Source organism: Parafrankia discariae, from assembly GCF_000373365.1.
In the GTDB taxonomy this organism is placed as follows: Bacteria; Actinomycetota; Actinomycetes; order Frankiales; family Frankiaceae; genus Parafrankia; species Parafrankia discariae.
In genome coordinates this window covers 1-57328 of record NZ_KB891103.1, presented here as the reverse complement: position 1 = coordinate 57328, position 57328 = coordinate 1, and the positions used below count along the sequence as shown (strand labels likewise).

The following is a 57328-nucleotide window of genomic DNA, read 5'->3' as shown; positions in this document are numbered from 1 at the left end:
CGCCGAGCACGCCGAGCACGCCGAGCACGCCGAGCACGCCGAGCACGCCGAGCACGCCGAGCACGCCGAGTACCCCCAGTACCCCCAGTACCCCGAGCACGCCGCCGCCGGCTGGTGACACGGTCCCGAGTACGCCTTAAAGATCTTTATCTGAAAGGGGGAACTGTCAGGTACCCCGACGACGGCCCGGCCGTTGGGCCAGGAGGGCGCGATGCCCCCGGCCCCGGTCGTGGCCGCCCCGGCCACTGCTCATGGACCTGCCGGAACGTCGACTCCGCCACCAGAAAAAAGACCCGGCGCCCTGCGATATGCGGTACCCGATTTATCTCAGCAGAAGAACCACGGGGCCGGCCCTCTCTCGAAGATCGGAATGTCCGGCCGCCCCGAAACCGCCAAAAACCCGAAACCAGCGACAGCAGGCCGTGGGCATCCAGCCACCCCTGACCCTTCAACCCGGAGCACGTAGACGTTCGGCTGAATGTGTGGCGGGTGAATGAGTCCATGGACTCATTCACCCGCCACACATGTTTTTGGAGGGTGCGACCGGGGGTGAGGGGCTGGGGTTGACCTCTACTTCGGTTTAGGTGTGAGGGTGGGGTGGTCGGTGGCGGGGTGATGCCCTTGGCGGGGCCGGGCGGGAGGGGTGGCGCGGTTGTGAGCAGTGATCTGGGCAGCTTGGCGGGGCCGGAAGAGGCAGGGGAGCCGCAGGAGGCAGGGGAGCCGCGAGCGGAAGGGGAAAGGGAAGGGATCCGAGGGGAGCCGGGTGGGCGATCCGCGCCATCCGGCTCGGCCGGGCCGCCGCGCACCGGGTTGGTGTTCACAGTGCTCGTGCTCGGTGGCCTGCTCGTCGTTCTGGATATCACGATCATCAATGTCGCGATCCGAACGCTGGCGGCGGATCTCGGTACTTCGCTGCCGGTGATCCAGTGGGTTTCGACGGGATACACCCTGGCGCTTGCCGTTACCGTCCCGACGACGGCATGGCTGGTGGCGCGGTTCGGTTCCGGACGTGTCTACATGGCGGCCCTCGGTCTGTTCGTGCTGGGGTCGGTGCTTTGCGGTCTGGCGTGGAACATCGGCGCGCTCATCGCCTTCCGGGTGGTGCAGGGGATCGGTGGTGGCCTGGTCAGCCCGGTGGCGATGACGATCGTGCTGCGGGCCACGCCGCCGGAACGGCGCGGGCGCGCCATGGGCCTGTTGGGTCTGCCGGTGCTCGTCGGGCCGGTGATCGGGCCGACGCTGGGCGGCTGGCTGGTCGACATCTCCTGGCGGTGGATCTTCCTGGTCAACCTGCCGCTGGGCCTGGCCGCGCTCCTGCTCGCGAGCCGAGTCCTGCGCCCGGTCACCGCGGCCGCGGGTGCCGTCCAGCGGAGCGGCACGCGTGAGAGTGCTGACGGGCGGCTCGACGTCCCAGGGCTGGCGCTTGTGGTGCCGGGGCTGGCGCTGTTCGTCTACGGGCTGGCGGAGAGCGGGCGGCGGGGCACCGTGGCCTCGGCGGGTGTCCTCGTGCCGGCGCTCGTCGGGCTCGCGCTGGCTGCGATCTTCGTGGTTCGGGCCGCCCGGATGCGCGCACCTCTGGTCCAGGTCGCGCTGTTGCGGCTGCGGGCTGTCGCGTCAGGGACGGCGACGTTGGCGCTGTTCGCGGCGGCCTACTTCGGTTCGATGTTCGTCCTGCCGCTTTACTGGCAGCTCGTGCGGGGGCTCAGCCCCGCGGAGACGGGGATGCTGGCGATCCCGCAGGCGCTCGCGACCGGGGTTTCGCTGCAGGTGGCGAGCCGGATGGTCGACCGGGTTCCGCCCGCCCGCGTGGTGGGCTTCGGGATCGTGACGGCGTCCTGCGGGTTGCTCACCGCGACGTTGTTGCTCGGCGTCGACACCCCGTACTGGCAGATGGTGCTGGCGATGTCCGTCATGGGGGTCGGCGCGGGCTCGACGATCATGCCGACGATCACGACGGCGTTGCGGTACCTGAGCGATCGGGACGCGCCGTCCGGCAGCACGCTGCTGACCATCACCAACCAGGTGAGTGTCTCGATCGGAACCGCCCTGACCTCCGTCGTGCTCGCGGCCGGCCTCACCGCCCAGGGCGTTGCCGGCGCTGCCGGTGGGGGCGACACGGCCGGCGGCGAGGGCGTCCTGCCGACCGTGGTGGACGGCCCGGCGGCTGCCCGGCTTGCCGAGGCCTGCCAGGACACGCTGTTCGTGCCCGCGGCCCTGATGATCGCCGCGCTCGTCGTCGCGCTGACGGCGATCCCAGGTGGTCCGTTCAGTGCTCTTCGACGCCCCCGGGTTCGGCCTCGTGCGGAGGAGCCGGATCCGCCGGCGGTTCGAGCAGCGCGCGGAGGCGATCCGACTCCGTCGCGGTGAGCTCCCGCAGCAGCGGGAGGCTGGCGAGCAGATCGGTGACCGGCATTCTGCTCGGGCCACGTGGAGCGGCGACCTGGGTCGTGAAGTCGCAGACGAGACTGCGGTCCTCGGCGAGCGGGAGCCGCGCCTTCGTGACCCGGGCAGCCGGCCCGAGCGACTCGGCGAGCGCGGCGAGCCGCTCGTCCCGCGCGATGTCGATGTTGTCCTCGCCGCGGTAGACGATGGTCCGGCCCTCCGCCGCGATCTCCAGCTCGGCCACGGCGGTTCCGGTGGCCCGGTTCAGCAGGCCGGCCAGCGGAACACCGTCGGACCGCCCACCGGAATCCTTTCCGGGTGGATCGGCCGGCTGGCCGTCCAGGTAGGCGATGAAGCGTTGGGCGCGCAGCGCGAGCAGTTTCCGCTCGATTCTCCACTCGAACGGACGGTTGTCATCCGTGACGTTTCCTGAGATCGACCGAAGCTGATAGGAACGAGCCCGCAGCTCGCTGATGTTCTGGGTGACGTAGTGCTGCAGGTTCGGCGTCGCGGAATCGACGTTCAGCCGTGCGATCTGTTCCAGGCTGGCGTGGCGGCCGAGTCGGCGCCAGAACACCGGATCGGTTATCTCCTCGCCGGTGAGCAGGAACTCCAGGGCGGCGTCGGTGACCTCACCGGAGAGATCGCGGACACCCGGAAACCCGGCGATGTTTCCCCCGGAACCGACCCAGACGGCCTGGAGGAACTGGTTCAACAGCCGGGACTGCCGGCGGCGCAGGCTGGCGGCGACGATCTCGGTGGCCCGCCTGGTTCCCTCGACCGCGAGCGCACGCGCCGCATCGATGCCCCGGCTGAAGCCGTCGGCGATGGCCGAGGCGTTCACGGCGTCGAGGACACCGCGGCCGTCCTGCGTCAACGCTGTCGAGATGATTCTGACGTCGGGGGAGCGGTCCCGCCGTTCGATCATCGTGGCGAGACCGTCGGCGTCGGTGAGCAGGGTGTTGGCGGTGCCCGCCTCCGCGGCGAGGCGAACGTGGGCGTCGGCTGAGTTCCGGTAGCGCCCGATGCTGAACACGATCGGCTCGCGGTCCTCGACGAGGGCGACGTCCCGGACGAAGTAGTCGACGTCCCCGCCGAACTTCAGGTACATGAAACGCTGACCGGCGGCCACGTCGTCCGGCCATTCGAGGACGAAGTCGGGCATATAAGAGTGGTTGAAATACCCGGTGTCCCGGATTCGCACGGAGGAGTCGGTCGCCTGTATCTCTCTGGCGACGACGGCCTTGATGCCGCCGACACTCTCCTGTGTGCTGGAGATACTCAACGCGGCTTCCAGCTCGGCGGCGTAGGTCGGGGTGGTCACCTGGCTCCCCTCTCGGTGCCGATGCCTCGGAGTATATTCAGGTTCTCGGCGGAGATGACCAGCTTCTCCTGACGCTCCGAGAGTACGATGATCCACAGGCGCTCCGCGACGCTCTCGCAGATCTCGTCCGAGACGAGGCCGCCGTCGTGGTCAGGAGGGTGGCCGAACACCCTCCGGTGATGCGTGTGGACGGCGGACCTGACCTCGTTCGGTGAGCACAGGTCCGGCCAGCGGGTCACGAGGAACGGCGCCCAGGTGATCCACATGAAGTGGTCGATGCGGGCCGGCTGCAACGACAGCGCCCGGTAACACTTCGCGAGAAACTCCACGTAAAGCGTTCCCTGGTTGTGATGACCGTTGTAGAACTTCGACTCCGCGACGAACTCGTGGCCCTGGAACTCGCCGCCGAGCAGCACTCCGCCCAGGTCGTAGGAGAAGCCGCGCCCGTCCGCCCACTGGTAGCTCAGTTTCGCGACCGCCACCGGTTCCGGGGTGACGTAGTAGACGTTCGCGCGGGTCGTGGCCTCCAGCCACAGTTTTGCCCGGCGGGCTCCGTCGGCGCCGCGCAGGTGCAGTTCCTCCCCCGCCATGGTCGCGAGGCTATCGAACCCGATCATTCCCGGGTCATCGTCGCATGCGGGTACTGATGGGACTCGTCCGGCGGGACTCCTCCGACGGCGGCCGGTTCGTAGAGTCCTCGTTATGACGTCGGTGGAGGAGAGCACTCGGATCGACATCTGGATCTGGTCCGTCCGGCTGGTGAAGACGCGGACGCAGGCCGGGGACGCCTGCCGCGGCGGGCACGTCCGGCTCAACGGCGAGCGGGTCAAGCCGGCCCGGATGGTCCGCGCCGGCGACGAGGTGCGCCTTCGCCAGGCCGGCTACGAGCGCGTCGTCGTGGTCACCAAGGTCCTCACCAAGCGGGTGGGCGCCGCCGTGGCGGCCGAATGCTACCTCGACAACAGCCCGCCGCCCCCGGAACGCCTTCCGGTGATGGCGGCTCGCGACCGCGGGACGGGACGTCCGACCAAACGCGACCGCCGCGCGGTGGAACGCCTGCGCAACCGCTGAGCGGCCGCGGCCGCCCGGCCCGGCCTGGCCTGGCCTGGCAAATCAGCGTGGTCGGTCAGGCCCCGGGTGCGAAGGCGGCCGGGCCAAGCTGCCGCGGCGCCGGTCAGGGCTGGGCCGCGATCCGCGCGGCGAGGGCCCCGGCGAGGTCGTCCATCGTGCCCTCGGGTACCCATTCCGCGGCTGGCCGGCGGAGGTGGGTGAACACCGCCGGGCCCTGTTCATCCGCCGGTAGACCGTGTGCGCGGGGCACGACGTGAACATGGAGGTGGGTGAATCCCGCCGCCTCGGAGAATGCCGCGACGTACGTTTTCGCGCATCCCGTGACCTCGGTCAGGGCTCGGCTCAGCCGCCAGGTGACGAGACCCATCTCGGTGGCCTCCGCCGCGTCCAGCTCGGCCACCGTGGTGATGTGACGGCGGGCGATGACGACCAACCATCCGGGCAGTGCGCAGTTGATCGCGTGCGCGACCCGCCATCCGGCGCCGACGAGGATTCGCTGCCGCGGCGGCAGATCGGTGAGCGCCGCATTGCAGTCGCACGAGTAACAGCCGTCTGGGCCGGAATCGTGGACGGACGCCATGGCGGTGACTGTAACGCCTCCGCCCGGGAGAATCGACAGCCTGGACGTCAGCCCGCTGGCCGGCGGAATGTCACCGAGCTTCCGGATATGCCTTCGCGGCGCGTTTCGGGGCGCGCAGCAGCCAGGCCTCGACGGCGACGCGCACACCCAGGATCGAACCGTTCGATGCCGTCTTGCCGCCGGCCGCGAGCGCGGCGAGATCCTTTTTCCGCAACGGGCGCTCTACAACGCCGCACTCCAGGAGCGGCGCGAGGCCTACCGGCACCCGTCGAAGACCTCGGTCCGTTACGTCGCGCAGGCCGGGCGGCTTTCCGAGATCCGGGCGTTCGACTCGGACCAGGCCCGCTGGTCGTACTCGTCCCAGCAGGCCACCCTGCGCCGCCCCGACAAGGCGATGGCCGCGTTCTTCCGCCGCGTCAAGGCCCGGGGAGACGCCCGGCTACCCGAGGTTCGAGGGCCGGAACTGGTTCGACACCGTCGACTGGCCGAAGGACGGCGACGGCTGTCGCTGGGACTCCGACCCCGACCACCCGACCCAGACCCGGGTACGGCTCCAGGGTGTCGGCCACGTCAAGGTCAACCAGCACCGGCCGGTACGCGGCACCGTAAAGACGATCAGTGTCAGGCGGGAAGGTCGCCGCTGGTAGCTGGTCCTCTCCTGCGACGACGTGCCCGCCGAGCCACTGCCGGCCACCGGTGCTGTGGTCGGTGTCGACATGGGTGTGGCGTCGCTGGCGACCACCTCCGAGGGCCGGCACATCGGTAACCCGCGCTACCTCGCCGCATCCGCTGGCCGTCTCGCCGACGCTCAGCGTGACCTCGCCCGCAAGCGGCGCGGGTCGAAGCGTCGCCGCAAGGCGGTTGCCCGGGTCGCGGCGCTGCACGGCAAGGTCCGCCGCCAGCGGCTCGACCTTGCGCACAAGACCGCGTTCACTCTGGTTCGCGACCACGACCTGATCGCCGTCGAAGCACTCCAGATCGCCAACATGACCCGCCGTGCCAAGGCCAGACCCGACCCGGACCAGCCCGGCCAGTTCCTCCCCAACGGGCAGGCCGCCAGGTCCGGACTCAACAAGAGCATTCTCGACGCGGGATGGGGGGTGTTCCTTGCGATCTTGCAGACCAAGGCTGAAAGCGCCGGACGTGTCGTCGTCGAAGTGAACCCCGCCAACACCTCCCGTACCTGCGCGGTCTGTGGGCATTGCCACGCCGACAACCGCAGGACACAGGCCGAGTTCGGCTGTGTCGCGTGCGGGCACACGGCACACGGCGCACGCTGACGCGAACGCGGCCGTCAACATCCTTCGGGCCGGGCGGCCCCTTCAGGACGCGGAAGCGGCCTGAGAAGCCGGCGGCTTCAGCCGTCGGAGTAGTCACGGCCATACCGTATGTCCGCGACCGTATGCCCGCGGTTCGGCGATGTCGCGGAGGAGACAATCACCATGGGTCGTGGTGATCCGGAGGGATAGTGGCCGGCATGGGACGTATCCTCTCGCGAGCGGGGGCGACGGCGACCTGTGCGGCACTGTTGGTACTCCTGTCCGGATGCGGTGACGACGACAAGCGGGGGATGGGTGACGCACCCGTCCTCAACCGGCACGGGGATGACACGCCGGCCGAGGTGTTCAATTTTCCGGATCACTTCGGGAACCTGGCCACGAAATGCGTCGGCCACGGCTACCGGGCCTATGTGACAACCAACAAGGGTGCCCCGTCGAACATCGAGATCGTTCCCGATCCACAGTGCGCGACCTCGGACGCGACCCCCGCGCCCTCGACAAGCTCCCCGCCGCCCGGCTCACCGCCACTCACCCCGCCAGGGGACGTGGGGGGAGACAGCTGATGGGGCTCGCTGCTCGCGACTCCCGACGGCGATCGGTGCGTCCGGCGGCCGGCTCGACGCACGGGAATCGCGAGGAGCGCAGGGAACACGGGGGGCGCGGGAAACACGGACCGCGTCGCGGGCACCACGGGCGACGGGCCTGCGCGGCCGCCGCCCTCGTGGTCCTCGCCGCGTCCGGAGCAGTCGGCGGCTGCCGCCTGGACGACGACAAGCGGGGGATGGGTGACGCGCCCGTCCTGAACCGGCGCGGGGATGACACGGCGGCCGAGGTGTTCAATTTTCCGGATCACTTCGGGAACCTGGCCACGAAATGCGTCGGCCACGGCCTCCGCGGCTACACGACCACACATTTCGCCGACGACGACGGCTACCTTCCCTCGGCCAACACGAAGATTGTTCCGGACCCGGACTGTCGATGATCTGAGACCGGGGCCACCGGGGCGGGCAGGGCGGGCGGTCCAGGCTGTCAGCCGGACGGTGACCGGGGCGCCACGGCGACCGTGCCACCCGTGTCCGTCGGCCGACCCGTGCCTGTCGGCCTCCAGGTCTGTCGGCCACCATCTCCGCGGGCCCACCACGTCCCGTCGCCCGTCCGTCGCTGCCGAGCCACCCAGGTCCTGTCAGACCCCTTCGTCGGGCTGCCCATGTCCGCCGGGTCGCGACGTCCGTCGGGGTACCCCGACGGACGCGCGGTGCCGAGCCCCGAACCCCGGTTTCGACCGTCCCAGAGTGGTTTCTTATCATTTCAGGCGCTGCGGACGGCATATTCGGTGTGATCGACAGATCGCGGATGAATGATGCGATCGAGGTTGGATGGGGCTGACACGGATGACCGGGAACGCGCCGCGCCGGATCACGGCGCGACCATGACGGCCGCCGCCGCCGCCCCCCGCCGCCGCCGCCGATGACTGTCGACTCCCCGGTCGGCGCGTCGACCGGTGGTGGTCCTGCCACGGCGGACAGCACCGCCGGGACGCTCCCGGACGCACCCGCCGACCTGGCCGGCGGCGCCGGTCCCACGGAGCCGGCCGGACCGGGCACGCCCACAGTCCCGCGGGTCTGGCCGTTGCGGCTGTTCCGGCGGGTCCGGTCGTTCCGCTTCCGGTCGCCGGCCGGCGTCGTCGCGGTGGTCGCGCTCCTGTCCTTCGTCGCGAGCCTGGTCCTGCGGGCCACGCTCTACCCGGATGGCTCCGGTGACGCGGACGAGGCCGCGTACATCCTCCAGGCGCGGATGCTGCTCGAGGGACGGCTGACCCTGGACGCGAGCGCCGTCGAACCGTTCTTCCGGCCGTGGCTGACGGGTGTGCACGACGGCCGGGTGTTCACCAAGTACCTGCCCGGCTGGCCGGCGTTACTCGCCCTGTCCCAGGCGCTGTTCGGCACGATGACCGTGGCGCCAGCCGCCGCCGCCGGGGTCTGGGTCGTCGGGACGTACCGCCTCGCCCGCGAGCTCTTCGACCACGACTGGAGCGCGGTGGCCGCCGCTGCGGGCGTCGCGCTCTCGCCGCTGGTCCTCCTGCACACGGCCCTTCCGCTCGCCTACGCCCCGGGCGCGGCCGTACTCGTCCTGGCCAGCGCGGAGCTGCTGCGCGGTGCGCGGACGGGGGCGCGGGCCGCCCTGATCGGCGGCGGAGCGGGCGTCGGGCTGGTGCTGCTGATCCGGCCGTTCGACGTCGTGCTCGTGGTCCTTCCCGTGGTCGTGCTCGCGGCTGGGCGGCGACGGCGCGAGCTCGGGACGCTGCTGCGGCGTTCGGGCTGGGCGGTGGTCGGCGCGCTGCCGTTGCTCGTCGTCCTGCTCGCCTACTGCTGGTATGTCACCGGATCGCCCCTGCGGATGCCACTGTCGGCCTCCGATCCACTGGACCGATTCGGTTTCGGCCCGCGCCGGATCCTGCCGTCCGAGTCGAGTTTCCTGTTCACCCGCCGGCTGGCGCTCGACGCCCTCCAGGAGACCCTCGAGGTGGCGCCGAGCTGGTTCTTCGGCGGCGCCGCGCTGATCGCGCTGGCCGTCGTGGGCGTTCTGGCGCCGCGGCGGCGGCTCGAGCGCCTGTTCCTCATCGCGACGACGGGCGCGGTGCTGGCCGGCTACACGTTCTGGTGGGGGTCCGCGTTCGCGATGCCGGGCCTGCGCGACGGCCTCGGCCCGCACTACCACCTGGCCGCGTTCACCCCGGTCGTCATCCTCGCGGCCGACGGCGCCCGATGGCTGTGGACGCTCCTCCCGACGCAGGGGTCGCTGTTCCGCCGCCCGGGGGCATCCGTGCCGGGTACCACGCGCGGCCTGGCCTGGCGCATGGTCCGTCCGGGGGCTGCGGCGCTCGCCGTCGCCGGGCTCGTCGCGATCACGGTGCCGACCCTGCAGCCCCGGATCGACGTGCAGCACGGGGTCAACGAGGGCAACGAGTTCCTGGCGGCACTGCTCCCGGACGACCTGGGCGGGCCGGCCGTGGTGCTGGTGACGCCGACGGTCCCGAGCCGCTACACGCAGGTCCCCTACCACTCGCTGCGGAACTCGCCCGACCTCGACGGACCCGTCGTCTTCGCGGCGGACATCGGGCCCGGTTCGGCCGCGCTGCCGGACCGGGTGCCGGGCCGGGCGATGTTCCGCCTACGGCCGGACGAGATCGCCGACCCGGCGGTCCCGGGCAGCTTCCGGGGGTCCTTCGTGCCGCTGAGGCAGGTCACCGGGAGCCGCGTCGAGATCCGCGTGCGGGTACGGATCCCTGGCGCCGCCGCGCCGGCACCAGCGGGGCCGGGGGAGGCCCGGCTGTACGTCCGCCTCGGCGGGCAGGCCCGTACGCTGCCGACAGCCGTCCGCCGGGACGGCCCCGCGACGGTCACGCACACGTTCGTGCTCACCACCGGTAGCGGCACCGGGCCGGATGAGGTCGGAACCGCCGGCGCGTCGCTGCCGGCCGAGCTCGTGGTCGGGTTCGCCGACGGTACCGGCCCGGCGAGCGCGGGTTGGGAGGACCGGTTCCCCCTGGTGCGCCGCCCCGGGGGCGACCTCTCCCTGCTCGCCCCCGGGCTGGGCTGGCGCCGGCTGCCCACGGACACCGGCGGCGGTCCCGCGAACGGTCCCCAGAACCGTGCCGGGAGCGGCCCCGACGACGCCGACCAGTGGCTCCCGGCCAACGCGAAACCCACCCTGGACGTCTCGCTGACCGGCATCGCCGCCCACTGACACCCGCGGTGGTCATTCCGCGCGAACCGGCGGCATTCCGTGCGTAACGAAGATTGGTGACGGCCGGTACCGAAATTCGGATGGCGGTTAACGCTGGTGACGAATCCGATACGTCAGCCGCTCCCGCCAAGGTCGCCGGCCGTAACGTATGTGCGCTGACTTAATTTAACCACCTTCGTTGAAGGGTGGGATCTGGGGAGCTATGGGCCTTCTCGGAACTTTCCGCGCGTTATCCGTCCTTTTTTTGTGCGAGCAGTACCCGCCCATCGTCTGGGACGGCGCGGGTACCTACACCGCCACACTCGCGGCGGCGCTGGTGGGACTCGGGCACAACGTCCACGTCCTCTGTGCCCAGGGCCGCCAGTTCACCGACACCGTGGAGCGCGGGGTACACGTGCACCGACGTCCGCGGTTGCAGGTTCCGATCACCCGGGCGCTGGGCGGGTTCGGCTCGCGGCTGCGGGGGCCGCTCCATCCGCGCGACTCGCTGGCGCTGCGGGCGAGCCTCACGCTCTCCTACAGCACCTGGATACGCCAGATCGGCCTGCGCCCCGACGTGATCGAGACGCAGGACGGCGAGACGCGCGGGCTGATCGAGGCCCTCTGCCGCACCCGTCCGCTGGCGATCCACCTGCACTGCCCGACGATGCTCACAGTCCGGATGGCCGGACAGCCGGTGGGTGTGCGCGGCCAGCTGGCGGATCGGCTGGACCGCGCGTCCGCGCGACTGGCCGCCGTCGTCACGTCCCCGTCGCAACTTCTTGTGGACGAGCTGCGGCGCGACGGCTGGCTCGGCGACCGCGAGGTCGAGGTGATCCCGAACCTCTTCGACGCCGGCCCGTGGCGAGACATCCCGGACGCGCGCGGCACCGAGCCGACCATCGCGGTGGTGGGCCGGCTCGAACCGTACAAGGGGGTGGACGTCCTGCTCGAGGCGTCAGCGCGGCTGCGCGCGGCCGGCGTCGCCCACCGGCTGGCGGTCGTCGGGCGCTCGGCAGGCGTGATCGAGGGCGTGCCGTCGGGTACCTGGCTGGCCCGTCGGGCCCGCGAGCTGCGTCTCGACGTCGAGTTCGGCGGGCACCTGGCGGGGCGTGCGGTCCGCGACGTCTATCGCGACGCCCGGGTGGTGGCCGTGCCGAGTCGGTTCGAGAGCTTCTCGATCGTCGCGGCCGAGGCGATGGCGGCCGGACGCCCGGTGGTCGTGACGACGCGGACCGGGATCGCTCCCTTCGTGCAGCGCTGGGGGGCGGGCAGCGTGGTGGAGACCGGTGACCCGGGCGCGCTCGCCGGCGCGCTGGCTCCCTTCCTCCTCGACGCCGGCCGGGCGGCCGCCGTCGGGGAGCGTGGGCGACTGGGGATCGCCGAGCTCGACCCGCAGGCCATCGCCCGCCGGAAGGAGGCGGCCTACCTGCGGGGAATCGTCGAGTTCAACGATCGGATCCGCGTCCGGGACCGGATCATGGGCCAGATCCATCCCCAGAACTGGAACCGGAACCGGACCTCGATCCGAGATCAGGAAGGCCGGCGGCCGGGCCGGGAGGGACAGCCGGGCTGGGAACAGACGTGGGAGCAGGAGAAGGGGCGTGATCACGACTCGGATCACGGTTCGGACCACGGGCCCCTCCGGGACCCGGCGGCGGGAGACGCGGCCGCGCCGTGCCCGGAGCCTCGCCCGCCCGCCATGGACGGTCGAAATCGAGGTGCCGCAGACCGTCGGCCGCCATATAGATCTCGTACCGACTCTCCAAGGTCGCCAGCAGGGACCCGGTGAGCGGCGCCCCCGGACCCGGGCGCCGCCCGCCCGCCGCGCCGGGCCCGACCTGCGTGACGTGCGCGGAGAGGGCGAGCTTCTGCCGTTCCCGCAGGCCACGGGCGTCCACCAGGAGCGGGCGCCGCTCACGCACTCGCTGGACCGGTGCCAGCAGGAGCCGCCGTGCCGACCAGTTCTCCGTCCCATGGCCGAGGGTCCACGGCCAGTGGGTCCACAGCCACACGGTGTATTCGAGGACCTCCCCGCCGAAGCCGCCCGCCCGCACCGCGCGGCGCACCGCCTCGTGGGTGGCATCGTGGTCGGGATGTCCCTCGCACGAGGCCGGTGCCAGGATCTGCGCGGGGGACCGGGCGCTGATCACCTCGCCGATCCGGGCCGCGACGCTGTCGACGCACCCGGACAGCTCGGAGTCCGGGAATCCCAGGAAGATCACATCAGTCTCGGCGACTCCGAGCCGAGCGCAGGCCCGCCGCGCCTCACCCCGGCGCACCTCGGCGAGCTCCGCGGGCGTGCCTGCCGCCGATCCGCCACGGGCCCCGTCGCTCACCACCACGACGGTCACCGGCGTCCCGGCCGCGCGTTTACGCAGGATGGCCACCGCGCAGCCCAGGGTCTCGTCGTCGGGATGCGGGGCCACGACCAGACACGGCGCCGCGGCCATCGACGCGGTGATGTCGATCCCCCGACGCTCCCACACCCGCCGCCAGAAGGACCGCGCCGGCACCATCACCCGCTCCCGCCCCAGCCACACATCCGCAGGAACCACCCGCCGAGCCACCGTCAAAAACCCCATCCCAAACCTCCCGAGCCTTCCACACCCCACCTTCACCCCAACCAATTCAAGCAACCAATAAATCGAAATAGGCGGGGCCCTGGCGGACGTATCCGATGTGCGGCGGTTGAGTGAGTCCATGGTGACACCGGACCGCCACAGTTCGGGTCAGGCGTGTTCTCCGGAGGTCCGGTGTTGCGGGGGGATGCCGTCCGGGCGTTCGGCGGGTAGGGGAGCGCTGGTCGGGTCGGTGCCGAGGGTGTTGCCGCAACGGGTCGAGATCCAGCGGCGGCGCCCGGGGGTCGGCCGCCAGCTCTCCACGTCGAAGCTGTCGCCGGTGGCGTACTCCTCGCCGCCGCGGCCCGGGACCAGGGCGAGGGACTCGTGACAGCGCAGCTGGTCCTGCAGGCTCTCCGCGACCGCCGGGTCCACCGCGCCGACACAGCCCTGGACGGCCTGCCAGATCTCGGCACTCGCGCCGTCCCGGTCGTCGGCGTGCCGGGCGTCCTCGGTGGGCCACACGGAGATACGGAAGTCACCGCCCGCCCATCGCTGCAGGGTGATTTCCTCGACGTAGCGGCTCGAACCGCAGTACGGCGCCCCCGCGGCCGACCGGGCACCGTCAGCGCCACCGGGTGCCCCCGCCGCGGCGTCGGGAGCGGCTCCGGCAGTGGCCTCGCCAGGGTCGGGAGTGGCGGAGCCGGAGGCGGCGTCACCGTTGGCGGGAGTGCCGGTCGATGTCGCCCGGCCCCGGTCCGTCCCGGCGTCGGGTTCCGTGGCCTCGTCGGAGCCGTTGACGGCCGCCAGCCCGAGAGCGACGGCGACCAGGACCCCGACCCCACCGGCGAGGGCGCCCCGCGACCGCCGCTGCTCCGTCATCCGTCGAGCGTATGGCGTGCGGCAGCCCGGTCCGCCGGGCACGCCGCACCGGTCACCGGAGGCTCGCCGCCCCGGCCGCCGGCAGGTCCGGGTCTGCGCCGCTCCGTGCCGCTCCGTCTCCCGGCGGTCTCCGCCGCCGCCCCGGCTCCCCGGCCGGCCTGCCGCTCGGCCGCTCCGTCCCTCGGTGGCGTCCCTGGCTTCCCGTAGCCCCGGTCTCCGCCGACCTGGGAGCCGCCGCATCCGCCACGACCTTCCCGGGATTGCTCGACAGCAGTAATTCCCGTCTCGGTTTCCGGGCCGTCCGTAAATCTCGGTGCCTGTTTGTCCGAGGGCGGGAATCAGCGGCGTCCGCGGGTACGGCGTGCGACACTTCTCGCAGCGAATCCGCTTGTGCGTCGGCGTCCAGCGGTGCCGTCGCGGGCATCACGCGCCACCCTGGCTTCGGGTGGTCGCGCCTGAGAGGAGCTCGGCGTCGATGACACAAAGTCCGGCCGACATTGAGTGGTCATCCACGGATCTCATGGCTCTCGGCCTCCGCGATCTGCGCCATCGCGATGACAGCGAGATGACCGAAGGACTGCGCCGCGTCCTCTCCGGGATCGACGATCCGGACAGCCGGCTGATCGGGGGAATCCGAAACCCGCTGTTGTGACGAACGGGACGTCGTCCGACGCGGGAGACATCCGTCGGTCTCCGGCGAGAGGCTCGCCTCCGGTACTGCGCCTTTCCGCCCGGGCGTTCGACTCCCTCGCCGCGGGAACGGATCAGGGCGAGGCCAGCCGCGTTCTCTGGCGCTCGGAGCAGAACCGGCGCCGCCTGCTGCTGCGGGCCCTGCTCGACCACGGACGCGCGGCCTCCGGTTCCGATGGGCCCCTGCCGCCCCTCGACGTCGCGTGGGACCTGCTCGAAGTGGCCGAGGACCGGGCTCCCGACGAGGTACACGCCGTGCTCGCGCATCCGCCCGTCGGGCGCTGGGCGGCCCGGACCCTGAGTCGGCTGCTGGGTCTGGCGCATTCGGACACGCCCCTGTGGGTGGATCTCGGCTACCTGCACACCGTGGCCGCGGCGGCGGCCGTCCGGGCCGGCGTGGACTTCATCCTCCCGGTCCCGGTTCGGCACCGGGTACTGGTACTGCCGACGGTCGGCTCCGGCGACCTGCCCACCCGCCACGTCTGGTCGGCGGTGACCCTCCACCACGAGCGCGGTCGGCTCCGGGGCGCGCCGGACCATCCGTTGTGCTCGGATGCGGCGCGGGCCAGCGAGACCTGGCGGCCGGCCCGGACGCTGCGGGTGACGGTGAACGGCCTCGTGCTCACGGCGCCGCTCGAGGACGCCGACCCCTTCCGGCACAGCAGCGCACCCACGCGTCCGGTGCGGCTCTCCGCGGAGTCGGCCCGGCGCTGGGAGTCGATGCTGACGGGCGCCTGGAAAATCCTGGTCGACCGGTTCCCCCGGCAGGCCGCCGTACTGACCAGGACGCCCCTGCTGCTCGCCCCGCTGCCGGGCCGCGGGCGTTTCCGGCTCAACAGCGCCTCCAGCGGGGACGCCGTCGGCGCCGTCAGCCTCTCCGAACCCGACAACGAGACCTGGCTCGCGGAGACCCTGCTGCACGAGTTGCAGCACGCGCGTCTCGGCGCGCTGCTTCGCATGGTTGAGCTGCTGGAACCCCGCCCGGGCCCCACCGGCTACGCGCCCTGGCGTGACGACCCGCGGCCGTTGAAGGGCATGCTGCACGGGATCGTCGCCTTCCTGGAGGTGGCGGAGTTCTGGCGGGTGTCGCGGACGGTCGTGTCGGCGCGGGCGCGGACGCACGCCGACTTCGAGTTCGCGCTGGCCCGGGGGCAGGTCGCCGAGGCACTGCGCCAGGTTCGCGACCATCCGGACCTGACGAGGGCGGGCCATCGTTTCGCCGCCGGTCTGGCCCTGCGGGTGGACGGCATGTTGGGAGAACCGGTCGCCGTGGAGGCGGGAAACCTCGCCGGCCTGGCCCGGGACGCGCACCGGATCCGTTGGCGCCTGCGACACAAAGACCGACGACCGGACGGGGGCGACGGTCCGGCGTCGGCGCGGGCGGGTGGCCCGTGGGCAGCCCCACCGGCCCTACTCCACGGGGTCACCGAACTCTGCCGTCTGTGGTTGCTGGATCAGGGTGACTTCCTGCGACGGGCGAGCCGGGCGTCGGACACGCGCACCGGCGTCCTGGCCGCCGACTGGCGGCTCGTCGCGGGAGACCTCCGGAACGCCCGGGACGGTTACGCCGAGCTGCTGCGGGCGAACCCGGCGGACGAGCGGGCCCACGCGGGCCTCTCCGCCTGCCTCGCGTCGTTGGAGGAGCAGCCGGCCCCGTGCCGGGACGACGCCGTCGTCCGTCCCGGCACGGGGCTCACGGACCGCGGTGCTGACCGGTCCGGGTGAGCCCCTGTCACCGCCACGGTGGAGTCACAGCGGCATCGGATCGATGTCGCAGTCGGACCGCACCCAGCTCGTCGCGGCCTGCGTGGCCGGATGCTCGAGACTGAGCGCGCTGGTCAAGGCGGTGATCGCCTCCGCGTGGAGGATCTCGGCCTCGTCGGTGGCCTTGAGCGCGCGCAGGTCCATGGCCAGGTTCGCCAGCGCCGCCAGTGTCGAGGGATGCTCCGCGCCCAGACGGGCCCGGGAACGGGTGACGGTGTCCTCGTCGAGGACCCGGGCCTCCTCCGGGCGTCCGAGGGCGTAGTGGTCGCTGGCGAGGTTGGTCGCCGAGATCAGAACGACCGGGTGGTCCGGGCCGAGCCCGCGGGTCAGGGCGTCGAACACCCGGGCGTCGGTCGCGTAGGCGGTGTCCGCGTCGCCGGCCAGCCGGTAGATCACCGCCAGGTTCGTCTCGGCCGCGAGCGTGTGCGGATGGGCCGGCCCCAGGGTGCTCGTGAAGCGATCCCGGGCGTCTTCGCACAGGCGCTGCGCCTCGTCGAGCTCGCCGTTGTGGCGCAGGTCCATCGAGTGGGACAGGACCGCCGCGAGCGTGTCCGGGTGGTCCGGCCCGTACCGGGCCCGCAGCAGGTCCAGCGCCAGCCGCGACGATTCCAGCGCGATCTCATGGTTGCCGGCCTTGCGCTGGGCGATCGCGAGATGGCGCAGCGCCCGTAGGACGTCGGGATGGTTTTCCGTCCCGAGCCGTCTGCGCTGCCGCGCGAACAGGTCTTCCTGGCGGCTCAGCGCGCCGTGGTAGTCGCCAAGTTCGCGCAGGTTGAGGCTGAGGCTGCTGTAGGAGTCCAGACTGGGGCCGTCGTCCTCGCCGAACACCAGACAGCGCTGGCGCCAGGTCTCGTCGTCGATCGTGTGGGCCCGCCGGAAGTCGCCTGTCAGCCGGACCGCGGCCGCGAGGTTGTGCGCGGCGTTCAGTGCCTGCGGCTGGTCGGGTCCGTAGGCGTTCACCGCACGGGCGTAGGCGGTCTCGCTCAGCCGTACCGCTCCGGTGAAGTCTCCGCTGAACTTGCGGTCCATGGTGACGTTGGCGAACGCGGCGAGGGTCTCCGGATGGTTGGGGCCGTGCACCCGCTCGGAGAGCTCCAGCACCCGGGTGTTGATGGGCACCGCCTGCTCGTAGTCACCGACCACCTGCAGCAGCCAGCCGAGCCAGCCGCCCACGGCCAGGGTGTGCGGGTGCTCGTCGCCCAGGGCGACCCGCCAGCTGTCGTACGCCTGCTGGGCGAGTTCGAGGCCCTGCTGGTGATCCCCCCACTTCCACAGGTACTGCACCTCGTTCACCAGGAGGTCGCGGATGAGCGGGTCGTGCCCCTCGACGGCGCCGGCCGCGATCACATGGGGGTACAGCTCGGCATAGACGGCCCACGACTCCGGGTTCTGCGGTTCGTCCGGATCGCTCGCGGCGAGCAGGCTGTGCGCGCCGCCACGCATGGTCTCCCGCTCGTCCGGGTTCATCCGGTCGATGAGGACGGCCTGGACCAGCCGGTGCATCTGCAGCGAGTTGGTGCGGTGGTCGATACGGGCCAGCGCGTAGCGGTTGATCTCCCGGATCGCCTCGTTGAGCTTGAACGAGTCCCGCAGCGCGGCGTCGAGCTCGGGCACGATCGACAGGTGCCGCCCGCGTCGGAAGACCTGGCGGGGGATCGGGTCCGGCGCGAAGTAGGCGCAGACCTGCAGCAGCCGCAGCGCCGCCGGGTTGGAGGTCGCCAGCCGGTCGAGAGAGACGTTCCAGGCCGCCCGGACGGGCATCTGGTAGTCCAGCGGCGGTGCCGTACCGAGTAGTTCCCGCCGTTTGCCCTCGAACAGGCGTAGGTACTCGTCGGTCGGCATCCCGGTCTCGGCCAGCCAGGTCGCGGCCTGCTCGATCGCCAGGGGCAGGTCGCCGAGCGCATCGGCGAGGCGGTCGGCGTCCCCGTCACCGACCGAGATCATCCGTCGTCGGAGCAGTTCCACGCTCTCGCCCCGTTTGAACACGTCGACCTCGAGGGCATGAGCGGCGCCGGCCCACTGCGCGTTACGGGAGGTGATCAGAATACGGCCCTTGCCCCCCGTCGGGAAGAAGTCGCGGACCGTCCGCGGCTCGTCGGCGTTGTCGAAGACGAGCAGCCAGTTGCCATAAGGTCTGCCGACGCGGAGCGCCTCGATCACGGCGGGGACGGCGGCATTGGCCTCCTGGCCGACGCCGAGGCCGAGACGCACGGCGAGTTCCGCGAGGGCCTGGCTGATCTGGGTGGGCCGTTCGGCCGGAATCCACCAGACAAGGTCGTAGTCGGCGACGTGTCGGTACACGTATTCGATGGCGAGCTGCGACTTTCCGACCCCGCCCATGCCATGCAGCGCCTCGGGTAGTACGGCCGTGGTTCCGGACTGTAGTCGCTGATGAAGGTTTACCAAAAGATTGGTTCTTCCGGTGAAGTTATGATTACGCTGTGGTATGTTGCCCCAAACGGCTGGCTGGCTGCCGCCGCGCCGCGCCGGGAGTCGGTCCTCGGGTGTGCCGTTCGCCGTGGTCGAGCTGGTCGTGGTCGACGGCGCGTTGGACAGCGGCACGTCCCCTCCTCCGGGGTCAGCGGAAACAGCGCTGACCGCACTACCTGGAGGATCTTCAGGCTGGCGTGCGGTCGGTGTATGCGCAGGCATGAGATCGTTACTTTGGGTCACGGTTTCATTAACGGCAGGTGTCCGCTGGTCGGGTGGTGCTGACACGCCGTGCGGCGAGACCGGGTTGGTGTCGCCCAAGTCCCGGCGTGGGGACTCTCCCCTCTCGGCCCCGGGGCCCGAGGACGGTGGGTGATCCGGCGGATCCGTGCCCCGCCACGCCCGGTCGGCCCGCGAGAGGGCGTCGCGCAGCTGCTGCGCACGGGTGCGGTACCGCCCCGAGAGCGCTCCTAGCACCGCCTGCTCGACCCGTACGTACGGCACGGTGCTCGGGTCGATCAGAGGCAGTGGGACACCCGCCGGGTCGTCGAGCACGGTGTCGACGTGCCGTACGGCTGCCACGGCCGGGCTCAGCAGCCGGCCGGCCGAGCGCCAGGTCCGCACGGTCTGCGATCTCCTGCCGCAGGCCAGCAGCTCGGCCCGGACGTCCGCGTCGAGCTCGAAGGCGATCTCGCCGGGCCGCCGCGGGTGGCGCGCGCCGGGGCCGCGGACCGGCCGCAGCAGGCCCTGCACCAGGATCTCGCCGAGTTCGGCCCGTCCCGCGCGCGGGACGAGGTCGCAGACCATCCGGATCGCGTCCCGGGTCAACGGGACCGCCGCCAGCTGCACCCCGAGGTCGAACGCGGCGGGACTCAGCGCCGCCCGCGCCCGCCGGACGATCTCCAGCGGCGTCGGCGCGTCGTTGGATGCCAGGTCCGGCTCGGGTTCCTGATCGCCGCGCGCGGCCAGCGGACTCGCGAGCACGGCTGAGACGTCCAGCCGGCGATCGTGCCGCCCCGCCTGGAAACGAGCCCAGCCGGTGATGCTCTCCCCGTCGAGGCCGAGAACGGGCACGGGTGCCACCGCCGCGCTCCCGGCGCGGACGTCGACGGCCAGCCCGGCCCACGCGTCCTGGTAGTCCCAGCTCATCCCGGGTGAGCCCAGATGGGGGGAGCCGCCCACCAGCCGCAGCCGCTGGGGGGCCAGTCCGGTGAGATGCCAGAGATGGGTGGGCAGCGGGTTCAGTACGGCGACCGGTAGCCGGCGACCCCAGCGCCAGAGGTGATCATGAAGGACGCCGTTGCGCCACCCATGCCCGATCCCGTCGGTCAGCACCCAGATCAGGCTGCGCCCGGTCGGGTCGAAAATCTCCAGCGGAGACCGCGCGGCCCCGGTGCCCTGTGACCGGGGGCGCAGGCTGACCTGGCCCGGCCGTTCCGCCTCGCCGTCGAAGAACCGGAGCCGGACGTCACGGAACACCCCCTCGCGGACGAGGAACCTGACGAGGCGGGGGACGATGTCGAGCCAGGCCACCTGCATGGAGGGGCTGTCGTCCACCAGCAGGACGAGGTCCCAGCGGCGCTCCGGCGCCGGCGTGTGGACCGGAACCGGGCCCGTGCCGTGCACGAGACGTTCCGCGGTCGCCTCCTCGTCCATCATCATTTCGACCTTAGAGGGCACGGCCTGCCGCAGGAACCGCAGGCCGTGTCGCGCCGCCCGTAACCGCTCGTCGACGAACGCCGTTTCGTTCCCGGAGCGCATCCAGGGAAGTCCGCCCCACAGGATGTCGGAGTCGTCGTCGTGGCCGTTGGGACCTCGGGTGTCCGACGAACCGGGCACCGCGAGAACAATGTCGCGGTCATAGGTGGAGGACAGCGGAAAATATTCGCCTGATCTCGCGCCGGCGGAGGGGCCGGAGGTGTTCGTGTCTGGTGGAGACGTTTCCCGTGCGTTTCCACCGTCGGGTTTTTCGTTGCCCGAGCCGGGTGACCGCTCCGGCCGCGGTCGTGTCACCTCCCGGGACCGGTGCGGGCCGTCGGGGCCACCGACCCCGGGCTCCCCGCCCGCCTCGGCCATGACGGCACTCAGCCACAGCGCCTCGGCGTGCTCTCGCGCCGTCGGTACCGGGAGGCGCCGAGCGGCCGGAGGGCTGGTCGCCGCGTCGCCGTCACCTGGCGTCCGGCGGGCGGCTGGGTCCGGGTCGGCCCCCCCGGGCGTCATCCGGTATCCGTGTCGGAACTGAGGCGGTGCCAGACGTGATCGAGGAGGTCGGACCAGGTGTCGGGGCCGTCGGCGTCCGCGCCGAGGGCGAGCAGGTAGGCCGCGTTGAGAAGCTGGTCGGCGGCGAGCGGGCCCGCGGCGGCCCGGCGCCGGGCGAACCGCTCGACGAGCTCGGCGCGTCCGGGCACCTCTTTCGGGAAGTGCGCCGCGATCAGCTCGGCCAGTCGCTCGGGGTCGGGTTCGGGAATGTCGAGCCGGGTGCAGCGGCGCAGGAAGGCCGGCGGGAACTCACGTTCCCCGTTGCTGGTGATCACCACCAGTGGGAACTCGTGGCAGCGGATGACGCCGTTGTGCACGGTCGCCTTCCCGCCCGGGTCGGCGGTGTTCACCCGCGCCCGCGGTGTCAGCTCGCGTACCTGTACGAGCTCGGGGAGTGTGAACTCACCGTCCTCGAAGACATTCAACAAGTCGTTGGGAAGATCCACATCGCTCTTGTCGAGCTCGTCGACGAGCAGCACCCGGGGCCGGTGGTGTGGCAACAACGCGGTCCCGAGCGGGCCGAGATGCACGAAGTCCCCGACGGGCGGGGCGGCGCCCGGCGGGGTCCGACCGCTGCCAATCGAATCGTCCGCCGGGTCCCGCGGTTGGCGGACCGCCCCGGCGGAGCCGGCGGCCAACATCGCCTGAGCCCGCCCGATCCCGTCGTAGTCGTACAGGCCGTGGCGCAGGGTGCTCCGGCTGGTGATCGGCCAGCGCAGCACCCGGCCCAGCCCCAGCCCCATGGCAAGCTGGTAGGACAGGCTCGACTTGCCACTGCCCGGACTCCCGGTCACCAGCAGCGGGCGGCGCAGCACGATGGCCGCGTTCACCATCCCGAGCGCGGCACGGTCCAACAGCCGGACACCACCCGCGCCGAGCCGCCGGGCCGCCTCGCCGTCCTCCGTCGGTGGGTCCGGCTGGTCGGGTCCTCCGTTGAAGGCTCGCCACGGCGGTGCCGGGGGCCAGACGCGGTTGTTGCCGCGCACGTCCGGCCCCGTGCCACCGTCAAACAACCACCAGCCCGGCACCGTTGCCGGGCCCGCGTCGTGGCCGGGACTCACCCGAGCGGAGGCGGGGATATCGTCAGTCACGGTAGTCCCCCTTCGCGGGGCGGCCGGGGGAACCGGCCAACCCCCGTTCCGGCTGCCTGTCGGGGTCATCCCACAACAGCGCAAGATACCCTCCCAGATGATTGCCCTGGGTGGATTCGATGAAAGCTGATCGCCGGGCCGACGCGACACGCTCGGGAAGCGAGCCGACATTCTGGGCTCCGGCGAACTTGTGGATGTCCGCGGCGGCGTCCCCGACGTCGGCGGAATACGACCAGAGAATGCCCGGGATCCCGCAGCGCAGCGCCACCAGGAGCTGTTCGTGGCGCGGGGCGGGATGATACGCGTCGGGCCCGCTGTCGAGCACCACGGCGACGGCTCCCTCGTCGGTGACCAGCAGTGCCTCGAGGTGGTGCGGGCCGGCGCCGGCCGGCTCGCAGCGCACGACCCGGGCCCGGTCGGGTTCCTCGGTGAGTACCTGCCAGCGCAACCGCCACACCCGGTGCCACCCCGGCTGGCGCATCCGGTCCAGGCTGCGCAGCACGACCGGGTAACGCAGCGCCAGGGGCGCCGGCAGCCCCGACCCGCTGTCCAGCAGGAAGGACTCCACCCGCAGTCCGAGCAGTCCGAACGGGAGAATCACCTCGATCACCGCCTCCACGCCGCGCCCCGCGAGCGAGCGTTCGAACAGCCCGACCGCCGCCTCGACCGCCCGCTCCAGCTCCGGGCGGGCCACCACGTCGGGCGGGCCCGGGTGGAACACGTCGTCCGACCTGTCCCACTGGTGCCACCACCGCAGCCGGTAGAGATCGTCTCTGGTGCCGGTCTGTTCGAGCTGCAGGGTCAGGACAGCCTGCCGCCGCCGGTCGGACCGGTCGGGGTGACCGGCCCGCCCCAGCTGCAGGGAACGCAACGCGGCCGTCGCCTGCCAGGTGCCGGCCGCGGCCCGGTGCCAGGCCTCCATCCGCCGCGCCACCCGCTGGTCGATGTGGTCCACGAGGTGTTCGAGGAACTCGACGTGGGGGCGGAGCCGATCCGGTGCCGCGCTCCGGTCGGCCAGATAGACCAGGAGATCCCAGGCCGTCGCGCAGTGCGTGCTGTCGAATCCGCTGTGCCGGCCCTGCGTGACGTGGTGCAGGACGTCCGCCACCTCGGTGGCCGGCACCATCGAGAGCTCGTGCCGCAGCTCCTCCCAGAGCCCTTCGGGGGCGTCGGCGGCCACGTCGGCGGCCTGCCACTCGTCGGCCAGCCGTCGCAGGCGCGCTGTCAGAACGTCATCCCGGGTCAGGTCCGCGACGGCCTGTACGAGGCCTTCGAAGTCACCTTCGCGGCCGATCCGCCCCACGAGGTCGACGAACCACTGCCGGGACTGCGGCAGGTCCGCGACGCCCAGCCTCCGCCCGGACCAGGCCGAGCATCTGCGCAGGAGCAGCAGCCGGCTGTCGGTCGGATGAAGATCGGGACAGTCGTCGAGAATGTCGATGATCTGCCGTTCCGCGGCGGAGCGAAGCCGGCTGAGCCGGACTGCGCGGGGCGCGCGAGGGCGGGAGTCAACCTCACCGGTCACGGCACCCCCGCACCTCGCCCCACCCGGCCGCGCATCCCTATCGGCCGCGCGCGGCGAAGTTTTCGTCGAAGTGTCCTACCTCAGCACAGCCGATGCGACGAGAAACCCCCGAAGTGCGGGTTTTCGGGCCGGTGGGCGGCGGCCGCGGCCAGAATCCGTCGCCGGCCGTCGACGAGACCGCCGGCGGTCAGGAACTGGTTCACCTCGGTCCAGAAGTCCCGCGCGTTGCGGACCGACCAGCCAGGCTGCTGTTCGGATGGAAGCCCGGCCGCGACGAGAAGGTTCTTGGCGTCGATCTGCTCCGGGAACGCCGCGGCCAGTGCCCGCGTCTCTTCGTCGGAGAATCCACGCACGTTCCGAGTAACTTCGATCTTTGTCGGTTGCGTGTCGTCTTCCGTGGCGCTGGTGACCGCGGCCGCGCCTGTGCCGGCGACACCGCCTGTACTGGCGACACCGCCTGTACTGGCGATGCCGGGGGCGGGCTGCCCGGGTCGCGGACCGTGCCCGGACGGGCGGGTGGGCTCGGGAACGGACATGCCCGCCTGTTCCCAGCGGGTCGCGAGGCGCGCGATCTCCGGTGTGGTCGTACCGTCGGGCTCGAGATCGGTGACGGCCGTGGCGAGAGCGGTTATTCCGCCCGGCCGCTCGGCGCAGATCTCCACCAGGCGGACCAGCCACTGCCGTGGGTTCGGAAGGTCGGTGACCCGGATTCGCCCGCCCATCTCACGCCCGACCAACCGGGCCAGCAGCAGGCGGCTGCGTTCCGAGTCGAGATCGACTATTCCGTCCAGGACGTCGACCAGGCGTCTCTCGATCACGCGGCGCGGATCCTCATCAACACTCCGCCGCTGGTCCTTGTTCATGCAGCGTCCCCGCATTCATCAACGGGTACCCGCCGTCATGTTGCCGCGCGCACCACCGGTGTGGGAGCGGAATCACTGCTCGCGGGCGTCCGTTCGAATGATCCTTTCTCGGGACTGTACTCCCGGATATGCCGAGGAGAGAGCGAATGTCCAGTCGCGGTGTCCGTCCGTGACATTCATCGGGAGTCCCCGGGTCGGCGCGATCGCCGGGCGGGTGTGATGAATCCGGGCCGCCGGACCGGGGCCGCGCGCCGGCGAGAGACCCGACGGCGGTGATGATGAAACGGTGAGCACACAGATTCCCGACGCGCTCGACCGGGCTGCCACGCTGCTCGGCGCGGCCGACGCGCTGCTCGTCTGCGCCGGGGCGGGCATGGGGGTGGATTCCGGCCTGCCCGACTTCCGCGGTGACACCGGCTTCTGGCAGGCGTACCCGCCCTACGCCCGGCTGCGGCTGTCGTTCGCGCGGCTCGCCGACCCGATTCACTTCGGCGCCGACCCGACCCTGGCCTGGGGCTTCTACGGCCACCGCCTCGGCCTGTACCGGGCGACCGTGCCGCACGCGGGGTTCGACGTCCTGCGCCGGTGGGGTGCCCGGCTGCCCGGTGGGATGTGGGTGTTCACCTCGAATGTGGACGGCCAGTTCCAACGGGCCGGCTTCGCCGATGTGGCCGAGGTCCACGGCTCGATCCACCATCTTCAGTGCACGGTCCCCTGCGGGGCGGAGGTCTGGCCCGCCGACGACGTCCACGTCGACGTCGACCCGGAGACGATGCGGGCGCGGGAGCCGTTGCCGCGCTGCCCGCGGTGCGACGCGCTGGCCCGGCCGAACATCCTGATGTTCGGGGACTGGAACTGGCTCGGGGCGCGCTCCGAGCGGGCGCTGCGCGCCTGTTCGGCCTGGCTGGACGGACCGGAGCACGGGCTGGACGGACCGGCGGGCGCCGGGCGCCGGCTGGTGGTCGTCGAGATCGGGGCGGGGACGGCGGTGCCCACCGTGCGCCGGATGGCCGAGTCCGCGGCGGGCGGCCGGTTGATTCGCGTCAACCCGGCCCCGGGCGGACTCCCACCCGGGTCGGGCGTCTCGGTGCCGCTCGGCGCGCTCGCGGCCCTCACCGAGCTGGACGCCCGACTGCCGGCGTGAGTGGCGTGGCCGAGACCCGCCGTGACCGGTCGTTACACTGACCGGTAACTTTTATGAAACAGGGAACCTTGTATCCCTGTTTGCCGCGAGGGGGCGGCCGTCTGGTCGGGCGTCGCGCGGCACCGCCTCGTCCTCCGACGGCCCGGGCTGCTGATGGAGGACCGATGGTCGCTGTACCGACCCTGCCGAAGGGCGCCAACACCGTCATCCCGACGGAGGTCGTGACGGCCGTCGTGAGCTCGGCGTCGGGCGAGCCGGTGGATGTCTGCGCCGTGCTGGTGACGAGCGCCGGCCAGGTCCGGTCCGACGCCGACATCGTGTTCTACAACCAGCCGCGGCACAGCTCCGGCGCGGTCAGCCTCGTCTCGGCGGGTGCCGGTGGCACGCTGACCGTCGCCCTGCCGGACGTCGAGCCCGACATCGTCACCGTGGTGATCGCCGGATCGGTCGACGACGGCACCTTCGCCGGGGTCGACGGGTTGCGGGTGCGGGTCAACGGCACCGCTGGCCGGCCACTCGTCGAGTTCGCGTCCGCGACGACCGACCCGGTGACGACGATGGTCTTCGGCGAGATCTACCGCCGGGGCGACGGATGGAAGTTCCGCGCCGTCGGTCAGGGCTGGGCCAGCGGCCTCGCCGGCCTGGCCCGCAGCTTCGGGATCGCCGTCGAGGAAGAAGAGGAAGAGGAACCGGAAAAGACCACCGGGAACGGTGCGAGCGCCGGAAGGGGCGCGACGGCCGGGAACGGCGCGACCACCGGCATCGCGGCGTCGCCACCCGCGCCGGGTACGCCGACCGGGCCGTCGGCGTCGGCGCGCCGGGCCGACTGGTATCCCGACCCCGCGGCGCCCGGCCTGCTGCGCTGGTGGGACGGCACGGCCTGGGCGTCCCGCACCAGGCAGCCCTTCGTCGAGTCGGAGGCGACCTGCGGCCGGTGCGGCGCGGCGAAGCGGCGGCGCCTGTTCTCGGCACCGGTGCCCTGCGCGGCCTGTGAGGACGAGATCCGGCGTGTCCTGGCCGACTGGCGGCGGCGGCTCGTCGAGGCCGTGGACGCCGGTCCCGGCGCGCCCGGGTTGGACGCGCTGTGGGCCGACCTGCGCTTCCAGCTGGTGCCGGAGGCCGCCGGTCAGCAGGTGTTCCGGTCGGTCGCGCTCGGCCACCTCCAGCGGGTCGTCACCTTCGCGTTCGGTGACGAGATCATCGAGGAGCACGAGTACCAGCTCTTCGAGGACGAGGTCCGCCGCCTGGGCCTCGCCGACGCGGGCGTCGTGGACCCGGCCGTCGAGGAGATGCGCCGCAGGCTGCGCCGGGGGCTCGACCTCTCCCGCATCCGCAACGGGGAGCTGCCGCGGGAGACGTCCTCGACGCTGCACCTCGATCTCGACGAGATCGTGCATCTGGACACCGACGTCGTGCAGGTCCGCCAGCTCGCGAGCGGTCCGCGGCACACCCCCGGACGTCTGGTCGTCAGCAACCGCAAGCTGCGGTTCCTGGCCCAGAACGGCGGCGGTACGGAGACCGCCTGGTCGAAGATCGTGGCCGTCGCGGCGGGTTACGGCACCATCGACGTCTCGGCGACGACGAGCCGTGGCGGTGGCACCTACCAGGTGGGGGACCCCGAGTACGTGGCGGCGGTCCTCGCCGGCACGCTGCGGATCGCCCGCCGGCTGGTGATCGCGCCCGGTGCCCGGGACAGCCGGGCGATCTCCCAGGTGGTGAAGGCCGAGGTCTGGCAGCGTGACGGCGGCGCGTGCGTGCAGTGCCGGGCCACCGAGTACCTGGAGTTCGACCACGTCATCCCGCACAGCCGGGGCGGGGCCAGCAGCGTGAACAACCTCCAGCTGCTCTGCCGCCGCTGTAACCAGGAGAAGGGCGCCCGGATCTGAGCGCGGCCGCGACGGGCACCGCCGGCACCGTTTGCACCGCGGGCACCGTTTGCGCTGCCGGCACCGTCCGCGTTCCGGCGCCCGCCGAGGGCTAGGGCGAGCTCGGGCGGCGCCCGTCGCGGATGGCCTCCACCACGAGGCCGATGACCCAGCTGATGGCGCCCGTCGCGGCGTCGCCGTCGAACTCCCACACGCTGACCAGGCGTTCGTAGGATGGCACGTTCCACAGCACGTCGAGCATGGCCGCCGCGGTCTGGCGCTCGGCCTCGGACCAGTCGGCGGTCTGGGGGATGACGGCGTCGAGCAGGGCGTCGCGGCGTGCCCTGTCCTCGTCGACGAGGGCCGGCTGGGATGGGTCCGGGTGGCTCCACCGCGCGACCGCGTACGACGACAGCGTCGCGAACGACCGCCGGGTGGTGTCCGCGACGTCGTCCAGCTCCATCCCCTCGTAGGAGACGCCGGCCTCCTCCTGCAGCCGGCGCATGACGGCGTTGTGCAGGTCGCGCTCGGTGGGGAAGTGCCGGTAGACGGTGCGTTCGCCCACCCCGGCGCGCTCCGCCACCGCGCGGAAGGTCAGGCCGCCCCAGTCCCAGACGGGGAATCCGTGGACGAGAGCCGAGCCGGCGGCGACGATGCGTTCACGTGTCTGGACAGCCCGTTCGCGGCGCAACGGACTGTCGTAGCGCCGCCGGGGCCGGGTGGCGTCGTCGCCGTCCTCGTCAGGTGTTGCCGAGACGCTCATATTGGTGACATCATACTGTCGCCAAACCTTTCCGGCTGGACGAGGTGGACGGAGGCGACCAAGGTGGATCTTGGCTTAGCCGGTGCCGCGGTGGTGGTACAGGGCGGCACCCAGGGTATGGGCCTCGCGGCGGCGGAATGCTTCGCCGCGGACGGGGCCAGGGTGGCCGTACTGGCCCGGAACCGGGCGAATCTGGAGAAGACCGTCGGCCGTCTGCTGGAGCTGGGGGCCGCCGACGCGGTGGCCCTGCCCGCGGACATCACCCGGCCGGACGAGGTGACCGCCGCGTTCGACCTCGTCCGCGACCGCTGGGGAGAACTGAACTCCCTGGTGAACGCGACCGGACCCAAAGGCGACCGGATGGGCCCGTTCGAAGAGCTCACGGACGACGACTGGCTGGCCGCCGTCGACGTGGGCGTGCTGGGTATGGTCCGGTGCGTGCGGGCCGCACTGCCCCTGCTGCGCGCCGCCGAGTGGGCCCGCATCGTGAACATCTCGGCGCATTCGACCAAGCGCCAGACCGCGTCGCTGATCGCGTACACCGCCGCGAAGTCGATGGTCACCAGCATCACCAAGAATCTCTCACTGACCCTGGCTCCGGACGAGATTCTCGTCAACACCGTGTCCCCGGGAAGCTTCGCCTCCGAGGGTCTGGCCACCTGGGCCCGCGGCATCGGCATCGACCCGGAGGACCTGCACGCCGTGATGCGCGGTATCACGGAACACTTCGGTCATCCCGCCCACCTTCCCCGCGCGGGCGCGCCGCGCGAGATCGGCGCCGTGATCGCCTTCGTCGGCTCGCGCCGCAACACGTACATGACCGGCGCGAACGTCAACGTCGACGGCGGCTCCGACTTCTCCTGACCACCGGACGTCTCCGGACCGACGGATGTCTCCGGACCACCGGACGTCTCCGGACCACCGGACGTCTCCGGACCACCGGATTGCCGCGGTCGGCCGCGCGGCCGACCGCGGGAATCCACAGTCGTCCGGATCAGCGGTCGCCGCCCGGATCCGTAATCACCCAGGCCCGGAATCCGGATCGCCTGGGTCCACAGCCACCCGTGACGTTCATCGCCGGTGGCGGCCCACGTCCGAAGGGAAGAATTCGTGGGAGCACATCACGAACTGCTCGACGCCGCGCGTGCCGGGACCGGACTGGACGACTTCGGTGAGGACTCGTTCTTGGAGGGCCTGGAGGTGCTCGTCCGTGCCCTTCAGCAGGAGGCCACGCTGAACAGCACCGGCCAGGCGGCGCTGCGCAAGATGCTCGTCGGCATGCTGAGCCAGCGGCTGCAGATCGAGGACTGGTACCGGCGCCATCCCGAGATCGACGACGAGCGGATCACCGCGCCGCTGATCGGGCTCGGCCTGCCGCGCACCGGGTCGACGGCGCTGTCGTTCCTGCTGGCCGAGGACCCGGACGCCCGGTCGCTGCGGATGTGGGAGGCGAACGCGCCCTGCCCGCCGCCGTCCACCGTGCCCGGTGAGGACCCGAGGGTCGAGGACGGCCGGGCCGACGTGGAGGAACGGAAGCGGACCTCGCCGCGCCGGCCCGCGCTCGTCCCGGCCAGCGCGACCGGCCCGACGGAGTGCCAGAGCCTGATGGCGCTCGACTTCCGGGCGCACTTCTTCCAGGCGTTCGCCTACGTCCCGTCCTATTCGAAGTGGCTGCTCAACGCCGATCTCACCTCGACCTACCGGTACGAGCTGCGCACGCTGAAACTGCTGCAGTGGGGGTTCGAGGCCCAGCCGTGGCGGCTGAAGTGCCCGACCCACCTGCTCTTCCTGGACGATCTCGACAAGGCGTTCCCGGACGCCCGTTTCGTGTGGACGCACCGCGATCCCGCCGAGGTGATGGTGTCGGTGGCCGACCTCTACGCCGCGGTGGCCCGTTCGTACTGCGACGACATCGACGAGCGCTACCTCGGCCAGCTCAACATCGAACACTGGTCGGTCGGCATGGAGCGGGCGCTGGCGTTCCGCGACAGGGCCGGTGACGGCCGGTTTTACGACATCGACTTCCGGGCGATGCAGCGTGATCCGATCAGGGAGATCCGCGGGCTCTACGCCTTCCTCGGTGAGCCCGTCACCCCGGAGTTCGAGGCCGGAATGCAGGGATGGTGGCGGGAGAACGCGGAGAAGCGCGAGCGCAACGTCCATCCGGACCCGGCGACGTTCGGCATCGACGTCGACCGGATCCGCCCGCTGTTCGCCGACTACACCGCGCGCGCGGCGGTCTGGACCTGAAGCGGTGGAGCGGCTGGGAGGTCGACCGCGGCCACACCCGCGCGACGCGAGGGTGGGCGAACCTGCCGGTAGTCGTGTCGTCGTGAGGAACAACTCCTAGGCAAGCAGCAGTTGCGCAGGACGGCCGGCCTGGCGGGAGGATGAGCAGGATGCACCGAGAGCGGACACGCGGGGTCCGGGCACGCCCGGACCAGGTGAGGATCCGGTGGACCCATGTGCGCTGACAGCTCCGACGCGGCGCGTGAGTTGGCGGCGGTGGTGCTGCCCGCGGACACGGTGGGCCTGTTGGAGGGCCTGACCACGACCCGGGCCATCCGTCGTTACACCGACGAGCCGGTGCCCCGTGAGGCGTTGCGCGCCATGTTGTTCGCGGCGACCCGGGCACCCAGCGGTTCCAATCGGCAGCCGTTCCGGTTCGTCGTGCTGACCGATGGCCCGAAGGCCAGGGCGGCGAAGAAGCTGATCGGTGACGCCGCGCGGCGGACCTGGGGCGGCAAGCGCCGGCGGGACCGGTACGACAGCGGGACGGGCACGGTCGCGGACTCACCCAAGGCTCGGATGGCCGCGGCGATGCAGCAGTTCGTCGACGGGTTCGAGCGGGTGCCGGTGCTGATCCTGCCGTGCCTGGTGCGCTACCGGGACCCGACTCCGTCCGAGGGGGCGTCGGTGTATCCGGCGTGCCAGAACCTGCTGTTGGCGGCTCGCGCGCTCGGTTACGGCGGGGCGTTCACCGGCTGGAACTTCGCCGTGGACGCGCAGCTGCGCGAGCTGCTCGGCGTGCCCGAGGGCACGTTCGTCGCCGGCACCATCACGCTGGGCCGGCCGGCGGGCCGGCACGGCCCGGTGCGCCGGCGCCCGATGGCAGAGCTTGTGTTCGAGGAGGAGTGGGGAACGCCCGCGGACTGGGCGCTCGACCCACCCGGCACCGCGTTCACCTCCGCCGGCCCGCCCCGCCCCGCGGCCGCGGTGGACGGCGGCACCGCCGGCAGCGACGAGGAGAGGCCCCGGTCATGACGTCGGTCAACAGTACGGAAACAGCGGTACAGACGGAGACGGTACGGACGGAGAAGGGTAGCCCCGGCATGGGCCGACTGACACATCTGCAGCGCCTGGAGGCGGAGAGCATCCAGATCTTCCGGGAGGCGGCGGCGGAGAGCGAACGGCCGGTGATGCTGTATTCGGTGGGTAAGGACAGCACCGTGCTGTTGCACCTGGCGATGAAGGCGTTCTTCCCGTCACGGCCGCCGTTCCCGCTGTTGCATGTGGACACGACGTGGAAGTTCCGGGCGATGTACGACTTCCGGGACAAGGTCGCCGCGGAGCTCGGGGTGGATCTGCTCGTCTATCAGAACCCGGAGTGTGTGGAACGGGGCATCAATCCGTTCGACCATGGTTCGGCGACGCACACGGACATGTGGAAGACCGAGGGGCTGAAGCAGGCGCTGGACAAGTACGGGTTCGATCTGGCGTTCGGTGGCGCGCGCCGCGACGAGGAGAAGTCGCGGGCGAAGGAGCGGGTGTTCTCGATCCGCTCGGCGGCGCACCGGTGGGACCCGAAGGCGCAGCGTCCGGAGCTGTGGCGGCTGTACAACGCGGCCAAGGCGCCCGGGGAGAGCGTGCGGGTGTTCCCGCTGTCGAACTGGACCGAGCTGGACGTCTGGCAGTACATCCACCGGGAGCGGATCCCGATCGTGCCGCTGTACTACGCGGCGCCGCGCCCGGTCGTGGAACGCGACGGCGCTCTGATCATGGTGGACGACGACCGGATGCGGCTGAAGCCCGGGGAGGTGCCGCAGCAGCGCAGTGTGCGGTTCCGGACGTTGGGCTGCTACCCGCTGACCGGCGCGGTGGAAAGTACCGCCGGCACCCTCCCGGAGATCATCCAGGAGATGCTGCTGACGACGAGCTCGGAACGCCAGGGCCGGGTCATCGACCATGACTCGTCCGGTTCGATGGAGAAGAAGAAGCAGGAGGGGTACTTCTGATGGCGCACGCGGCCAGCGACCTCGTCGCGGACGACATCGAGGCGTATCTCAATCTGCACGAGCACAAGACCATGCTGCGGTTCATCACCTGCGGCAGTGTCGACGACGGGAAGTCGACGCTGATCGGCCGGCTGCTGTACGACTCGAAGCTGGTGTTCTCCGACCATCTCGCCGCGTTGGAGGCGGACTCGAAGAAGGTCGGCACGCAGGGCGACGGGCTGGATTTCGCGCTGCTGGTCGACGGGCTCACCGCGGAACGCGAGCAGGGCATCACGATCGATGTGGCGTACCGGTTCTTCTCGACCGAGCGGCGGAAGTTCATCGTCGCGGACACCCCGGGGCATGAGCAGTACACCCGGAACATGGTGACCGGGGCGTCCACCGCGGATCTCGCGGTGATCCTGATCGACGCGCGCAAGGGTGTGCTCACCCAGACCCGCCGGCACAGCTATCTGGTGTCGCTGCTGGGGATCCGGCACATCGTGCTCGCGATCAACAAGCTCGACCTGGTCGACTACTCCCAGGACGTGTTCGACCGGATCGAGGCGGACTACCGGCAGTTCGCCGCCCGGATCGGCCTGAGTGACATCGTCGCGATCCCGCTGTCGGCGCTGGCCGGTGACAACATCACCGAACCCAGCCCGAACACCCCGTGGTACGGCGGGCCGACCCTGGTCGGGCATCTGGAGACGGTGCCGGTCGACGACGACACGCACACCGGGTCGTTCCGCCTGCCGGTGCAGTGGGTCAACCGGCCGAACCTGGACTTCCGCGGGTTCTCCGGGCAGATCGCCGGGGGCACGGTCCGCCCCGGGGACCGGATCCGGGCCCTGCCCTCGGGGCAGGAGAGCACCGTGGAGCGGATCGTCACCGCCGACGGGGACCTGGACGAGGCGATCGCCGGCCAGTCGATCACCCTCACCCTGGTCGACGAGATCGACGTCAGCCGTGGCGACGTGCTCGCCACCGCGATCGACCCGCCCGGGGTGGCGGACCAGTTCGAATGCCACCTGGTCTGGATGTCCGACGAGCCGATGCTGCCCGGCCGCCCCTACCTGATGAAGATCGGGGCACGGACAAGCACTGTCACGGTCGCCCAACCCAAGTACAAGGTCAACGTCAACACCCTGGAACACACCGCCGCCCGCACCCTCGATCTCAACGAGATCGGCGTGTGCAACATCAACGTGGATCGGCAGATCCCGTTCGATCCGTACACCACGAACCGGCACACCGGCGGGTTCATCCTGATCGACCGGTTCACCCGGGCCACGGTCGCGGCCGGGCTGCTGCACTTCGCGCTGCGCCGCGCGGACAACGTGCACTGGCAGGCCGTCGAGGTCGACAAGACCGCCCGGGCGCGCGCCAAGGGGCAGCGCCCGGCGGTGCTGTGGTTCACCGGCCTGTCCGGTGCCGGGAAGTCGACGATCGCGAACCTGGTCGAGAAGCGGCTGCACGAGCAGGGTTTCCACACCTACCTGCTCGACGGGGACAACGTCCGGCACGGGCTGAACAAGGACCTCGGGTTCACCGACGCCGACCGGGTCGAGAACATCCGCCGGGTCACCGAGGTCGCCCGACTCATGGCGGACGCCGGGATCATCGTGCTCGCCTCGTTCATCTCCCCGTTCCGCGCGGAACGCCAGCTCGCCCGCGACCTGCTCGAGCCCGGTGAGTTCATCGAGATCCACGTCGACACCCCCCTGGAGGTCGCCGAGTCCCGGGACCGCAAGGGCCTCTACGCCAAGGCCCGCGCCGGCCAGCTGGTGAACTTCACCGGCATCGACTCGCCCTACGAACCGCCCGAGAACCCCGAGCTCCACCTCGACGCCGCCGGCGCCGTCACCCCCGAGGCCTCCGCCGACCTCGTCGTCGAACACCTGCGCACCACCGGCGTCCTCACCCCGCCGGACCCGGCATGACCGCCACCGCCGCCCCCATCGCCACCCTGACCCGTGCGGGGACCGGCCTGACCCGTGTGGAGACCGGCCCATGACCAGTGACACCGCCCCCGCCACGGCTACCGGCGCCACCGGCGGGTCGCACACGATTCCCGCGGCCGGGATGGACGACCACACCCTGGCCGCCGCCCTCGCTCACGAGGCCGGCGAGCTGCTCCTCGCGATCCGCGACCAGGGTGGCGCCGAAGGCGACCGGCAGTCCAACGAACTCCTGCTCCACCTGCTCGCCCAGGCCCGCCCGCACGACGCCGTCCTCTCCGAGGAGAGCGCCGACGACCACATCCGCCTCGAACGCGACCGGGTATGGATCATCGACCCGCTCGACGGCACCCGCGAGTACGGCGAGCCACCGCGGGCGGACTGGGCCGTCCACGTCGCCCTCGCCGTGAACGGGCGTCCCACGGTGGGCGCGGTCGCGCTCCCCGCGGCCGGCGTCGTGCTGCACACCGGCGCCCCGCCGGTCCTCCCGGCGCCGGTGGCCGGGCCGATCCGGCTCGCGGTCTCCCGGACCAGGCCACCGGCCTGCGTCGACCACCTGCTCGCCCAGCTGGACGCGACCCTGGTCCCGATGGGCTCCGCCGGCGCCAAGGCGATGGCGGTCGTCCGCGGCGACGTCGACGTCTACGCCCACTCCGGCGGCCAGTACGAATGGGACTCCTGCGCGCCCGTCGCCGTCGCCGCCGCCGCCGGGCTGCACGTCTCCCGCCTCGACGGCACCCCGCTGCGTTACAACGAACCCAACCCCTACCTGCCCGACCTGCTCATCTGCCGTCCCGAGCTCACCGACGCCATCCTGAGCGCGCTGCGTGACTCGGCGTGAGGGAAACGTGAGGGGCGCGCTGTGAGACTCGCCGGCAGGGTCGTCGTGATCACCGGCTCGGGAGGTGGGCTCGGTGAGGCCTGCGCGCGCCGGTTCACCGCCGAGGGCGCGAAGGTCGTCGTGACGGACGTCGACCCCGCCGGCGTCGAGCGGGTGTCGAGCGAGATCGGCGGTGTCGGTCTGGCGGCCGACATCACGGTCGAGGACAACGTCCGCGCCGTCGCCGACCTCGCCCGCCGCGCCTACGGCGAGATCGACGTCTGGTTCAGCAACGCGGGGGCCGCCGGCCCCCGCCAGCCCGGCGACGTCCAGGCGAACGCCTGGTGGGACTCGTCCTGGCAGCTGCACGTCATGTCCCACGTGTACGCGGTCCGCGAGGTGCTGCCGGCGATGCTGGAACGGGGCGAGGGGTACCTGCTGCAGACGGCGTCGGTCGTCGCGCTGTCGACGCAGGCGGAGAAGGCGGCGTACTCGGTGACGAAGCACGCGGCGCTCGCGCTCTCCGAGTGGCTGGCGGCCGCGTACCGCCCGCGCGGCGTCAGGGTCTCCTGTTTCTGCCCCGGCGCGATGCTGACCCCGATGCTCCTCGCGAACGACCTGCCCGCCGACCATCCGGTGCTCCGTTCCGCGCCGAGCGCGGACGCGCAGGCCGACCTGCTCGTGCGGGCGATCGACGAGGAGCGGTTCCTCATCGTCGACTCGGCGCGGGGGCCGGACGCGCTGCGGGCCAAGCTGACCGACTACGACCGCTGGATCGACGGCCTCACGCCCCCGCTCGGCTGAGCTCCCCGGGCCGACGGGCTTCCCGGGCCGAGCCGTGGGTCAGGCGTCCGCGCGCGCCGCGGCGTCGAGCGGCGGGCCGGCGTCGACGCGGGCGCGGGCCTCGTCGGGGCCGCCGCGCCACCAGCCGAGCGCCTCGACCCACCAGGTCAGCCCGGCGGCGGCGTAGGGCCGGACGACGGCGCCGCCGCGGTCGGGCGCGTCCGCGTCGGTCGCCCCCTCGAGGACGACGTCGAAGGGATGCCCGGCCGTCCCCGCGGACCGGCGCCGGGCGTGCACGTACCGGACGATGTCGGCGAGCATCGGCGCGGGCATGGTGGTCGGGCGGCCGTAGTCGGCGTGGACGGGCAGCACGCCGTCCCACCGGGCGGCGCGCTGGAACGGCGCGCGCAGCGGCCAGCGCCCCGCGCACCACACCGGTGGCCGCGGGCGCTGCACGGGGGTCGGCGCCATCGCCACGCCGTCCACGACGACGTGCTCGCCGTGGACGGTCACCGGCTCGCCGCTCCACAACGCGGCGAGGGCCGCGAGCGACTCGTCCAGCCGGGCCGCCCGCGACCGCGGGTCGGCGGGCTCCCCGAAGGCGGTGTACTCGGCCGGCATGGAGCCCAGGCCGGCGCCGAAGACCACCCGGCCGCCGGAGAGGACGTCCAGCGAGGCGATCTCGCGCGCGAGCTTGCCGATTCGGCGCCGGGCGACCGCGGTCATCAGGATCCCGAGCCGGATCCGGGTGGTCGTCGCGGCGATCGCGGCGGCGACCACGGTGGGGTCCACGACCGGCCAGCCGTGGTGGTACAGCACGTGGTCCCAGACGAACACGCCGTCCCACCCGGCCCGCTCGGCCCGGCCGGCCAGCTCGGTGAGCAGGGCCGGGTCGGCGAAGACACCGACATTGGGCAGGCCGACGGCGAACCGCGGCGGCGTCCCGTCCATCGTCATGATCGGGACGCTAGCCGAACGTCGGCACCGTTGGTCGCCGGTTCGACATGGCAAGCTGTCGACCATGAACGTGGGCACGGGGGACGCGGCGGGCACGGGGGACGCCGTGGACGCGGGTGCCGCGGGCCGCGAGGCCTTGGCGGGTCCGGCCGGTGTGGCCTTCTTCGTCTCCTACACGCGGGCTGACCGCGGCTGGGCGGAGTGGATCGCCTGGGTGCTGGAGGAGAACGGGTACTCGACGCTGCTGCAGGTGTGGGACTTCGGCCCGGGGAGCCGGTTCGTCGAGGAGATGCACCGCGCGGCGGGCGCGGCGGAGCGCACCGTCGCCGTCCTGTCCGCGGCGTATCTCGACTCGCGGTTCGGCGCGGCGGAATGGCAGGCGGCCTGGGCGGACGATCCCGACGGGAGGCTGCGCAAGCTTCTGGTGCTCCGGGTCGAGGACTGCCCGCGCCCGGGTCTGCTGGGCCAGCACGTCAGCGTCGACCTCTTCGGGGTCACCGAGGAGGTCGCGGCCGCCAGGGTGCTCGACGCGGCCCGCGGCGGCCGGGAGAAGCCCGTGACCCGCCCGGCGTTCCCGGGCCGGGCGCCCGCCGCCGCGCCGCCGATCCCCGGGCGACCGGGCGGCTGACCGCCGCCGGTCCACGGCTTGGACGGTGCCGGGCGCGGGTCGCGGCGAAGAGCCCGCGTAGTCGGATGATCGACAGGGCATGTCGCGTAGGGTCGGGAGGGGCAGAGACTTCCTCCGGCATATGCATCCGCCAGGCGCGGGTGCCGGAAGGGGACGCCATGTCGGAATCGCTGGACCTCGGTGGGCCACCACCCGCACCCGTCGGCGCGGCCGTCACCGGTACCGCGGGCGGGGCGCTCGAGCTCGCCCCGCCGGCTCCGGTGCCGGTCGTCCCCGACGACCAGGTGGACAGCATGGTCCCGCTCGACGAGGCGACACGCGCGCAGCTGCGCACGCGTGCCGCGGCCTTCGCCGACGACCTCGCCGCGCAGGACCCACGCAGCCCGGCGTTCCAGGACAAGATCAACGACATCGTGCGGATGGGCGAACGCGAGATCGTCGCGAGCGCCCGGGTGTCCAGCCGGATGCTCGAGCGTCCCGCGGCGGCGCTGCGCGGCACCCGCGGCGGGCGCGGCTCCGGCTCCGGTGGCGACGCCCAGGCCCGGGTGGCCAGCACCCTCCTCGAGCTGCGCCAGACGGTGACGGACCTCGACCCGGCCCGGGCCGATCTCAAAGGCACCCGCCGGCTGCTCGGCGTGGTCCCGTTCGGCAACCGGATCTCCCGGTACTTCGAGCGCTACCAGTCGGCGCAGAAGCAGCTCGACGCCATCATCAGGGCGCTCGACTCGGGCCAGGACGAGCTGCGCAAGGACAACGCCGCCATCGAGCAGGAGAAGGCGAACCTGTGGGCGGCGATGGGCAAGATCACCGAGTACGCGACCCTCGCCAAGGCCCTCGACGGCGCCGTCTCGACGAAGGTCGAGCACCTGCGGGCCACCGACCCGGCGACCGCCGACGCGCTCACCTCCGACGCGCTGTTCCCCATCCGCCAGCGTCAGCAGGACCTGCTCACCCAGCTGGCGGTGAGCGTGCAGGGCTACCTGGCCCTCGACCTCGTCCGCAAGAACAACATCGAGCTGATCAAGGGCGTCGACCGGGCGCAGACGACCACCGTCGCCGCGCTGCGCACCGCGGTGATCGTCGCGCAGGCCCTGGCGAACCAGAAGCTCGTGCTCGACCAGATCAACGCGCTGAACGCCACCACGAACAACATGATCATGTCGACGAGCGAGCTGCTGCGCCAGCAGACCGGCCGGATCCAGGAGCAGGCGTCGTCCAGCACGGTGGACGTCGAGACCCTGCAGAAGGCGTTCGACAACGTCTTCGCGACGATGGACGCCATCGACACCTACAAGGTGAAGGCGGTCGAGAGCATGGCGACGACCGTCGCCGCGCTCGAGACCCAGGTGGGCCGGTCGAAGGCGTACCTGGAGCGGTCCCGCGCCGGCGAGAGCTGACCGTGCCCGCGGATGACCCGTCCTGACGGTCGCGCCGCGGCCGGCCCCGGTGTCGCGCCGGGCGCCGCGGCCGGTGGGGAGAGGAGAACGCCGTGATCTTCCGCCGGCGCTCCGAGAGCGCGGGGAGCACCGGGAGCGCGGCTGACGGCGATTCCGCCGCGGTGGCCGGCGGTGCCCCGGGGGCGGGCGACGACGAGGTCGTGCACCAGGTCCGCCGGCTCCAGCGCGAACTCGCCGAGCTCGTCGCGGGCGCGAACGCGAACGGCGGGCGGCTGCCGCCCGGGGCGGTGCCGACCGTGCGCGACATCGACGACGTCCTGCGCCCGTTGTTGCGCTACATCGAGATCCAGTCGGCGAGCGAGGAGGAGATGAGGTACCTGACCGCGATCGTGCACGAGTACCTGCCGCAGGCGCTCGGGGATTTCGTCGCCCTGCCGGCCCACTACGCCGACCGCCCCGGGGTCACGGGCACCACGCCCGCCGACGACCTGATCCGCCAGCTCCAGCTCCTCGACGAGGGTGCCAACGAGCTGCAGGATCTCGTCTACACCGGGGACGCGGCGAAGCTGGCCATCCAGGCACGGTTCCTGGACGCCAAGTTCCGGCGCTCCGACCTCGACTCGTGACCGTCACCCTGCCCAGGGGCGGCAACGCGCTGCTGTCCCGGTCGGCGCCGGGCGTGGCGCGGGTGCGCGTCGCGTTCGGCTGGAGCGAGGCACCAGGCTCGACCGTCGACGTGGACGGCGTCATCGCCCTCGTCGTCGGCGGCGCGCCCACCCGGCTGCTCCTCGCCCACCAGGTGCCGAACCCCGCGGAACGGCTCGGTTCGCCGGCACCGCCCCGCCCGGCCACCGGCGGGGCGCAGGCCACCGAGGACGTCGTCGTCACCCTGGCCGCGGTGCCCGCCACCGTCAGCCGGGTGCAGTTCGGGGCCGCGATCTACGACGCGGCCGGGCGCGGGCAGACGTTCCGTTCGGTGCCCCGCGGCCACATCCGGGTGCTCGACGACGCCGACGGCCGGGAGATCGTCAGCTACGCCTTCGACGTGGAGACCGGCCTGGAGACCGCGCTGATCTTCGGTGAGCTGTACCGCCATCCGACGGGCTGGAAGTTCCGGGCGATCGGCCAGGGGTACGCGGGCGGACTGCCCGGCCTCGCCGGCGCGAGCGGGGCCGGCGCGAACGGCACCGGCGCGAACGGCACTGGCCCGGACGGGGATGGGCACAGTGCCGCCGGGGCCGGGGCCGGGGCCGGGGCCGGGGCCGGGGCCGGGGCGGACGCCGCTGTCGCGAACGGAGGTGGCGTGCCGGCGGCGCGGCCCGCCGACGTGGCCCCGTTCCTCACCCGGACCTCCCGGGCCCGGAGCCGCCGCAAGATCGCTGATCACCTGCACCCGCCGCATCCCGCGCAACCGTCACACCCCGCGCAACCGTCACACCCCGCGCAACCGTCACACCCCGCGCGGCTGCCCCGCCCCGCGCAACCGCAGCCCCCGCACACACCGGCCCGGCCGGCACCGACCCCGCCGCCGCCTCTTCCAGCCCCACCGCCGCCTCCCGCGGCTCCTCCCGCACCACCTTCTCCGCCGGCGCCGCCGCGGCCGGAACCGTCACCACCACCGGCGCCGCCGGCGGCTCGACCGGCAGCCGGCGGTACGCGGTCGCCACTGGACCTCGGTGGGGAGGACGTCGGCGCCGCGCGGCCGGAGACGGCGGGCGCCGCCCCGGCGCGGCACCCGCCGTCTCCGGCCGCGGTCGGCGAGCGATCCTCGCGGTACCGGCAGCGCAACGAACACGTCGGCTCACTCGACGACGACCACCCGGCCACCGTCTGGACGGCGGAGCAGCGTGGCTCCGGCGCCCTGACGGTGACCCTGCGCTGGGAGACGCTGACGACCCGCACGGGGCTGCCGCGCCCGAGCAACATCTACCTCGGCTGCCTCTGGCAGGCACTGGACGGCGCCGCCGGTGTGATCCAGCACCTGGGAAACTCGGCCAGCGGCGCCGGGCGGGCCGGCCGGCAGGTGCTGCGCCTGGGCAGCCGCGACGAGCGGGACGGTCAGACGATCTTCGTCGACCTGAGCGCTCTCGCCACCTTCAAACGGTTCTTCGTCTTCGCCTACGGTCTGCACAGCGCGCCGGAGTGGGCGTCGCTGCGACCGGTGCTCACCGTCGCCGCGCGGTCGGGCGAACAACTCGCCATTCGTCCCGGTGGGGCTTCACCGGGCGCCCGTACCTGCGTCGTCGCCTCTTTCCACCTGGTGGGCGACGACCTGGTCATCCGGCGGGAGAACGATTTCGTCGACGGCACCCAGGCCGACGTCGCGACGCGGTACGGCTGGTCACTGGAATGGAATCCGGACGGCATGACGCCGCGCGATGCTCTGTAGTGCCCATCTATCGAAACCGGGAATCTCGGCGCCGGCGCGCCGGCGCCTTTCCGTGCGCCGCGGGGTGAGTCAGACCCCGGCGTCGACCCGGGCCGGGAAGGCCATGACCGTCGTCAGGAGCTCGCGTGCCCCCGGCGGTACCGGCGCCGGGCCGGTGTCCGGGCGGTGCACCAGCACGGCGTCGCACAGCGCGACACAGGTCTCGCCGTCGAACATCGCGCACACCTGTAGGACGGAGCTGGTGCCGACCCGGCCGACACCGACGCCGACCTGGTACTCCCCGGGATAGCGGACCTCGCCCAGGTAGTCGATCTCCACCCGGGCCGCGACCACCGGGAGCGGACGGTCCAGCGCCGCGCCGAGATGGCTGTCGCCGAGCATGGCCCGGTTCATCCCGACCCGGGCCTCTTCGAAGAGCGCCGCGATGGCCACGTTGTTCACGTGCCCGAGGCTGTCCATGTCGCCGAAGCGGGGCTGCAGGGTCATGACGAACGGGTAGTTCGCCAGCCGTGTCCTCGCGGGGTCGTACGTCGCGGCCATACAGTCCTTCTACCGTGCCGGGCGCGGCCGGGGGAGCCGGGCGTGGCACGTGTCTCCTCCGCCGGCGGCCACGGCCGCCGGCGGATCGCGGCCGGATCGCGGCCGGATCGCGGCCGGACAGTCGCTGGAATCAACCGCCGGCTACCGGACAGCCGCCGGAACCAGCCGGCGAATCACTCGTCACCCCCATTTTAGGAAATTTCACAGATAATGTTTACGGCGGGTTGGGCGAGTAATTTATCTGCCTCTTTCGGTGCGTTGAGGTGGCTGGAAGGCCGGATTTTCCTGGTACCGTTTTCCCGGTGATTCCGCGCGGAAGAAGGTGTTCTGGTGAACGAGGAGACCGTCCGGGATGTCGGGCCGGCGGGCATCACGGTGGCCTATGAGCGCTTCGGTGACCCACTGGCTCCACTCGTGCTGCTGATCATGGGTGGCGGGGCGCAGATGATCAACTGGCCGGAGGGGTTCTGCGCCGAACTCGCCGAACGGGGCCTGTATGTCATCCGGTTCGACAGTCGTGACACGGGCCGCTCGTCGCACTTCACCGACGGGCCGGTGCCCGACCTCGGGGCCGCGCTCGCCGGCGACCTGTCGTCCGCCGCCTACACGCTCTCGGACATGGCGGCGGACACCGTCGGCCTGCTGGACGCGCTCGGTTTCCGCACCGCGCACCTCGTCGGCGCGTCGCTGGGTGGGATGGTCGCCCAGACCGTGGCGATCGAACGCCCCGACCGGGTCCGGTCCCTGACCTCGATGATGTCCACCACCGGCGATCGCGCGGTGGGCCAGCCCGACCTCGCGAGGATCGCGGGCCTGGGCCGGCCGCCGGATGAGCGCGCGGGCTTCGTCGACTGGCAGGTGCGCGCGCTCGAGGCGGTGTCGTCCCCGGGGTTCGCGTTCGACGACGCCGCCGCCGCCCAGCGGGCCGGGCTGGCCTACGACCGCGGCCACGACCCGCTCGGCATCGTGCGGCAGTCCGTCGCCGCGTTGGCGTCCGGTGACCGCACGGCACGCCTGCGGTCGCTGCGGCTGCCCGCCCTGGTGCTGCACGGCGTCGCCGACGTCATGTGCGACGTGAGCGGCGGGCGGGCCACGGCAGCGGCCATCCCCGGCGCGGAGCTGGTGCTCATCGAGGGCATGGGCCACGGCCTGCCCCGCGAACTGTGGCCCCGGCTCGCCGGGCACATCGCCGGTCTCGTCCGCCGAGCGGAGCAGGGCGCGGGCGAGCGGTCGAACCTGATGAGCGGCCTGGGCGGCTGAACCCGGGCGGCTGAAGCGGTCCGCTCGGGATCCGCACGCAGGATCTCCTCGACCGCGTTCGGCCACCGGCCCGGCCCGGCCCGGCCCGCAGATACTCCAGGATTCCAGGACGAGCGCGGCATCCAGGCCGGTGGGCCTGGGCCGCGGACCCGCCGCGGAGCCCTGTCCGCTCGACGTCACCGATGTCGACGGCCTGGAGCGCCTCGCCGCGCGCGGCCGAGGCCGGCTTCGTCAACGGGACCGACATCCTGATCGACGGCGGGGTGCACGCCTCGTTCGACAGCGGGTCGTTCTCGCTCTCCGGAAAGTGACCGAGGTGACCCCGGAGCCGAGAACGGACCAGAATCGTGGCATACCACTGACGAGAGGACGGCGATGAGGGCAGTTCGGGGACACGAGGGACGGCCGGTGGTCATCGACGTCGCGGAGCCGGCCGGCTGGGACGACGGTGAGCTGCTGAACATGGCCGTGGCCGGGATCTGCGCCTCGGACCTCAACTACCTGCGGCTCGGTACCCAGTTCATCCTCGGCCACGAGCTCGCCGGGCGGAAGGCGGACGGGACGCCCGTCCTGGTGGAGGGGCAGTTCGGCTGCGGGAGCTGCGACTTCTGCCGGGAGGGCCGGAACAACCTCTGCGCCCAGTCCACCCGCCGGGCCCTCGGCATCATGCAGAACGGAGGCATGGTGGAGCAGTTCCGGGTGCCGACCCACAAGGTCCTCGAGATACCGGCCGGGCTCGACGTCTCGAACGCGTCGCTGGCCGAGCCGGCCGCGGTCGCCTGGCACGGTGTCCGCCTCGGCGGGACCGGGCCGGGCCGGACCGTCGCCGTCGTCGGCGGCGGTTCGATCGGCCAGCTGGCCGCGGTCGGAGCCCAGACCCAGGGCGCCGCCGAGGTCGTGATGGAGGCCCGCTACCCCCACCAGCACGCGATCCGCGAGCGGATGGGCGTGGGGGAGCCGAAGCAGGGTGAGCGCTACGACGTGGTGATCGAGGCCGCCGGGTCGCCCAGTTCCCTGCGGCGCAGCGTCGAGCTGGTGAAACCGGGTGGCACGGTGGCGCTCCTGGGCGTCCACCAGGGCGGGATCGACGTGCCGTACTCCGCGCTGTTGACCAAGGAGGTCACGCTGGTCGCGTCGATGGGGTACTGCGGGCACGCCGGCCGGCGGGAGATGCTCCAGGCCGCGGAGATGCTCGCGGCCCGCCCGGAGATCCCGGACTCGCTCATCACCCATCGTTTCCCGCTCGAGGACGCGGCCGAGGCATTCCGGGTGGCCGGCGACCGTGAGTCAGGCGCCGTCAAAGTCGTCGTCGAGGTCGGCTGAACCGTTCCCGGCTGAACCGTTCCCGGCGGTGGCCGTCGCCACGTTCGCCGGCTGTGTACCGGTCGGCTCTCACCGGCAGGGGACGGGGCGGACAGGGGACGGGGCGGGCGCGGCGGACTCGCCGCGCCCGCCCTCGGCGTCGCCTGGCGGCGCGTGGTGGTCAGGCCTTGGCCCGCGCGCCGGACCGGGCCGGGTTGGCCTGCTTCGCGGCCTTCGGGTCGGCCTCACCCTGCTTGGCCCGTACCCCGGCCTCGACCTGGGTGCCCAGGTCCTTGTCGACGTTGCGCCAGTACTCGAAGGCGCGGACCAGCACGGGCTCGCTGACACCGTTGAGGAGATGCCCGACGATGTTGTCGACCAGCCGCTCCCGCGCGGCGTCGTCGAGGACGTCCCGGACCAGCGTGCCGGCCTGCCCCCAGTCGTCGTCATCCGGGCGCGCGGTGTAGGCGGCGCGGACCATCTCGCCGTCCGCGTACCAGTGGCCACCGTCGTCGGTCAGCTCCGGCCGGGCCGCCGGGCCGCCGTAGGAGTTCGGCGCGTACACCGGGTCGGTGACGTTGCGCACCCGCATCGCGCCGTCCTTGGAATAACTGTGGACGGGCACCTTCGCCGAGTTCACCGGGATCTGCTTGTAGTTCACCCCGAGGCGGGCCCGGTGGGCGTCGGCGTAGCTGAACCCGCGGGCGAGCAGCATCTTGTCCGGGGACAGCCCGGTACCCGCGACGAGGTTGTTCGGCTCGAACGCGACCTGCTCCATCTCCGTGTGGTAGTCGGTGATGTTGCGGTTGAGCGTCAGCCGGCCGACCTCGTGCAGCGGGTAGTCGCCGTGCGGCCAGACCTTGGTCAGGTCGAACGGGTTGAACCGGTAGGCCTTGGCCTCCTCGAACGGCATGATCTGCATCTTCAGCGTCCAGCTCGGGAACTCCCCGGCGGCGATGTGCTCGAACAGGTCGCGCTGGTGGTAGTCGGTGTCGATCGAGGCCATCTGGTCACCCTCGTCCTGGGTGAAAAACTCGACGCCCTGGTCGGTCTTGAAGTGGTACTTCACCCAGAACCGCTCCCCGGCGGCATTGATCCACAGGTAGGTGTGGCTGGAGTAGCCGTTCATGTGCCGCCAGGTACGCGGAATGCCGCGGTCACCCATCAGCCAGGTGACCTGGTGCGCGGACTCCGGCGACAGCGTCCAGAAATCCCACTGCATGTCGTGGTCACGCAGGTTGTTGTCGGCCCGGCGCTTCTGGGACCGGATGAAGTGCTGGAACTTCATCGGGTCCTTGATGAAGAAGACCGGCGTGTTGTTACCGACGATGTCGAGATTGCCCTCGCTGGTGTAGAACTTGATCGAGAAACCGCGCGGGTCGCGCCAGGTGTCGGGGCTGCCCCGCTCCCCGGCCACCGTCGAGAACCGGATGATCACATCCGTCTCGGTGCCCGGCTGGAACACCGCCGCCCGGGTGAACGCGCTCACGTCCCGGGTGACCTGGAAGGTGCCGAACGCGCCGCCGCCCTTCGCGTGCGGCTGACGCTCCGGGATGCGCTCCCGGTTGAAGTTGGCCATCTGCTCGATCAGGTAGTGATCCTGCAGCAGCAGCGGGCCGTCCGGCCCCACGGACAGCGAGTGCTCATCGCTGGCGACGGGTATGCCGGCATCGGTCGTTGTCGGACGAGGCTCCTGTGCGGTCACGACTCACTCCTCAGATCACGGGATGTGCCCCTCCGGTTGGCAGCCACGGCACCCGCCCCGGACCAGACCTCGGTCCCGGCGATCACAAGCCCCGCGTCACCAGGTGCCCCGCATCACCAGATGTCGGACGGCAGCACCGCCCGGCGGCCACACCGTGTCTGTCGGCTACCCGCCCACGCACTCGGAAAACCGAGGTTCCGCTGGCCTGCGCGGCGGACGAGGCGACGGCGGCCAAGGCGGTACACGCGACCAACCGATGGGCGCTGACCGGCTGGAAGGTCATGAGCGAGCTGCCCAACCCGGTCAACTTCGCCGCCGCGACGACGACGGTCACCGAGGAGGACGTGCGAAGCCGGTTCGCCTGCGGCCCCGACCCGGACGGCTTCTTCGACTTCTTCCGCTCGACCTCGGCGTCGGCGCTGCGAACCCTGGCCCCGGTCTCCTGACCGCCGGATCGCGACCACCGGGTAAACAGGCCGGACGGGGGTAGGGGCGGACGATGGCCGAGTCCGCTCCCGCCGTCCTGTTCGACCTCGACGGCACCCTGGTCGACACCAACTACGCCCATGCACTGGCCTGGTTCCGCGCGTTCCGGCAGGAGGGGCACCCGGTCACCACCGCCGCGATCCATCGCCATATAGGGATGGGTTCCGACCGGCTGCTCGACGCGCTGGTGCCCGGCCGGGACCGCCACCGCGACGACGTCCTGACCGCCGCCCACAGTGAGCATTACGCCGGTTTCGTCGGCCTCATCCAGCCGCTGCCCGGCGCCCGGGAACTGGTGCGGGAGGTGGCCCGGCGGGGCGGCCAGGTCGTGCTGGCCACTTCGGCACCAGCCGACGAGCTGCGGGCGTTGCGTGACGTCCTCGACGTCGAGGACTGTCTGAGCACGGTGACCTCCTCGGCCGACGCCGAGACGTCCAAGCCGGCGCCGGACATCGTCCAGATCGCGCTGGAGCGCTCCGGCGCAGTCCCGGCGGACGCGGTGATGGTCGGTGACACCCGCTGGGATGTCCTGGCGGCGGCCCGGGCCGGGATACCGTGCGTGACGGTGCTCTCCGGCGGGATCGGGCGGGACGAGCTGTGCGAGGCCGGCGCGGTCGCGGTCTACCAGGGGCCGGGTGATCTGCTGGCCCACCTCGACGACTCCCCGGTCGGCCGGCTCCTGGGCCGGGCCGGCTCAGCCGCCTCGCTGGCGTAGCGCAACCGCCTTCGCGGGAAGCGTGCCGTTCGCGGGAACCGCGGCTCGCGTGGGAAACGCGGCCTTCACCGGAGACACCCGAATTGGGGAGATCGTGAAAGTCGGGGAGAGCGGCGTGATCGGCGACTTCGGCCAGATCCCGTCCGTCGGGGTCGCGCGGGGTGGTGGCGCGCCGGACGGTTCGCACCCGCGCGACGGGACCCAGCGGCCTGCCCCGGGTGGTGGCGGCGACGATGTCCGCGAGCTCGCCCGGGACGGTTCCCTCGTCGGAGGGGTCCCGCTCGATGGCGCCCAGTGGACGACTGATCTCGCCCCGGCCGACCTTGGAGTTCTCGAGCCGCGGGTGCCATCCGGCGTCAGGCCCGCCTCGCCGGCGTCGCGGCATGATGCGATTACGGGCCAGTAGAAGATCCTCGGAGGTCGCGTGCGCTCGCTCGCGCGCAGCTCGCGACGACGTCGTCGAAGCATTCCAGCAGGGACGGCCGTTCCTCGGTGAAGTAGATCTGGGCGGCCGTGCTGAACCAGCCGAGCACCATTTTTGTGAGGGCGCGGATTTCGAGTGTCGGGACGGTGTCGCCACATCTGTTCTCGAGGGCGGCGACCAGACTCGTCTCGAATTCTCGACTTCCCGTCGAGAACTGCTCCGCCGCGAGCTGCGGCTCCGTCGCGACCACGGCCCGGATCTGCTCGACCAGCCGCCGTTCGTAACCCTGCTCGGCGAGTTCCCGGAGCAGAAGGTGCAGGCTCGTAAGCGGTGCTTCACCGGTCGGCCTTTCGCGCAGGCGCTGGGTCGCGGTTTCGCGCCGTACGACGAGATGGTCGAAGAGAACGGCCTCTTTCGTCGGGAAATGATGGAAGACGGTGCGGCGGCCGACACGTGCTGCCGACGCGATCTGGTCGATCGTCGTCTCGGTATATCCCTGTGCCTGGAACAGGCGAAGGGCCTCGTCGGCTATGCGTACGCGCTTCGCGTTCGGATCGCGCTCACGGATCGATGTTTCCGGCACGCGTCGAGATTGTAGCCGCTCTTTTCGGCGGGTGATGGTGGTCGTCCTCCCGCCGTCCCCGTGGACACCCGGCCCTCGATCGTCGCGGTGCCTGCCGGACATCCTCGACCTTGACCACCCCCGACTGTTGCACTAGTGTCATAGCCGGAGAGTTCGCAGGTGGACGCCCTGAACCGACCGGTCCAGGGCCATAGGACTCCGACCCTCCCGCGTGGGCGCGCGGCCGGAGACCGGAGCCGGCTCCAGCCCGCGTCGGAGCCGGCGCGGGCTTCCCGCCGGCCGACCCTGACCCCGGCCATGTCGGGCTGCTTTTTCTTTCCGGCGCCCGCGTTTTTCTCGTCCGTCCCGGCTTCAGCCATACCGGTTTCAGCTGCGTTCTGCCATCCGGATGCCATTCGGCGACGGTGGGGGAGCGCGGGCGCGTTCCGCTGTCGCGGTGTTCCCAGGTGCCCGCGTCGCCCCGACCCGAGGATTTCCGAGCTCCGGCCTCACCAGAGGAGTTTTAGTGATCATTGTACCGTTCAATGGAAAGAGCCCGCGGGTGGCGGCGTCCGCACTCGTCGCCGACAACGTCACCCTCATCGGGGACGTCGAGATCGGCGAGGAGTGCTCGATCTGGCCCGGGGTGGTCATCCGGTCGGACACCACCCCGATCAGGATCGGCAACAACGTCCACATCGAGGAGAACTCGGTGCTGCACACCAGCACGCACATCGAGGACAACGTGATGATCGGGCACAGCTGCACGATCGAGGCCTTCGTCGGCCACGACTGCATGATCGGGAACACGGCGGCGCTGATGCCGCTGTCGCGGGTCGGTGCGCACTGTGCCGTCGCCGCCGGGTCCGTCGTGCTGGAGCAGGTGGAGATCCCCGAGTACTGCTTCGCGGTGGGCGCTCCCGCGAAGGTGCACTCGAAGATCGACCCGGGCAACCCCAAGCACGCGATGCGGCTCGCCTCCACCTACCTGCCCACGATGCGCAAGGTCGCCGACGAGTACCGCCGCCAGGGCATCTGGAGCCGGGCATGAGCAAGCCGGACGGGCCGCTGACCGGCATCCGCGTCGTCGACTGGACGATCTGGCAGCACGGCCCGGTGGCCGGCGCCATGCTCGGCGACCTCGGCGCCGACGTCATCAAGATCGAGGAGCGGCTCGGTGGCGACTCGGGCCGGGCCCAGTACGCCTTCCCCGACACCGGCACCTCGCCGTACTTCGAGGTCAACAACCGCAACAAGCGCAGCCTCGCCGTCGACCTGAAACGACCTGAGGGCGTGGCCCTGGTCCGCCGGTTGGTCGCCCGTTCCGACGTGTTCCTCCAGAACTTCCGGCCCACCGTCGCGGAGAAGCTGGGACTGGACTACGAGACGTTGCGCGCCGACAACCCGATGCTCGTCTACGGCGCCGGCAGCGCCTACGGGCCCGAGGGCCCCGAGCGGACCGCCCGCGCCTACGACCTGCTCGGCCAGGCCCGCTCCGGTCTGATGCTCAGGCCCGGTTCCGACCAGGTCAGCATCGCGGACAGCGGCCTCGCCGACCAGATGGGCGCCATCATGCTCGCCTACGGCGTGCTCGCCGCGCTCCTCGCGCGGGAACGCCACGGGGTCGGCCAGCGGGTCGACACCTCCCTGTTCGGCAGCATGCTCGCCCTGCGCGGGCTCGCGCTCGCCCTCGAACTCATGACCGAGGACGGCCGGGTCGCCACCTCGACGTTCCGCAAGCACCAGGGCGGCGAACCACCGTCCCGCGAGAACCCGGGCAACCCGCTGTGGAACTACTACCGGTGCGCGGACGGCAAGCTGATCGCGATGGCCATGGTCCAGTCCGACCCGCACTGGGCGAACCTCCTCGACGCGCTCGGCAACCCCGAGCCGCTCGCCGGCGACCCCAGGTTCACCGACCACATCAGCCGCTGCCGGAACGCCCGCGCCTGTGTCACCGTCCTCGACGGGATCTTCGCGACCGAATCCCGCGAGACCTGGCTGCGCCGGCTGCTCGCCACCGGCGACATGCCGATCACCTCGGTGAACACCACCGCCGACATCGTGAACGACCCGCAGGCGATCGCCAACAACTACATCACCTCCTTCGACCACCCCGTGCTGGGCAAGACCCGGGTGCCCGGTTTCCCGGTCGCCCTCTCCGAGACACCGGCCCGCATCCAGCGTCAGGCGCCCGAGTTCGGCGAGCACACCGAGGAAATCCTGATCAACGTGCTCGGCCTGACCTGGGAGGACATCTCCGGCCTGCGTGACCAGGAAATCCTCTAGTGGCCGGCCCGCTGACGGACTTCAGGGTGGGCATCCGCCTCCACAGCGCCACCTGCACGACCGAGGTGATCGTGACCAGGGGTGGGAGGGGCGTACTCACCTGCGGTGGGAAACCCATGACCACGCAGGACGTCCAGGCCACCGGAACCCGGCCGGGCCGACCGGAGGAGGACCGCACTCTTCTCGGCAAGCGATACCGCGCCCCGGGCGGCACCTTCGAGGCCCTCTGCGTCCGGCAGGGCGCCGGGGCGTTGGAACTCGACGGCCTGCCCCTGGAACTGGTCAAACCCAGAACTCTTCCGGCCTCGGACTGACCCACTACCGGCCTTTGTTCTTCCTGAATCTTTTTCTTTCGGAATCCCACATTTCTTTGACTTGCTTTTCTCGAATTTTGACGAGAGGTCCGCAGTGATCCCCAAGACACGATTACTCGTCACCGCTGCCGTCTGCTGCGCGACGCTCGCCCTGGGCGCCTGCGGAGGAGGAGGGGGCCGCGGCGCCGACCCGTCCTCGGGTGCCTCCGGCGAACCGGTTGCCGGTGGCGAGGGAAGAATTCTCACCCTCAGCGATCCACGCAGCCTCGACCCGGCGGCTCTCGGCAACGCCTTCGCGACCACCGCTGTCGTGGGCAACGCGCTGTACGGGACGCTGATGACCGACCCGGCCGGAAAGATCCAGTACTCGATGGCCGAGTCGTTCCAGACCGCCGACGCCGGAGCGACATTCGAGCTGAAACTGCGCCCGGGGCTGATGTTCTCCGACGGCACCCCACTGGGGGCCGAAGCCGTGAAGTTCAACTGGGACAGGCTCAGGAACCCAGCCACCGCCGCCATCTCCCGGTCGGAGGCGTCGATGATCGCCTCCTCCGAGACGGTCGACGACACCACCTTGAAGATCACCATGGTCGCGCCGGTGCCGAAGTACGCCCAGGCCGTCCTCACCTCGTCCATGAACTGGATCGCCTCACCCACGGCCCTGCGCAAGGGCGCCGCGGCCTTCGACGCCGACCCGATCGGCGCCGGCCCGTTCACGCTGAAGAGCTGGACCCGCCAGGCCGCCATGGAACTGGTCAAAAACCCCCGCTACTGGGACGCCCCCAAGCCCCACCTCGACCGCCTCACCCTCCGCGCGGCCCTCGACAGCGGCCAGCGCTACAACACGGTGCTCACCGGGGGCGCGGACGTGGCCGTCGAGTCGAGCTGGGTGAACCTCGACAAGGCCGAGCAGGCCGGCCTGCCGACGAACCTCATACCGACCAGCGGCGGCATCTTCATGGCGCTGAACACCCGCCGGGCACCCTTCGACGACATCCGTGCCCGCCAGGCGCTCGCCGCGGCAATCGACATAGACGCGTTCAACCAGGCCGTCTACAGCGGAACCAGCGAGCCCGTGAACACGCTGTTCAGCAAGTCCTCCCCCTACTACTCGGACACGCCGCTGGCGACCACGGATCGCGCCCGGGCGCAGCGGCTCCTCGACGAGCTGGCGGCCGACGGCAAACCACTGTCCTTCGTCTTCTCCAGCGTCCCCACGACGGACGGCAAGGCGATCGCGGAGAACATCCAGGCCCAGCTCAGCAGCTTCACCAACGTGAGTGTGAAGATCAAACTGATCGAGGTCACGGAGCTGGCCGCGCTGCGCACCACGCACGACTTCGACGTGATCGTCTCGTCGGCCTTCTTCCAGGACCCCGAACCGCGGCTGTGGACGACCTTCCACGGGAGCTCGGCGGCGAACCTGTCCGGCCTCGACGACCCGGCCCTCGACGAAAGCCTCGCGACGGCCCGCACCGCGACCTCGGACCTCGAACGCAAAGCCGCCTACGAGACCCTGCAGGAACGACTGGCGGAGCTGACCCCCGTGGTCTTCCTCGCCCAGGCGGCACCCAGCGCCGTCTCGAGCAAAAACGTCGGTGGCCTCGTACAGTACGGCCTCGGTTCGCTGTTGCCGGAGGAACTCTGGATCCAGCACTGACAGAGCCCGCGGCCGTCCGTGTCCGAACAGCCGACAGGCTCAGAGCCCCGCGCCGGAGCAGCGGCCGCGGGGCTCTGACCCTGTCGTGGGCGGCGACCTCTCGCCCGTGGTTCGGGAAGGCGGCTATTTCTGGATCCAGAGCTCCTCGGGCAGTAGTGAACCGAGGCCGTACTGGGTGAGACCGCCGACATCCTCACCCGCGATGGCTCCGGGCTCCGCTCGCGTGAAGAAGACCACCGGGGCCAGCTCGGTGAGGCGTCGCTGGACCGTGTCGTAGGCCTTCTCGCGGTCCTGTTCCGAGGCCGCCGTCCGCCCCGCCAACAGGGCGTCGTCGAGCTCCTTGTCGGCGATCCCGGTCAGGTTCGCCGGCGAGGCGCCGCTGAAGTTCGTCCACAGCCGCGGTTCGGGGTCCTGAAAGAACGACGACGACGTGGTCGCGTCGAAGTCGTGCGTCGTCCGCAGCGAGACGACATCGGCGACTTCAATGACCTTGACCTGGACCTTGACGTTCTTGAAGGTGCCGAGCTGGGCCTGGATGTTCTCCGCCGTCGTCCTGCTCTCTGTGGTGGGGGCCGTGGAGATGGTGAACGAGACCGGCTTGCCGTCCGCGGCGAGCTCGTCGAACAGTCGCTGGGCGGTGGCCTTGTCCTCCTTGCGCAGCGGGGTGTCCGAGTAGAAGGGCGAGGTTTTGCTGAACAGTGTGTCGACCGGTGTGCCGGTGCCGTTGTAGGTGGCGAGGTTCAGCGCGTCCAGATCCAGTGCCGCGGCGACGGCCTGTCGGGCACGGACGTCGTCGAACGGTGCCCGCCGGGTGTTCAGCGCCATGAAGAGCCCGCCGCTGAGCTCCATCACCGTGTTCGGCAGGCCGGCCTTGTCGGCCTTGTCGAAGTTGACGGGGTTCGACTCGACGGCGACGTCCGCACCGCCGGTCTGCAGGGTGTTGTAACGCTGGTTGGAGTCGAGCGCGGTCTGGAAGGTGAGGGTGTCCAGATAGGGCTTGGGGGCGTCCCAGTAGCGGGGGTTTTTGACCAGTTCCATGGCGGCCTGACGGGTCCAGCTCTTCAGCGTGAACGGGCCGGCGCCGATCGGGTCGGCGTCGAAGGCCGCGGCGCCCTTGCGCAGGGCCGCGGGTGAGGCGATCCAGTTCAGTGACGAGGTGACGACTGACTGCGCGTACTTCGGCACCGCGGTGACCATCGTGGCGGTCAGCGTGACGTCGTCCACCACTTCGGTGGAGGCGATCATCGCCGCCTCCGACCGGTGGGGTGATCCGGTGGCCGGATCCTTGACCCGGTCCCAGTTGAACTTCACCGCTTCGGCGTTGAGCGGGGTGCCGTCGGAGAAGACCAGCCCGGGGCGGAGCTTCAGGGTGAAGGTGCTGCCGTTGTCCGTGGTGGTGAAGGACTCGGCCATCTGGTAGCGGATCTTGCCGCCCTCGTCGTTGGTCATCAACGTTCCGTACAGGGCGTTGCCGACGACGCCGGTACTCGCGTAGGCGTTACCGATCGTCCCCGGATCCAGGCTCCGGAGATCGCTCAGGGTCAGAATCCGCCCGTGACCGCCCGCCACCGGCTTACCGGACGCGCCGGTGGCCGGGGTGGTGGAATCACCGCCACCACCACAGGCCCCCAGAACCAGTGTCGCGCAACATACGGCAGAGGTGAGGAGTAATCGTGTCCTGCGGCGCATGATTTAGCCTCTCTTCGGTGATCGAAAATTCCGTGGTGATGGAACGGCCGGACTGAGGTCCGGCTGCCGGCGGTTTCTGTTCCTGTTCGCGGGCATGGCAAGCAGAACTCCTGGGCGCGATCCGCTCGGCGGTCTCGCCACGCCCATGGTGAATCCGACAGGATTGCGGGAAGGATTTCAGCGGTCGCCGCCGGAACGGCGAACGCCACGCGGCCCGCGGTATCCGATCGAGGAAGCGCACCCTGTGGTTCGCCAGCCGGATCCGCCCGGGTCCGCTGGCTGTCATCTGCCGTAGGGGAGTGGCATCGGGCCCGGCCGATCCTGTCCCGCCGACGGACGGGATCAAAGCACCGGGGACGGGACGACGTCAACCGCCTGAGTGCGCGGGCGGTCGCCTGAACACCGACGAGGTGGCGCCGGGAGATCGGCTCAGCCGTCCAGCTCGTGTCGGGCCTCTCGGCGTGCGGCCGCCGGAGGCGCCGCTATCGACCGCTGGGGAGCTGGTTGGCGACACCGTCGAGGAAGAGGGCCATGCCGTGGGTGAACACGTCGTCGGTGGACGCGGAGATGTAGAGATCCCCGGCCGCGAACAGGGCCGGGAAGTGCCCGGCGGGTAGGCCGCCCAGGAGCTGGTGCAGGTCGGCGGGGCCGGCGAGGCCGTGTGGCCCGCGGCCGGCGCTGCGCCGGATGTTGGCGGAACCGGCGACGAACTCGATCATCGTTATGGTCGTGTAGACCGCCTGGCTGTCGGTCAGTCCGGCCTCGCGGTACAGGCCGAGAGCGAACTCGACGAGGCGCAGCATGTTCGGCCCGAATCCCGACTTGTTCCGCGCCGCCGACGGGGGCAGCGGCTGGTCGACGATGACCCGGCGGATCTCGCGCATCAGCGCCTCGACGTCGGCGCGCCAGCCCCGGCCCGTCCGCTCGAATCGGATGTCGCCCATGACGTGGTCGGCGATCAGCGCGATCAGTTCGTCCCGGCTGGCGATGTGCCGGTAGAGCGAGGCGTTGCTGGTGTCGAGGTGCTCGGCCACCGAACGCACGGTCAGCGCGTCGAGGCCCTTCTCGCGCAGGACGTCCAGGGCCGCTCCGATGATGCGTTCGGTGGACAGGCCGCCGGCCCGCGGTCTACGACGGCGGTCGACCAGGGCCCGCTCGGCCCACCAGCGGGCGGATCCGGGCTCGGCGAATTCCGCGGTGTCGTCGCTTGGCATCGATCCGCTGTCGGAAGCTGGCGGCCGGGAGTTATTAGTCACCGAAAGTGGCGATAGTGTCACGGGTCCCTCCGATTCCGTCTTGACGGTATGCGAGCACCGCCCGCATACTCATCGACTGGTAAGCGACCATTAGTCGCATAAGGAGTGGGTGTGCGGCCACGATTACAGCGTCGACCGTCCCATGTCCACCGGCCCGGGTCCCTACCGCGGCCACGAGCGCGCGGCGGTGCCCCGACCAGTCCCGCCGCCGTACTTCGGTCCGCCGTATGACCAGGCCCGCCCCGCCCGCGACCCACCTGGCCGACCACGCGAACGTCGTGGCTTCCCGCGGCACACAGCACCGGGCGGCCCCGGCGGCGTTCGCCGGACAGCACCCGAAGAACTCCTCCGTACGGCCCGGCGAACGGGGAGCCGACCTTCGTTTCGACCGTTTCGACTGTCGGCGGCCCCTCCGGGGCGATGTGACGGGAGGGGTTTCGTGACCGCGGTGATGCAGGGTGTGCGGGTGCTCGAGGTCGCCGTCCACGTGCGGGGAACGGGTCAGGGTGAACGGGGCCCGGAGGCCGACCGCGGTTCCTACGACTCGCTGGCGTTCTGGCGGGATGTGGGCGATGGGTCAGGCTCTCGCGCTGTCGTTGCTGCTCGATGTTCCGTGGAACCCGCCGCCCGCCGACGCGCCGCGTTCCAACCCGCTGACCGGGAACTACCTGACCAAGGACGGCCAGTGGCTGGCGCTGTGCTGCCTGCAGGCCGGGAAGTACTGGGCGCCGATGTGTGAGGCCCTCGGGCGTCCCGAGCTGGCCGTCGATCCGCGTTTCGCCGACCACGCGTCGTTGATGGCGAACAGCGGGGCGGCGATCGCCATCCTCGAGAGGACCTTCGCGGAGCGTCCGGTGGCCGAGTGGCGGGAGCGGCTGGCGGGTTTCGTCGGCCAGTGGACGGTGGTGCAGAGCACGCTGGAGGCCGCCGCGGATCCGCAGGCCGTCGCGAACGGGTATGTCCAGGACGTCACCACCGCCGCGGGGATCCCGTTCCGGATGGCCGCGGCCCCGGTGCAGTACGGCGGGGCGCCGGCGCCGGCGGGGCGGGCGCCGTTGTTCAACGAGCACGGTGACGAGATCCTCGCCGAGCTCGGTCTCGACACCGACGCCGTCCTCGATCTGAAGATCCGCGGCGTGGTCGCATGACAGTCCTCTCACCGACGAGCCAGGAGACAACGACATGAGCCTGTTCGACGCGTTCCGTTTCGATGGGAAGCGGGTCCTCGTGGTCGGCGGGGCCACCGGTATGGGTGCCGCCGCCGCCGAGCTCGCGCAGAGCGCCGGCGCCGAGGTCATCGTCGCCGACTACGCCGAGGTCAGCCTGGCCGGCGCGAAGGCGATCCACGTCAACCTCGCCGACGCCGCCTCGATCGACGCGGCTGTCGAGCAGCTCGGTGGGCCGGTGCACGCGCTGCTCTCGGCCGCGGGTGTCGCCGACGGCACCCCGGGCATCGAACGGATCAACTTCATCGGCCACCGCTACCTCATCGACAAGCTGATCGCCGGTGGGTTGCTGCCCCGCGGTTCCGCGATCGGCTTCATCTCCTCCGCCGCCGGCCTCGGCTGGGAGTCGGATCTGCCGCTGCTCAAGGAATACCTGGCCGTCACCGACTTCGACGAGGCGACGAAGTGGGCGGTGGAGCACGACAAGGCCACCTACATGTGGAGCAAGCAGGCGGTCTGCGCCTACGTCGCCACCCAGGCGATGCCCCTGCTCAAGCAGGGCATCCGCATCAACGCGATCTGCCCCGGCCCCACCGACACCCCCCTCGCCC

At 71.4% G+C, this 57328-nt stretch carries 47 protein-coding genes and 3 pseudogenes; 33 read left to right on the top strand and 17 right to left on the bottom strand.

What is annotated here, in order from left to right; genetic code table 11:
- Positions 1-822 precede the first annotated feature (822 nt).
- Entirely contained in the window at positions 823-2367 is a 1545-nt protein-coding gene (locus B056_RS0102325; RefSeq protein WP_018500292.1) for a DHA2 family efflux MFS transporter permease subunit, read from the top strand.
- Here the strand turns inward: B056_RS0102325 and B056_RS0102320 are convergent.
- Both B056_RS0102320 and B056_RS0102315 read right to left on the bottom strand, forming a co-directional pair.
- Complete coding sequence (locus B056_RS0102320; RefSeq protein ID WP_018500291.1) at positions 2267-3706, bottom strand: hypothetical protein; 1440 nt, start codon at positions 3704-3706, stop codon at positions 2267-2269. The genes B056_RS0102325 and B056_RS0102320 overlap by 101 nt on opposite strands.
- Positions 3703-4323: a hypothetical protein gene (locus B056_RS0102315; RefSeq protein WP_018500290.1), complete on the bottom strand. Its 621-nt coding sequence runs from the start codon at positions 4321-4323 to the stop codon at positions 3703-3705. Before B056_RS0102315 ends, B056_RS0102320 begins: the two co-directional genes overlap by 4 nt.
- An 85-nt stretch (positions 4324-4408) precedes the next feature.
- Between B056_RS0102315 and B056_RS0102310 the strand changes: the two genes are divergently transcribed.
- Positions 4409-4777 (top strand): RNA-binding S4 domain-containing protein, encoded by a 369-nt coding sequence (locus tag B056_RS0102310; protein ID WP_018500289.1) that lies wholly within the window; start codon positions 4409-4411, stop codon positions 4775-4777.
- Positions 4778-4880: 103 nt separating this feature from the next.
- Here the strand turns inward: B056_RS0102310 and B056_RS0102305 are convergent, their stop codons facing one another.
- Both B056_RS0102305 and B056_RS42310 read right to left on the bottom strand, forming a co-directional pair.
- Entirely contained in the window at positions 4881-5357 is a 477-nt protein-coding gene (locus tag B056_RS0102305) for an HIT family protein (RefSeq protein ID WP_018500288.1), read from the bottom strand.
- A 70-nt stretch (positions 5358-5427) separates the two neighbouring features.
- Positions 5428-5622 (bottom strand): hypothetical protein, encoded by a 195-nt coding sequence (locus B056_RS42310; protein WP_195905823.1) that lies wholly within the window; start codon positions 5620-5622, stop codon positions 5428-5430.
- On the opposite strand from B056_RS42310, the pseudogene B056_RS45900 reads away from it, so the two are divergent.
- The 5 genes and pseudogenes from B056_RS45900 to B056_RS0102280 all read left to right on the top strand — a co-directional run.
- Positions 5572-6701, top strand: a pseudogene (locus B056_RS45900) (RNA-guided endonuclease InsQ/TnpB family protein); the annotation flags it as partial. The gene B056_RS42310 and the pseudogene B056_RS45900 overlap by 51 nt on opposite strands.
- 133 nt (positions 6702-6834) lie before the next feature.
- Positions 6835-7200 (top strand): hypothetical protein, encoded by a 366-nt coding sequence (locus B056_RS43905; RefSeq protein WP_230202780.1) that lies wholly within the window; start codon positions 6835-6837, stop codon positions 7198-7200.
- A gap of 158 nt (positions 7201-7358) precedes the next feature.
- On the top strand, positions 7359-7619 hold the full coding sequence (locus B056_RS0102290; protein ID WP_018500284.1) for a hypothetical protein: 261 nt from the start codon (positions 7359-7361) through the stop codon (positions 7617-7619).
- A gap of 485 nt (positions 7620-8104) precedes the next feature.
- A complete protein-coding gene (locus B056_RS0102285) occupies positions 8105-10384 on the top strand; it encodes a DUF6541 family protein (protein ID WP_018500283.1) in 2280 nt (759 codons plus the stop codon).
- A gap of 244 nt (positions 10385-10628) precedes the next feature.
- Entirely contained in the window at positions 10629-12155 is a 1527-nt protein-coding gene (locus tag B056_RS0102280) for a glycosyltransferase family 4 protein (RefSeq protein WP_018500282.1), read from the top strand.
- A 274-nt stretch (positions 12156-12429) separates the two neighbouring features.
- Here B056_RS0102280 and B056_RS43900 read toward each other — a convergent pair.
- Positions 12430-12816, bottom strand: a pseudogene (locus B056_RS43900) (PIG-L deacetylase family protein); the annotation flags it as partial.
- A gap of 279 nt (positions 12817-13095) precedes the next feature.
- Positions 13096-13806: a DUF2599 domain-containing protein gene (locus B056_RS0102275; protein ID WP_018500281.1), complete on the bottom strand. Its 711-nt coding sequence runs from the start codon at positions 13804-13806 to the stop codon at positions 13096-13098.
- 475 nt (positions 13807-14281) lie between these two features.
- Between B056_RS0102275 and B056_RS43895 the strand changes: the two genes are divergently transcribed.
- A complete protein-coding gene (locus tag B056_RS43895; protein WP_230202779.1) occupies positions 14282-14458 on the top strand; it encodes a hypothetical protein in 177 nt (58 codons plus the stop codon).
- Positions 14455-16221 (top strand): HEXXH motif domain-containing protein, encoded by a 1767-nt coding sequence (locus B056_RS0102265; protein WP_018500279.1) that lies wholly within the window; start codon positions 14455-14457, stop codon positions 16219-16221. Before B056_RS43895 ends, B056_RS0102265 begins: the two co-directional genes overlap by 4 nt.
- 24 nt (positions 16222-16245) lie before the next feature.
- On the opposite strand, the gene fxsT is transcribed toward B056_RS0102265, so the two are convergent.
- The 4 genes from fxsT to B056_RS0102245 all read right to left on the bottom strand — a co-directional run bounded on the left by fxsT (position 16246) and on the right by B056_RS0102245 (position 24383).
- Positions 16246-20910, bottom strand: a complete 4665-nt coding sequence (gene fxsT, locus B056_RS0102260; protein ID WP_063826594.1) for an FxSxx-COOH system tetratricopeptide repeat protein — start codon at positions 20908-20910, stop codon at positions 16246-16248.
- Positions 20907-21935, bottom strand: coding sequence for an AAA family ATPase (locus B056_RS34755; protein ID WP_018500277.1), 1029 nt, complete (start codon positions 21933-21935; stop codon positions 20907-20909). Before B056_RS34755 ends, fxsT begins: the two co-directional genes overlap by 4 nt.
- 97 nt (positions 21936-22032) lie before the next feature.
- On the bottom strand, positions 22033-23565 hold the full coding sequence (locus B056_RS0102250) for a VMAP-C domain-containing protein (RefSeq protein WP_018500276.1): 1533 nt from the start codon (positions 23563-23565) through the stop codon (positions 22033-22035).
- Positions 23566-23645: 80 nt separating this feature from the next.
- Positions 23646-24383 carry an effector-associated domain 2-containing protein gene (locus B056_RS0102245; protein ID WP_020572271.1) on the bottom strand — a complete coding sequence of 246 codons (738 nt, stop codon included), beginning with the start codon at positions 24381-24383 and terminating at the stop codon, positions 23646-23648.
- Positions 24384-24714: 331 nt separating this feature from the next.
- Between B056_RS0102245 and B056_RS0102240 the strand changes: the two genes are divergently transcribed.
- Together B056_RS0102240 and B056_RS0102235 are read left to right on the top strand one after the other, a co-directional pair.
- Positions 24715-25572, top strand: a complete 858-nt coding sequence (locus B056_RS0102240; protein ID WP_018500274.1) for an SIR2 family NAD-dependent protein deacylase — start codon at positions 24715-24717, stop codon at positions 25570-25572.
- A gap of 164 nt (positions 25573-25736) precedes the next feature.
- Complete coding sequence (locus B056_RS0102235; protein ID WP_018500273.1) at positions 25737-27458, top strand: TerD family protein; 1722 nt, start codon at positions 25737-25739, stop codon at positions 27456-27458.
- A 91-nt stretch (positions 27459-27549) separates the two neighbouring features.
- On the opposite strand, the gene B056_RS0102230 is transcribed toward B056_RS0102235, so the two are convergent.
- Complete coding sequence (locus tag B056_RS0102230) at positions 27550-28200, bottom strand: TetR/AcrR family transcriptional regulator (RefSeq protein WP_018500272.1); 651 nt, start codon at positions 28198-28200, stop codon at positions 27550-27552.
- 63 nt (positions 28201-28263) lie between these two features.
- Between B056_RS0102230 and B056_RS0102225 the strand changes: the two genes are divergently transcribed.
- The 7 genes from B056_RS0102225 (at position 28264) to B056_RS0102195 (ending at position 35999) form a co-directional block, all read left to right on the top strand.
- Positions 28264-29064, top strand: a complete 801-nt coding sequence (locus tag B056_RS0102225; protein WP_026239235.1) for an SDR family NAD(P)-dependent oxidoreductase — start codon at positions 28264-28266, stop codon at positions 29062-29064.
- 246 nt (positions 29065-29310) lie between these two features.
- Positions 29311-30450 (top strand): sulfotransferase family protein, encoded by a 1140-nt coding sequence (locus tag B056_RS0102220; protein WP_018500270.1) that lies wholly within the window; start codon positions 29311-29313, stop codon positions 30448-30450.
- Between the two features lie 213 nt (positions 30451-30663).
- A complete protein-coding gene (locus tag B056_RS34750) occupies positions 30664-31464 on the top strand; it encodes a nitroreductase family protein (RefSeq protein ID WP_018500269.1) in 801 nt (266 codons plus the stop codon).
- Between the two features lie 68 nt (positions 31465-31532).
- Positions 31533-32435, top strand: coding sequence for a sulfate adenylyltransferase subunit CysD (cysD, locus tag B056_RS0102210; RefSeq protein ID WP_018500268.1), 903 nt, complete (start codon positions 31533-31535; stop codon positions 32433-32435).
- A complete protein-coding gene (cysN, locus tag B056_RS0102205; protein ID WP_018500267.1) occupies positions 32435-34357 on the top strand; it encodes a sulfate adenylyltransferase subunit CysN in 1923 nt (640 codons plus the stop codon). The genes cysD and cysN overlap by 1 nt, the downstream gene beginning before the upstream one ends.
- Positions 34358-34499: 142 nt before the next feature.
- On the top strand, positions 34500-35216 hold the full coding sequence (locus B056_RS0102200) for a 3'(2'),5'-bisphosphate nucleotidase CysQ (RefSeq protein ID WP_026239234.1): 717 nt from the start codon (positions 34500-34502) through the stop codon (positions 35214-35216).
- A 21-nt stretch (positions 35217-35237) separates the two neighbouring features.
- Positions 35238-35999 carry an SDR family NAD(P)-dependent oxidoreductase gene (locus tag B056_RS0102195; protein WP_018500265.1) on the top strand — a complete coding sequence of 254 codons (762 nt, stop codon included), beginning with the start codon at positions 35238-35240 and terminating at the stop codon, positions 35997-35999.
- A 39-nt stretch (positions 36000-36038) separates the two neighbouring features.
- On the opposite strand, the gene B056_RS0102190 is transcribed toward B056_RS0102195, so the two are convergent.
- Positions 36039-36935 carry an LLM class flavin-dependent oxidoreductase gene (locus B056_RS0102190; RefSeq protein WP_018500264.1) on the bottom strand — a complete coding sequence of 299 codons (897 nt, stop codon included), beginning with the start codon at positions 36933-36935 and terminating at the stop codon, positions 36039-36041.
- Positions 36936-36999: 64 nt separating this feature from the next.
- On the opposite strand from B056_RS0102190, the gene B056_RS0102185 reads away from it, so the two are divergent.
- From B056_RS0102185 to B056_RS45655, 4 genes are all read left to right on the top strand, one after another.
- Entirely contained in the window at positions 37000-37563 is a 564-nt protein-coding gene (locus B056_RS0102185; RefSeq protein ID WP_018500263.1) for a toll/interleukin-1 receptor domain-containing protein, read from the top strand.
- A 158-nt stretch (positions 37564-37721) separates the two neighbouring features.
- Complete coding sequence (locus B056_RS0102180; RefSeq protein WP_018500262.1) at positions 37722-38960, top strand: toxic anion resistance protein; 1239 nt, start codon at positions 37722-37724, stop codon at positions 38958-38960.
- Positions 38961-39052: 92 nt separating this feature from the next.
- Positions 39053-39586 carry a hypothetical protein gene (locus B056_RS0102175; RefSeq protein ID WP_018500261.1) on the top strand — a complete coding sequence of 178 codons (534 nt, stop codon included), beginning with the start codon at positions 39053-39055 and terminating at the stop codon, positions 39584-39586.
- Positions 39583-41349 (top strand): TerD family protein, encoded by a 1767-nt coding sequence (locus tag B056_RS45655; protein ID WP_018500260.1) that lies wholly within the window; start codon positions 39583-39585, stop codon positions 41347-41349. Before B056_RS0102175 ends, B056_RS45655 begins: the two co-directional genes overlap by 4 nt.
- Positions 41350-41418: 69 nt before the next feature.
- On the opposite strand, the gene B056_RS0102165 is transcribed toward B056_RS45655, so the two are convergent.
- The gene (locus B056_RS0102165) at positions 41419-41889 is read right to left on the bottom strand and encodes an acyl-CoA thioesterase (RefSeq protein ID WP_018500259.1); all 471 of its coding nucleotides are present in this window, start codon (positions 41887-41889) and stop codon (positions 41419-41421) included.
- A gap of 330 nt (positions 41890-42219) precedes the next feature.
- Here B056_RS0102165 and B056_RS0102160 point away from each other — a divergent pair, with 330 nt between their 5' ends.
- The 3 genes from B056_RS0102160 (at position 42220) to B056_RS0102150 (ending at position 44472) form a co-directional block, all read left to right on the top strand.
- Positions 42220-43149: an alpha/beta fold hydrolase gene (locus B056_RS0102160; protein ID WP_018500258.1), complete on the top strand. Its 930-nt coding sequence runs from the start codon at positions 42220-42222 to the stop codon at positions 43147-43149.
- Positions 43150-43331: 182 nt separating this feature from the next.
- Positions 43332-43460 (top strand): hypothetical protein, encoded by a 129-nt coding sequence (locus tag B056_RS45265; RefSeq protein ID WP_018500257.1) that lies wholly within the window; start codon positions 43332-43334, stop codon positions 43458-43460.
- Between the two features lie 64 nt (positions 43461-43524).
- Positions 43525-44472 (top strand): zinc-dependent alcohol dehydrogenase, encoded by a 948-nt coding sequence (locus B056_RS0102150; protein ID WP_026239233.1) that lies wholly within the window; start codon positions 43525-43527, stop codon positions 44470-44472.
- Between the two features lie 160 nt (positions 44473-44632).
- Here the strand turns inward: B056_RS0102150 and B056_RS0102145 are convergent, their stop codons facing one another.
- Positions 44633-46156, bottom strand: coding sequence for a catalase (locus B056_RS0102145; RefSeq protein ID WP_026239232.1), 1524 nt, complete (start codon positions 46154-46156; stop codon positions 44633-44635).
- Positions 46157-46437: 281 nt separating this feature from the next.
- Between B056_RS0102145 and B056_RS43880 the strand changes: the two genes are divergently transcribed.
- A complete protein-coding gene (locus B056_RS43880) occupies positions 46438-46602 on the top strand; it encodes a hypothetical protein (protein ID WP_018500254.1) in 165 nt (54 codons plus the stop codon).
- Positions 46603-46655: 53 nt separating this feature from the next.
- Positions 46656-47357 carry an HAD family hydrolase gene (locus B056_RS0102135; RefSeq protein ID WP_018500253.1) on the top strand — a complete coding sequence of 234 codons (702 nt, stop codon included), beginning with the start codon at positions 46656-46658 and terminating at the stop codon, positions 47355-47357.
- 392 nt (positions 47358-47749) lie between these two features.
- Here the strand turns inward: B056_RS0102135 and B056_RS0102125 are convergent, their stop codons facing one another.
- Positions 47750-48364 carry a TetR/AcrR family transcriptional regulator gene (locus tag B056_RS0102125; RefSeq protein WP_018500251.1) on the bottom strand — a complete coding sequence of 205 codons (615 nt, stop codon included), beginning with the start codon at positions 48362-48364 and terminating at the stop codon, positions 47750-47752.
- A 505-nt stretch (positions 48365-48869) separates the two neighbouring features.
- On the opposite strand from B056_RS0102125, the gene B056_RS0102120 reads away from it, so the two are divergent.
- From B056_RS0102120 to B056_RS0102105, 4 genes are all read left to right on the top strand, one after another.
- Entirely contained in the window at positions 48870-49394 is a 525-nt protein-coding gene (locus B056_RS0102120; protein WP_026239231.1) for a gamma carbonic anhydrase family protein, read from the top strand.
- On the top strand, positions 49391-50632 hold the full coding sequence (locus B056_RS0102115; RefSeq protein WP_018500249.1) for a CaiB/BaiF CoA transferase family protein: 1242 nt from the start codon (positions 49391-49393) through the stop codon (positions 50630-50632). Before B056_RS0102120 ends, B056_RS0102115 begins: the two co-directional genes overlap by 4 nt.
- A gap of 116 nt (positions 50633-50748) precedes the next feature.
- On the top strand, positions 50749-50946 hold the full coding sequence (locus tag B056_RS43875; RefSeq protein ID WP_230202778.1) for a hypothetical protein: 198 nt from the start codon (positions 50749-50751) through the stop codon (positions 50944-50946).
- Between the two features lie 94 nt (positions 50947-51040).
- Entirely contained in the window at positions 51041-52606 is a 1566-nt protein-coding gene (locus B056_RS0102105; RefSeq protein ID WP_018500247.1) for an ABC transporter substrate-binding protein, read from the top strand.
- A gap of 123 nt (positions 52607-52729) precedes the next feature.
- Here B056_RS0102105 and B056_RS0102100 read toward each other — a convergent pair whose 3' ends face one another.
- Together B056_RS0102100 and B056_RS0102095 are read right to left on the bottom strand one after the other, a co-directional pair.
- The gene (locus B056_RS0102100) at positions 52730-54295 is read right to left on the bottom strand and encodes an ABC transporter substrate-binding protein (protein ID WP_407672286.1); all 1566 of its coding nucleotides are present in this window, start codon (positions 54293-54295) and stop codon (positions 52730-52732) included.
- A gap of 482 nt (positions 54296-54777) precedes the next feature.
- A complete protein-coding gene (locus B056_RS0102095) occupies positions 54778-55509 on the bottom strand; it encodes a TetR/AcrR family transcriptional regulator (RefSeq protein WP_018500245.1) in 732 nt (243 codons plus the stop codon).
- A gap of 523 nt (positions 55510-56032) precedes the next feature.
- On the opposite strand from B056_RS0102095, the pseudogene B056_RS34745 reads away from it, so the two are divergent.
- Both B056_RS34745 and B056_RS0102085 read left to right on the top strand, forming a co-directional pair.
- Positions 56033-56699, top strand: a pseudogene (locus B056_RS34745) (CoA transferase); the annotation flags it as partial.
- A 34-nt stretch (positions 56700-56733) separates the two neighbouring features.
- Positions 56734-57328: SDR family oxidoreductase (locus tag B056_RS0102085; RefSeq protein WP_018500242.1), on the top strand; the 595-nt coding region annotated here is incomplete at its 3' end.

Bases quoted from the DNA above. Each gene is read 5' to 3' on its own strand.
- B056_RS0102315 (WP_018500290.1), bottom strand. From the start codon at position 4,323: ATGATCGGGTTCGATAGCCTCGCGACCATGGCGGGGGAGGAACTGCAC.
- B056_RS0102310 (WP_018500289.1), top strand. From the start codon at position 4,409: ATGACGTCGGTGGAGGAGAGCACTCGGATCGACATCTGGATCTGGTCC.
- B056_RS0102305 (WP_018500288.1), bottom strand. From the start codon at position 5,357: ATGGCGTCCGTCCACGATTCCGGCCCAGACGGCTGTTACTCGTGCGAC.
- B056_RS43905 (WP_230202780.1), top strand. From the start codon at position 6,835: ATGGGACGTATCCTCTCGCGAGCGGGGGCGACGGCGACCTGTGCGGCA.
- B056_RS0102285 (WP_018500283.1), top strand. From the start codon at position 8,105: ATGACTGTCGACTCCCCGGTCGGCGCGTCGACCGGTGGTGGTCCTGCC.
- B056_RS0102275 (WP_018500281.1), bottom strand. From the start codon at position 13,806: ATGACGGAGCAGCGGCGGTCGCGGGGCGCCCTCGCCGGTGGGGTCGGG.
- B056_RS43895 (WP_230202779.1), top strand. From the start codon at position 14,282: ATGACACAAAGTCCGGCCGACATTGAGTGGTCATCCACGGATCTCATG.
- fxsT (WP_063826594.1), bottom strand. From the start codon at position 20,910: ATGACGCCCGGGGGGGCCGACCCGGACCCAGCCGCCCGCCGGACGCCA.
- B056_RS0102235 (WP_018500273.1), top strand. From the start codon at position 25,737: ATGGTCGCTGTACCGACCCTGCCGAAGGGCGCCAACACCGTCATCCCG.
- B056_RS0102230 (WP_018500272.1), bottom strand. From the start codon at position 28,200: ATGAGCGTCTCGGCAACACCTGACGAGGACGGCGACGACGCCACCCGG.
- B056_RS34750 (WP_018500269.1), top strand. From the start codon at position 30,664: ATGTGCGCTGACAGCTCCGACGCGGCGCGTGAGTTGGCGGCGGTGGTG.
- cysD (WP_018500268.1), top strand. From the start codon at position 31,533: ATGGGCCGACTGACACATCTGCAGCGCCTGGAGGCGGAGAGCATCCAG.
- cysN (WP_018500267.1), top strand. From the start codon at position 32,435: ATGGCGCACGCGGCCAGCGACCTCGTCGCGGACGACATCGAGGCGTAT.
- B056_RS0102200 (WP_026239234.1), top strand. From the start codon at position 34,500: ATGGACGACCACACCCTGGCCGCCGCCCTCGCTCACGAGGCCGGCGAG.
- B056_RS0102190 (WP_018500264.1), bottom strand. From the start codon at position 36,935: ATGACGATGGACGGGACGCCGCCGCGGTTCGCCGTCGGCCTGCCCAAT.
- B056_RS0102185 (WP_018500263.1), top strand. From the start codon at position 37,000: ATGAACGTGGGCACGGGGGACGCGGCGGGCACGGGGGACGCCGTGGAC.
- B056_RS0102180 (WP_018500262.1), top strand. From the start codon at position 37,722: ATGTCGGAATCGCTGGACCTCGGTGGGCCACCACCCGCACCCGTCGGC.
- B056_RS0102165 (WP_018500259.1), bottom strand. From the start codon at position 41,889: ATGGCCGCGACGTACGACCCCGCGAGGACACGGCTGGCGAACTACCCG.
- B056_RS45265 (WP_018500257.1), top strand. From the start codon at position 43,332: ATGTCGACGGCCTGGAGCGCCTCGCCGCGCGCGGCCGAGGCCGGCTTC.
- B056_RS0102150 (WP_026239233.1), top strand. From the start codon at position 43,525: ATGAGGGCAGTTCGGGGACACGAGGGACGGCCGGTGGTCATCGACGTC.
- B056_RS43880 (WP_018500254.1), top strand. From the start codon at position 46,438: ATGAGCGAGCTGCCCAACCCGGTCAACTTCGCCGCCGCGACGACGACG.
- B056_RS0102135 (WP_018500253.1), top strand. From the start codon at position 46,656: ATGGCCGAGTCCGCTCCCGCCGTCCTGTTCGACCTCGACGGCACCCTG.
- B056_RS0102115 (WP_018500249.1), top strand. From the start codon at position 49,391: ATGAGCAAGCCGGACGGGCCGCTGACCGGCATCCGCGTCGTCGACTGG.
- B056_RS43875 (WP_230202778.1), top strand. From the start codon at position 50,749: ATGACCACGCAGGACGTCCAGGCCACCGGAACCCGGCCGGGCCGACCG.
- B056_RS0102100 (WP_407672286.1), bottom strand. From the start codon at position 54,295: ATGCGCCGCAGGACACGATTACTCCTCACCTCTGCCGTATGTTGCGCG.
- B056_RS0102095 (WP_018500245.1), bottom strand. From the start codon at position 55,509: ATGCCAAGCGACGACACCGCGGAATTCGCCGAGCCCGGATCCGCCCGC.